We start from the raw sequence: 54,373 nt of genomic DNA, 5'->3' as shown, positions 1-54,373 counted from the left end.
CTCGGCGAGCCGGGCGCGCACACGCCCTTCGTCATCGGCGTCGCCGGCTCGGTCGCGGTCGGCAAGTCGACGATCGCGCGCCTGCTGCGCGAACTGCTCTCGCGCTGGCCCGACACCCCGCGCGTCGAGCGCGTCACGACCGACGGCTTCCTGCTGCCGACGTCCGAGCTCGGGCGCCGCGGCATCCTGCACCGGAAGGGGTTCCCCGAGTCGTACGACCGTCGCGCGCTGCTGCGCTTCGTCGCGCGCGTGAAGTCGGGAGCCGACGAGGTGCGCGCTCCCGTGTACAGCCACCTCAGCTACGACCGCGTGCCCGGTGCCGAGATCATCGTGCGCCGGCCCGACATCCTCATCGTCGAGGGTCTCAACGTGCTGCAGCCGCCCGGCCCGGGTGCCTCGCTCGCCGTGAGCGACCTCTTCGACTTCACGATCTACGTGGATGCCCGCACGAGCGACATCGCGCAGTGGTATGAAGAGCGCTTCCTGGCCTTGCAGCGCGGGGCCTTCGCCGATCCCCGCAGCTACTTCCACCGCTATGCCGCGCTGTCGCACGATGAGGCCGTGCTCAAGTCGCGCGAGATCTGGCGCGAGATCAACGAGCCCAACCTGGTGCAGAACATCCTGCCCACGCGCGCCCGCGCCTCGCTCGTGCTGCGCAAGGCGAGCGACCACACGGTCGAGACCGTGCTGCTGCGCAAGATCTGATGGCCGAGTGCGAGCAGTCGCCTCCCGCGGCGACCTACACCCACGGTCACCACGCGAGCGTGCTCGCCGCGCACCGCTGGCGCACGATCGCCAACTCCGCGGCCTATCTCGAACCGCGCCTCGGTGCGGGCCGCTCGCTGCTCGACGTCGGTTGCGGGCCCGGCACGATCACTGCCGAGCTCGCCGGCCGGCTCGCCCCGGGCCGGGTCGTCGGCCTCGACGCCGCGACCGACGCCATCGATGCGGCGCGGCGGCACGCGGCCGAGGTCGGCGCCGCGGCGCAGTTCGCTGTCGGTGACGCCATGGCGTTGCCGTTCCCCGACGCCTCCTTCGACATCGTCCACACTCACCAGACCCTGCAGCACGTGGGCGATCCGGTCGGGATGCTGCGCGAGATGGCGCGCGTCGCCGGGCCGCAGGGCATCGTCGCCGCACGCGAGGTCGACTACAGCGCCACGACCTGGTTCCCGCTGCTGCCGGGTCTCGACCTCTGGCTCGACCTCTACCGGCGCGTGCACCGCGGGAACGGCGGCGAACCGGACGCCGGCCGGCACCTCAAGGCCTGGGCGGTCGCGGCGGGGCTCGAAGCGAGCGCGCTCACCGCATCCGTCTGGCTGTTCAGCGAACCGGAGGATCGCGCCTGGTGGGGCGGCGCCTGGGCCGAGCGGGTGCTGCACTCGGCATTCGCCCGCAGTGCGATCGACGGCGGGCACGCCACACCCGACGAGCTCACCGCCATCAGCGAGGCCTGGGTGCAGTGGTCGCGCCACGACGACGCGATGCTGACGATGACGCACGTGGAGCTCGTCGCCCCGGGCCTCGACGGCACACGGGGCGAAGTCCCCGAGCGCTAGACCGCCAGCTGCTCGCGCACGAGGGTCGCGAGCCGCCCGGCCACCTGCTCGGCCGTGCCCTGATCGGCGGCCTCGACCATGACGCGCACCATCGGCTCGGTGCCGCTCGCCCGCAGCAACACGCGCCCCGAGTCGCCGAGCGCCGCCGACTCGGCCTCGACCGCGGCGGCGATGATGCCGTGGCCCTCGAGCGCGGTGCGGTCGACGCCGCGCACGTTGATGAGCACCTGAGGGAACACCGTCATGACGTCGGCGAGCTCGGCGAGCGTGCGCCCCGAGCGCACCATCTCGGCCGCGAGCTGGAGGCCGGTGAGAATGCCGTCGCCCGTCGTCGCGTGATCGCTGAAGATGATGTGGCCCGACTGCTCGCCGCCGAGGCTCAAGCGGTGCTCGCCGAGCGCCTCGAGCACATGCCGGTCGCCCACGCCCGTCTCGATGACACGGATGCCGTGGTCGGCCATCGCGCGCTTGAGGCCCAGATTGCTCATGACCGTCGCGACGAGCGTGTCGTCGACGAGCATGCCGCGGGCCTGCAGCGAGACGGCGAGGATCGCCATGATCTGGTCGCCATCGATGACCCGGCCCTGGGCATCCACTGCCAGGCACCGGTCGGCGTCGCCGTCATGGGCGATGCCGAGGTCGGCGCCGTGCTCGAGCACGGCCGCCTGCAGCGGGCCGAGGTGGGTCGACCCGACGCCCTCGTTGATGTTGAGGCCGTCGGGGTCGCTGCCGATCACCGTGACGCGCGCGCCGGCGTCGGCGAAGACCTGCGGCGAGATGCCCGCGGCGGCACCGTGCGCGCAGTCGATGACGACGTGCAGTCCCGCGAGCGAGACGTCGAGGGTGCCGAGCAGGTGCAGCAGATAGCGGTCCTCCGCGTCGGCGAAGCGACGGATGCGGCCCACCCCCGCGCCGGTCGGCGCCAGCTTCTCGCTCGCGAGCGCGGCCTCGATGCGGTCTTCGACGGCATCGGGCAGCTTGGTGCCGCCGAACGAGAAGAACTTGATGCCGTTGTCGGGCGCCGGGTTGTGCGAGGCGGAGATCATGACACCGAAGTCGGCGCGGATATCGCCGACGAGGAACGCCGCCGCGGGCGTCGGGATGACGCCGGCGTCGAGCACGTCGATGCCCGAGCTCGCGAGCCCGGCCGAGACGGCTGCGGTCAGGAACTGCCCCGAGATACGGGGATCGCGCGCGACGATCGCCGTCGGACGACGGCCCTGCGCGCGCAGCTCGTCCGCGTGCCGACCCGTCGTGAGCACGCGGGCAGCGGCCTGGGAGAGCCCGAGGGCCAGCTCGACGGTGAGATCACCGTTGGCGAGCCCTCGGACTCCATCCGTGCCGAAGAGACGACCCATGGCGAGTCCTCTGCTCGAACGACTAGCGCTTCGAGTACTGAGGGGCCTTGCGCGCCTTCTTGAGACCGGCCTTCTTGCGCTCGATGACGCGGGCGTCGCGCGTGAGGAAGCCGGCCTTCTTGAGGGTGGGACGGTTGTTCTCGCGGTCGATCTCGTTGAGCGCGCGCGCGATGGCGAGACGCAGGGCGCCCGCCTGGCCCGAGGGGCCGCCGCCCGTGATCCGCGCGGTGACGTCGTAGGCGCCGCCGAGCTGCAGGATCGTGAAGGGGTCGTTGATGAGCTGCTGGTGCAGCTTGTTCGGGAAGTAGTCCTCGAGCGTGCGCCCGTTGACCTTGTAGGTGCCGGCGCCGGGGGTGATGCGCACGCGGGCGATGGCCTGCTTGCGACGGCCCACGGCCTGGCCGCCGACGGAGAGGATCGCGCGAGGCGCCGCCGACGCGGCGGGAGCGGCCGACTCGGTCGTGTACGACTCGGGAGCCGACTCGGGGGTGATGTCTTCGGTGTTCACTGCGCCGTTAGTGGTCATGTCTGCCACGATGCTGTTCCTTAGCGTCTTCGCGGCCGCTACTGGGCGACCTGGTCGAGGGTGTAGATCGTCGGCTGCTGGGCAGCGTGCGGGTGCTCGGCACCCGCGTAGACCTTGAGCTTCTTCATCTGGGCGCGGCCGAGCGAGTTCTTCGGCAGCATGCCGCGAATCGCCTTCTCGACAGCGCGCTCGGGGTTCTTCTCGAGCAGCTCGGAGTACGAGGTGGCCGTGAGGCCGCCCGGGTAGCCCGAGTGGCGGTAGGCCTTCTTCTGCGCGAGCTTCGAGCCCGTGAGGGCGACCTTGTCGGCGTTGATGATGATGACGAAGTCACCCATGTCCATGTGCTGGGCGAAGGTGGCCTTGTGCTTGCCGCGGAGGAGAACGGCGGCGTGGCTGGCGAGGCGGCCCAGGACGACATCGGTTGCGTCGATGACGACCCAGTTGCGCTGAACGTCAGCGGGAGTGGGGCTGAATGTGCGCGTCACAGTGCGTACTTTCGTGTCGAGTAGTTCGTGAATCCCGCTCCGGGGGGAGTTCGCGCTGCAGATGCAGGGCGAACGCCGCGGTGGAGGGCTCAACCGGATGACCGTCGGCGACGGACACCAAGGGTCGAGCCTACCGGCCGGGCGGTGCCCGGTCAATTCACGGGCGACGGCCCGACTCAGTCCGAGGGGTCGGATGCTCTCCCGAGCGGCTCGCGGCGCGCCCGGGTCAGCTCGGCGCGGGCCCCGAGCTCGTCGTCGGGCGGGTAGCCCACCTCCATGAGCGTGAGCCCCTTCGCCGCGACGACCGCGAAGGCGTTGGCCTTGACGGCATCGGCGAGGATGCCGCTCAGCCTCGCGCCGTCGAGCCGACCGAGCCCCACGGCCACGGCCGCGCCGACGAGCGCGCGCACCATCGAGTGGCAGAAGGCGTCGGCCCGCACCGTGGCGACGAGCACGCCCTCGGCGTCCCGTGTCCACACGTAGTCGAGCAGGGTGCGGATGGTGGTGGCGCCCTCGCGCGGTTTGCAGAAGGCCGCGAAGTCGTGCAGGCCCGTGAGGCTCGCGGCAGCAGCATCCATCGCCGCCGCGTCGAGTTCGGAGGGGTGCCAGAGCGTATGCGTGCGGCGGCGCGGATCGCGATGGCTGAGCGCGTCGGCGATGCGGTACTCGTAGCGGCGCCAGACGGGCGAGAACCGGGCGTCGAAGCCCGCCGGCGCGACCGAGACCCGGTCGATGACGACATCGGCGGCGGTCGCCGCGACGATGCCGTTGAGGCGGCGCGCCACCGACTGCTCGACCGATCCGGCGCGCCGCGACGAGGCGAGGCGGCGGTACTGCTCGGCGGTGAGATCGATGTGCGCCACCTGCCCGGTGGCGTGCACGCCCGCGTCGGTGCGACCGGCCACGACGAGGCGCACCTCGAGCTCGGGGTCGCGCAGGAGCGTCGCGATCGCCGCATCGAGCACGCCCTCGACCGTGCGCAGACCGGGTTGACGACTCCAGCCCGAGAAGGCCGTCCCGTCGTAGGCGAGATCGAGCCGCAGGCGCACAGTCTCCACGACTGCTGAGTCTACGGCGCGCGGTTTGACCGAGGGGCGCGGGAGGACGACCCTAGAGGAACCATGTCGGCCATCAGCACGAGCAGCGTCGCCCGCGACCGCCTTCCCGGCCTCGACGGCCTGCGGGCGCTCGCGATCGTGCTCGTGCTCGCGTACCACCTGTTCCCGGGCCTCGCGCCGGGCGGCTTCGTCGGTGTCGACGTGTTCCTCGTCGTGAGCGGCTATCTCATCACCGCCCTCCTCGTCGCCGAGCACCGGATGCACGGTCGCATCGCCCTGCGCCGGTTCTGGGCCCGGCGCGCGCGTCGGCTGCTGCCCGCGCTCATGGTCATGGTCGGGCTCACCGCCGCCGTCGCGGCGCTCATCGGCGGCGACGTGCTCGTCGGCATCGGCTGGCAGCTCGCCGGCGTGCTGACCTTCAGCAGCAACTGGTGGTCGATCGCGCAGGGGTCGAGCTACCTCGACCAGACGAGCCCCGAGCTCTTCCGCCACGCCTGGTCGCTCGCGGTCGAAGAGCAGTTCTACGTGCTCTGGCCGCTCGCCATCATCGCCCTGCTTCTCATCCCGAGGCGCTGGCTGCGCGTCGCCCTCCCGCTCGCGCTCGCCGCGGCCTCGGCCGTCGGGCTGGCGCTGCTCGCGGGCGACCCGGCGATCGACCCGGCCCCCGCCTCGGTCGCGTACCTCTCGACGCTCACGCACGGCTTCGGGCTGCTGCTCGGCGCCGCCCTCGCTCTCGGCGTCGATCCGCTGCGGCAGCGGGCATCCGCTCACCGCACTCCCGCCTGGGCGGCCGATGCCGGCGCGGTGCTCGCGGCGAGCGGACTCGTCGCTCTCGCCCTCGTGCTCACAATCGACGGCGCCGCCACGTATCGGGGCGGGCTCCTCGCGGCCGCGCTGCTGACCGGCGCGCTCATCGCATGCCTCGCGCATCCGGGCGGCCGGGCGGCGCAGTGGGCGGATGCCCCGCTCCCCCGCTGGCTCGGCGAGCGGTCGTACGGGCTGTACCTCTGGCACTGGCCCGTGCTCATCCTGCTCGGTGCCGCGCTGCCGGCCGTCGACCGCGTCGGCGGCTCGAGCTGGCTGCTCGGCCTCGCCGCCCTCGCCATCGCCGTCGTGCTCGCGGCCCTGAGCCATCGGTTCGTCGAGCAGCCGGTGCGCACGGGGCTCGCGGCGGCGGCGCTGCGCGGCGAGCGGGGCTGGTCGCGTCCGCGCCGGGCTGTACTCGCCGGGGGCACCGTTCTCGCGCTCGCGGGACTCATCGCGGGCAGCGCTCTCGCGGTCGTGCGGGCGCCCGCGCAGTCCGAGGCCGCCGCCCTCATCGCGGCGGGGCAGGCCGCCCTCGATGCCGCGCCCGCCGCCGGGCCGCTGCGTATCCCCCCGCAGGATCGGGCGCCCGCCGAGCCCGGCGGTGCGCCCTTGCCCTCGGGGGATCAGATCGTGGCGATCGGCGACTCGGTGATGCTCGCGGCAGCGCCGCAGTTGCAGGCGCGGTTCCCGGGCATCGCGATCGACGCAGCGGTCTCTCGGCAGATGCACCAGGCTCCCGGGCGCTTGCAGCGACTCGCCGATCAGGGGGCGCTGCGGCCATAAGTCGTCATCGGGCTCGGCACCAACGGCTCGATCGACACGGCCACGCTCCGAGAGATCCGGGCCATCATCGGGCCCGACCGAGCGCTCGTGCTCGTGAGCGCGCAAGCGCCGCGCGGATGGATCCCGACCGTCAACGCGCGGCTCGCCGCCTACGCCCAGGACTACCGGCAGGTCGTGCTGGCCGACTGGCGATCAGCGATCACGCCCCGGCTCGAGCTGCTCGCGCGTGATCAGGTGCACCCCGGCTCGGCGGGCGGGCGCATCTACACACGCACGGTCGAGGGCGCGCTGCAGTACCTCGTCGACCTGCCCGACCCGGTCGACTACGACGCCAACCCCGAGGTGCAACGGCCCCGTTGAGCGCGGTGAGTGCGCGCTAGTAGACGACGCGGTACGAGACGTCGCGTGCGGTCGGCGCGAAGCCGAGGCGCGTGTAGACGCCCAGAGCACCCGTGGGGTTCTCGGTGTCCACATCGAGCACGGCGCACTCGAGGCCCGCGTCGCGGTAGGCGGTGAGCACCTCGCTCAGCAGTGCGCTCGCGAGGCCGCGGCCGCGCCACGCGCGAACGGTGCCGACGAGACCGATGTATCCCGAGCGCGATCCCTGGCGCTCCCAGTCGTCTTCGTTCACCTCGGTGATGACGAAGCCGACGACCTCGTCGCCGACCGTCGCGACGCGGCTGAGATCGGGGCGGAAGCTCGGCAGGCCCTGCATCGACTCCCAGCCCTCGCGCGAGGCCGGCTGGCTGCCCCAGTGATCGGCGAAGGCGGCGTTCTTGGCCGCGCGCACGAGTTCGCTCATGGCCGCCTCGAACGGCACGATCGCGACGCCCTCCGGGTGCGGAGCCGGCAGCGTGGGGTCGGCGAGATCGGCCTCGAGGGTCGTGAAGTAGCGCGCCGGCTCGAAGCCCGCTCGCTGCAACAGGCGTCCGTGCTCGGGCGCGCGGTCGGCCGCATAGCTGAGCACCCACGCGGGCAGGGCGAGGTCGGAGTCGGCGAGCAGTGCGCGGGCGCGCTCCTGCTGCCACGCGAGCAGGCGGCGCCCGATCCCGCGGCCGCGATGCGCGGCGTCGACGCCCCCGAACAGGATCACCCGCACGAGCGATTCGGGGTCGGGCGGGGCGACCACGAGGCCCCACGCGACCGCCGTGCCCTCGGTGTCGACCGCGAGCATGCCGTCGCGACCGGGCTCGACCCACGAGTGCCCGAGCTCCTCGCGGATCTCGTCGAGCGACTCGCTCCAGGTCGGGTGGTCGCGCACGCTGATGCGCTCGGCGAGGTCGGTCACGGCCTCCGCGTCGTCACCCGAGAGCGGGCGCCAGTGGATGCCCTCGGGGCCGTCGGGCATCGGGATCGTCGCGGGGGCGGTCACGCGCTCGCGCAGCGGCCTGAGGTCGTCGGTCACGCGAGAAAGCGTACGGCCCCCGCTCCACTGGAGCGGGGGCCGTGACGCGATCGTGATGGCGCGGAGCTACTTGGCCTCGTCCTCGGCCGGAGCCTCGTCGGCGGCCTCGGCGGGCGCCTCCTCGGCGGACTCGGTCTCGACGGCCTCGGTCTCGGCCGTGGCCTCCTCGACGACGGCCTCGTCGGCGACGGTCTCGTCAGCGACGACCTCGTCAGCGACAGCCTCGTCGACCGGGGCGGCGACCGGAGCGGCCGCGGCGGCCGACTTCTTCGCGCTCTTCGGCTTCGGGTTCACCGGCTCGAGCACGAGCTCGATGACGGCCATGGGGGCGTTGTCGCCCTTACGGTAGCCGACCTTCGTGATGCGGGTGTAGCCGCCTTCGCGCTCGGCGACGAGCGGCGCGATCTCCGTGAAGAGCTCGTGCACGGCGCTCTTGTCGTGGATGATCGTCATCACCCGGCGACGGGCGTGCAGGTCACCGCGCTTCGCGAAGGTGATGAGACGCTCGGCGAGCGGACGAAGGCGCTTGGCCTTGGTCTCGGTCGTCGTGATGCGCTTGTGCGTGAAGAGCGCCGTCGCGAGGTTGGCGAGCAGCAGGCGCTCGTGGGCGGGACCGCCGCCGAGGCGGGGGCCCTTCGTGGGCTGAGGCATGGTGTGTGTTCTTTCGTATCAGTGACGGGAGGGGAGCGGGTCGCGGGTGCGGCCTAGCTCTCCTCGTCGTCGTAGCCGCCGTAGAAGTGAGCGCCGTCGAACCCGGGAACCGCGTCCTTGAGCGAGAGGCCCATCTCGACGAGCTTGTCCTTGACCTCGTCGACCGACTTCTGGCCGAAGTTGCGGATGTTCATGAGCTGGGTCTCCGAGAGCGCCACGAGCTCGCTCACGGTGTTGATGCCCTCGCGCTTGAGGCAGTTGTAGCTGCGCACCGACAGATCGAGGTCTTCGATCGGCATCGAGAGCTCGGTCGAGAGCACGGCGTCGACCGGCGCGGGGCCGATCTCGATGCCCTCGGCCTGGGTGTTGAGCTCGCGTGCGAGACCGAACAGCTCGACGAGCGTGCGGCCAGCCGACGCGATCGCGTCGCGCGGCGTGATGGCCGGCTTCGACTCGACGTCGACGACGAGACGGTCGAAGTCAGTGCGCTCACCGGCACGCGTCGCCTCGACGCGGTAGGTGACCTTGAGCACGGGCGAGTAGATCGAGTCGACGGGGATCTGGCCGGCCTCGCTGAACTCGCTGCGGTTCTGCGTCGCGCTGACGTAGCCGCGACCGCGCTCGATCGTGAGCTCGAGCTCGAACTTCGCGCTGTCGTTGAGCGTCGCGATCACGAGCTCAGGGTTGTGGATCTCGACGCCGGCCGGGGCCGAGATGTCGGCCGCGGTGACCTCGCCCGCGCCCTGCTTGCGCAGGTAGGCGGTGATCGGCTCGTCGTGCTCGCTCGAGACCACGAGGTTCTTGACGTTGAGGATGATCTCGGTGACATCCTCCTTCACCCCCGCGATGGTGCTGAACTCGTGCAGCACGCCGTCGATGCGGATGCTCGTCACGGCGGCGCCGGGGATCGACGAGAGCAGCGTGCGGCGCAGCGAGTTGCCGAGGGTGTAGCCGAAGCCGGGCTCGAGCGGCTCGATGATGAAGCGCGAGCGGAACTCGGAGACGTTCTCCTCGGTCAGCGTGGGACGTTGTGCGATGAGCACTATGTGTTTCCTTTCGGCAAAGTGTCCGCCATATGACACTTGTGGCGCGACGAGTGGCTGGCTCGTCGAGTGTGTTGAGTTATGCGCGGTGGAGCTGAGGACGATGCAGCGCATCGCCGCGACCCCCGCGCCGACCCGAGCTGCGCTCGGGCCGGACGACACGGGGTCGAAGGATTAGACGCGGCGACGCTTGGGCGGGCGGCAGCCGTTGTGCGCCTGGGGCGTCACGTCGCTGATCGACCCGACCTCGAGGCCGGCGGCCTGCAGCGAGCGGATCGCGGTCTCGCGGCCCGAGCCCGGGCCCTTGACGAAGACGTCGACCTTCTTCATGCCGTGCTCCTGCGCCTGACGCGCAGCCGACTCGGCGGCGAGCTGGGCGGCGAAGGGGGTCGACTTGCGCGAGCCCTTGAAGCCGACCTGGCCCGACGAGGCCCAGCTGATGACGGCGCCGCTCGGGTCGGTGATCGACACGATCGTGTTGTTGAACGTGGACTTGATGTGAGCCTGGCCGACGGCGATGCTCTTCTTCTCTTTGCGGCGGGGCTTGCGCGCGGCCGACTTGGGTGCTGCCATGGTCTTCTCCTAAACCTGTGGATTGCGCGGGTCGCGGCGGGGCCGGACTAGCGCGCCTTCTTCTTGCCGGCGACGGTGCGCTTCGGGCCCTTGCGGGTGCGCGCGTTGGTCTTGGTGCGCTGACCGCGCACGGGCAGGCCGCGGCGGTGGCGGATGCCCTCGTAGGAGCCGATCTCGACCTTGCGGCGGATATCGGCAGCGACCTCGCGACGCAGGTCGCCCTCGACCTTGTAGGCGCCCTCGATGTGGTCGCGCAGCGCGACGAGCTGGTCGTCGGTCAGATCCTTGACGCGCACGTTCGGGTCGATGCCCGTGGCGGCGAGGGTCTCGGTCGAACGCGTGCGTCCAACTCCGTAGATGTACGTGAGGGCAATCTCCACGCGCTTATCGCGCGGGATGTCCACTCCGGCAAGACGGGCCATGACGGCTCCTTCAGGTGTGTGAGAGGTGTGGAGCAGTACCGGTGCCCGGGCCTCTCGCCCGGGGTGTCCCCCGCATCCGCGGGTTCTGGTACTGCCTGGAGTGCGTATTCAGTTGTGAGTTCGGAGGAGGCTCGAGAGCCTTAGCCCTGGCGTTGCTTGTGCCGGGGGTTCTCGCAGATGACCATGACGTTGCCGTGGCGACGGATCACCTTGCACTTGTCGCAGATGGGCTTGACGCTGGGGTTGACCTTCATGATGTTCTTCTCTCTCGCTGGCCTCGTGCGCCGGGTGGATCCCCGGGCCGTTCCTTATCCGGCGAAACGCTTACTTGTAGCGGTAGACGATGCGGCCGCGGGTCAGGTCGTAGGGGCTCAGCTCCACGATCACGCGGTCCTCGGGGAGGATGCGGATGTAGTGCTGGCGCATCTTGCCCGAGATGTGGGCGAGCACCTTGTGGCCGTTGGTCAGCTCGACGCGGAACATCGCGTTGGGCAGCGCTTCGACCACCGAGCCTTCGATCTCGATGACACCGTCTTTTTTGGCCATTGCCTCTTCGTCGCTAAAAGTGTGGTTTCTACCGGTCGTGCGGATGACACGGTGCTGCCACGGTGACCCCCTCTGCACGGCGGGGTCTGAGCAGACACGCCGAAGGCGTGCCGAAAGCACCAAGGGTCGAGCTTAGGTGATAGTGGCGCCTCGAGGCAAGTCGGCCGACCGAGCGGCGCGACGGGTGCGGCTCACGCGGTGAACAGGATGCCGCGCGCGGCGAGCGCCGACTCGATGCGCTCGGTGACCTCGGCGATCTCGCCGATGCCGTCGACCTTGGCGAGCAGCCCCCGCTCGGCATATACGCCGATGAGCGGCGCGGTCTGCTGCGCGTAGACGTCGAGACGGTGACGCACGACCGCCTCGTCGTCGTCGGCCCTGCCCTGGTCGAGGGCGCGCTTCTTCAGGCGCTCGACGACCACATCGGGCTCGGCCACGAGTTCGACGACGGCGTCCATCGACGTGCCGTGCTCGGCGAGAAACTCGTCGAGGGCACGCACCTGATCGGTCGTCCGCGGGTAGCCGTCGAGCAGGAAGCCGGCCGCGGCGTCGGGCTGCGAGAGGCGGTCGCGCACGAGGTCGTTCGTGAGGCTGTCGGGAACGTTGTCGCCCGCATCCATGAACGCCTTCGCCTTGAGGCCCAGCTCGGTCTCATTGCGCAGGTGCATGCGGAAGATATCGCCGGTCGAGATGGCTGGAACACCCAGGGCCTCAGAGAGGCGCTGTGCCTGCGTGCCCTTGCCCGCGCCGGGCGGACCGATCAGCAGCAGACGAGCGCTCATCGCAGGAGACCCTCGTAGTGGCGCTGCTGCAGCTGCGCGTCGATCTGCTTCACTGTCTCGAGGCCGACGCCGACGATGATCAGGATGCTCGCCCCGCCGAACGGGAAGTTCTGGTTCGCGCCGACCGCCGCGAAGGCGATGAGCGGGATGAGGGCGATGAGACCGAGGTACAGCGAGCCCGGCAGCGTGACCCGCGTGAGCACGTAGTCGAGGTACTCGGCCGTCGGGCGACCCGCGCGGATGCCGGGGATGAAGCCGCCGTACTTCTTCATGTTGTCGGCGACCTCTTCGGGGTTGAAGGTGATCGCGACGTAGAAGTACGTGAAGCCGACGATGAGCAGGAAGTAGACGACCATGTAGATCGGGTTGTCGCCCGAGACCAGGTTGTTCTGGATCCAGACGACCCACTCGGGTGCCGTCTCGCCCGCCGCAGGCTGGTTGAACTGCGCGATGAGGGCGGGCAGGTACAGCAGCGACGAGGCGAAGATGACGGGCACGACGCCGGCCATGTTGACCTTGATGGGGATGTACGTGTTGTTGCCGCCGTAGGTGCGGCGCCCGACCATGCGCTTGGCGTACTGCACCGGGATGCGTCGCTGCGACTGCTCGACGAAGACGACCGCCGCCATCACGAGCAGGCCGAGCAGGAGCACGAGGATGAAGATCTCCGGGCCCTGCGAGACGGCGATGGCCCACAGCGCCGAGGGGAAGGTCGCCGCGATCGAGACGAAGATCAGGAGCGACATGCCGTTGCCGATGCCGCGCTCGGTCACGAGCTCGCCGAACCACATGATGAGGCCCGTGCCCGCGGTCATCGTGATGACCATGAGCAGGATGGCGTACCAGGCGTCGTTGGTGAGCAGCTGGCTGCACTCGGGGACGCCGCTCGTCGTCGGGAAGAGCGCGCCTGCGCGCGCGACCGTGATGAGGGTGGTCGACTGCAGGATCGCGAGCGCGATCGTCATGTAGCGGGTGTACTGCGTGAGCTTGGCCTGGCCCGCCTGGCCCTCCTTGTGGAGGGTGTCGAAGTGCGGGATGACGACGCGCAGCAGCTGCGTGATGATCGACGCGGTGATGTACGGCATGATGCCGAGCGCGAAGATCGACAGCTGCAGCAGGGCGCCGCCGCTGAAGAGGTTGACCAGCTGGTACAGGCCCGTGGCGCCCTGGTTGCCCGCGAGGCAGAGCTGCACGTTCTGGAAGTCGACGAACGGCGCGGGAATGAACGATCCCAGACGGAAGACGGCGACCACACCGAGGGTGAAGCCGATCTTCCGGCGCAGGTCGGGCGTGCGGAAGATCCGCCCGATAGCTCTGAACACGAGACCTCCCGTAGAAAAACTATGAGCATCCGCCCGCCCGGCGGCGAGTGGATGCTGTGGCCCGAGTGGGCCGGAACCGCAGGGGCGGGTGGCCCCGGAGGGCCACCCGTCACCTACTGGATCGAACCGCCGGCAGCGACGATCTTCTGCTCGGCAGAGCGCGAGACCTTGTCGACGGTCACATTGAGCTTAACCGCAATGTCGCCATCGCCAAGAACCTTGACCTTCTCGTTCTTGCGCACAGCGCCCTTCGCGACGAGATCGGCGATGGTGACATCGCCGCCCTTCGGGTAGAGCTCCGCGAGCGCGGCGAGGTTGACGACCTGGTACTCGACCCGGAACGGGTTCGTGAAGCCGCGCAGCTTGGGCGCGCGCATCACCGAGTTGAGGTTGCCGCCCTCGAAGCCGGGCTTGACCTGGTAGCGGGCCTTGGTGCCCTTGGTGCCACGACCGGCCGTCTTGCCCTTCGAGCCCTCACCACGACCGACGCGGGTGCGGTCCTTCTTCGAGCCCGCAGCCGGACGGAGGTGGTGCACCTTGAGCACCTGCGGACGGGCGACATCGGCCGAGGCGGCCTTCTTCGCGGGAGCCTTCGCGGCAGCGGTCTTCGCCGGAGCCTTCTCAGCAGCAGCCTTCTCCGCAGCAGGCTTCGCAGCCGCCTTCGCCGGAGCCTTCTCCGCAGCAGGCTTCGCGGCGGCCTTGGCCGGAGCCTTCTCCGCAGCAGGCTTCGCGGCGGCCTTGGCCGGAGCCTTGGCAGCAGCGGCCTTCACGGGCGCCTTCTCAGCCGCCGGCTTCGCCGTCGTGGTCTTCTTGGCCGGAGCCTTCGCGGCGCCGTCCTTCTTCTCTTCAGCCATTAGTCAATCTCCTCGACCGTCACGAGGTGAGCCACCGTGCGCACGTAGCCGCGGTTGGCCGGGGTGTCTTCGCGCACGACGACGTCGCCGATGCGCTTGAGACCCAGGCTCCGCAGGGTGTCGCGCTGGTTCTGCTTCTCGCTGATGACGGACTTGATCTGGGTCACCTTCAGCTGCGCGGCCATCAGGCACCGCCCTTTCCGGCTGCGGCCTCGGCCGCGAGGGCCTCGGCGCGCACGAGGCGCGCAGGAGCGACATCCTCGAACTCGAGTCCACGACGGGCGGCGACGGCGCGCGGCTCTTCGAGCTGCTGCAGCGCGGCCACGGTCGCGTGGACGATGTTGATGGTGTTCGACGAGCCGAGCGACTTGCTCAGCACGTCGTGGATGCCAGCGCACTCGAGCACGGCACGCACGGGGCCACCGGCGATAACACCGGTACCCGCGGCGGCGGGGCGCAGCAGCACGACACCGGCAGCGGCCTCACCCTGCACGGGGTGCGGGATCGTCGCAGCGACGCGAGGGACGCGGAAGAAGTTCTTCTTCGCCTCCTCGACGCCCTTCGAGATCGCCGTGGGCACCTCGCGGGCCTTGCCGTAGCCGACGCCGACCATGCCGTTGCCGTCACCGACGACCACGAGGGCGGTGAAGCTGAAGCGACGACCACCCTTCACGACCTTCGACACGCGGTTGATCGTGACGACCCGCTCGAGGAACGGGCTCTTCTCGGTCTCGCGCTGGCCGCGGTCGCGGTTGGGGTTGCGCTCCCGGCCGCCACGGCGAGCCTCGCGGGGCTCAGTGGTCGCTTCCGACGACGCAGCGGTCTCCACGGGGGCCTCTGCCGCCACGGTCTGCTCCTTCTCGGTGTTGTTCACAGTCTCAGACTCGCTCACAGGTCCAGTCCACCCTCTCGAGCTCCATCGGCGATCGCCGCGACGCGGCCCGCGTAGCGGTTGCCGCCGCGGTCGAACACGACCGCCTCGACGCCGGCCTTCTTCGCGCGCTCGGCGACCAGCTCGCCGACCTTGCGGGCCTTGGCTGTCTTGTCGCCCTCGAAGCCGCGGAGGTCGCCCTCCATGGTCGATGCGCTGGCCACGGTGTGACCCTTGGTGTCGTCGACGATCTGCACGAAGACGTGACGCGCCGACCGGGTGACGACGAGACGCGGACGCTCGCTCGTGCCCGTGATGCGCTTGCGCAGACGCGCGTGGCGACGGCCCTTGGCCGCCGTCTTGCTCTTGCCTCTGGTTCCGAGACCCATGACTACTTCCCAGCCTTTCCGGCCTTGCGGCGCACAACCTCGCCGGCGTACCGCACACCCTTGCCCTTGTAGGGCTCGGGCTTGCGAATCTTGCGAATGTTGGCCGCGACCTCGCCGACGGCCTGCTTGTCGATGCCGCTGACGGTGAGCTTGTTGTTGCCCTCCACCGTGAAGGTGATCCCGGCGGGCGGGTTCACGGTGACGGGGTGCGAGAAGCCGAGTGCGAACTCGACACCCTCGCCCTTGGCCTGCACGCGGTAACCGGTGCCGACGACCTCGAGGCCCTTGGAGTAGCCCTGGGTGACGCCGATGATCTGGTTCGCGATGAGCGTGCGGGTGAGCCCGTGCAGCGAGCGCGAGGCGCGCTCGTCGTCGGGACGGGTGACGACCACCTGGTTGTCCTCGATGGCGACCTCGATGGGGCTCGCGACGGTGAGCGAGAGCTCACCCTTCGGGCCCTTGACCGAGACGGCCTGGCCGTCGATCTTCACCTCGACACCACCAGGGATGTCGATGGGCATGCGTCCGATACGTGACATGGCGGGTTACCACACGTAGGCGAGGACTTCCCCACCCACGCCCTTCTTCATCGCCTCGCGGTCAGTCAGCAGACCGGAGGAAGTCGACAGGATCGCGACGCCGAGGCCACCGAGGACGGTGGGGATCTCGGTGGACTTCGCGTAGACGCGCAGACCCGGCTTCGAGACGCGCTTGATGCCGGCGATCGACCGCTCGCGGTTCGGGCCGTACTTGAGCGAAAGGGTCAGCGTCGTGCCGACGCGCGCGTCGGAGACGGCCCAGTCGGCGATGTAGCCCTCGCGCTTGAGGATCTCGGCGATGTGCGTCTTCAGCTTCGAGCTGGGCAGCGACACCTCGTCGTGGAACGCCGAGTTGGCGTTGCGCAGTCTGGTCAGCAGGTCTGCGACCGGATCTGTCATCGTCATGATGAGTGTTTCCTGTTCTCGTCCGGTTTCGACTCCCGGGACACCGGGGCCGACCTGGCCGATCGTGGTCCGAAGACCGGGTTGGAGTGTTACTGGGGGGTGTCGCTCGAGCGGAAGGGGAAGCCGAGCGCGCGCAGCAGGGCGCGACCCTCGTCATCCGTCTTCGCCGTCGTGACGACCGTGATGTCGAATCCGCGGACGCGGTCGATCTTGTCCTGGTCGATCTCGTGGAACACGCTCTGCTCCTGGAGACCGAAGGTGTAGTTGCCGTTGCCGTCGAACTGCGTGGCGCTCAGGCCGCGGAAGTCGCGGATGCGGGGCAGCGCGAGGGTGATCAGGCGGTCCATGAACTCCCAGGCACGGTCGCCGCGCAGCGTGACGTGCGCGCCGATCGGCATGCCCTCGCGCAGCTTGAACTGCGCGATCGACTTGCGGGCCTTCGTGACCTGCGGCTTCTGACCGGTGATCGCCGTGAGGTCCTTGATGGCCCCGTCGATGACCTTCGAGTCGCGAGCGGCCTCGCCGACACCCGTGTTGACGACGATCTTGACGAGACCGGGAACCTGGTGCGGGTTGGTGTACCCGAACTGCTCGGTCAGCGCCTTCGTGATCTCGGCACGGTACTTCTGCTTGAGGCGCGGCTGGACCTTGTTCGCCAAGGCGGCGCCAGCCGGCGCGGCAGTTTCGGTTGACATTAGAGCTTCTCACCTGACTTCTTGGCGTACCGCACGCGGACGGTCTTCTTGACGCCGTTCTTCTCGACGGTCTCCTCGCGGAAACCCACGCGGGTCGGCTTCTTGGTCTTCGGGTCGACGAGGGCCACATTCGAGATGTGGATCGGCGCTTCCTGGGTCTCGATGCCACCGGTCTTGGTGCCGCGCTGCGTCTGGCCGACGCGCACGTGCTTGGTGACGTAGTTGACGCCCTCGACGATCACGCGGTTCTTCTCCGCGATGACCTCGATGACACGACCCTGCTTGCCGCGGTCGCCGCCGCGGTCTTCGGTCGCGCCGCTGATCACCTGGACGAGGTCGCCCTTCTTGATCTTGGCCATGGTTACAGCACCTCCGGGGCGAGCGAGACGATCTTCATGAACTTCTTGTCGCGCAGCTCGCGCCCGACCGGTCCGAAGATGCGGGTTCCACGAGGGTCGCCGTCAGCCTTGAGGATGACAGCGGCGTTCTCGTCGAACTTGATGTACGAGCCGTCGGGACGACGGGTCTGCTTGACGGTGCGCACGATGACGGCCTTGACGACGTCGCCCTTCTTGACGTTGCCGCCGGGGATCGCGTCTTTCACGGTCGCCACGATGATGTCACCGAGGCCCGCGTAGCGGCGGCCGGAGCCGCCGAGCACGCGGATCGTCAAGAGCTCCTTGGCGCCGGTGTTGTCGGCCACCTTGACTCTGGATTCCTGCTGAAGCATTTTCTCTCACTCCTAGTGGTCAAGCAGGCGGATGCCTACTTGGCCTTCTCGAGGATCTCGACGAGGCGCCAGCGCTTCGTAGCGGACAGGGGGCGGGTCTCGGAGATGAGCACGAGGTCGCCGATGCCGGCGCTGTTCTGCTCGTCGTGCGCCTTGACCTTCGAGGTACGGCGGATGACCTTGCCGTACAGCGGGTGCTTCACGCGGTCCTCGACCTCGACGACGATGGTCTTCTCCATCTTGTCGCTGGTCACGTAGCCGCGGCGCACCTTGCGGTACCCGCGAGCGGCCTCGTCGCGAACGTCGTGCGCGGCCGACTCGTGGCCGGCAGCGGCCTTCTTCTCGGTCGTCGCCATCAGTTCTTCTCCTCAGTCTTCTCCGACGCGTCAGCCTTCTCGGCGGGCGCCGCCTCGACCTCGGCCGCAGCCTCGGTCTTGGCCTTCGCGGCCTTCTTCGCGGGCTTCTCGGCCACCTCGAGGGGGGCCGGGGTCGCGCGCAAGCCGAGCTCGCGCTCGCGGATGATCGTGTAGATGCGCGCGATGTCGCGCTTCACCGCACGCAGCCGGCCGTGGCTCTCGAGCTGACCGGTCGCGGCCTGGAAGCGCAGGTTGAACAGCTCTTCCTTGGCCTTCTTGAGCTCGTCGACGAGTCGCTCGTCTTCGAAGGTGTCGAGCTCGGCAGGTGCCAGCTCCTTGGATCCGATCGCCATTACGCGTCGCCTCCCTCGCGCTTGATGATGCGTGCCTTGAGGGGCAGCTTGTGGATGGCACGGGTCATGGCCTCACGAGCGAGCTGCTCGTTGACACCGGCGACCTCGAAGAGGACGCGACCCGGCTTGACGTTGGCGACCCACCACTCGGGCGAGCCCTTACCGGACCCCATGCGGGTCTCAGCGGGCTTCTTGGTGAGCGGACGGTCGGGGTAGATGTTGATCCATACCTTGCCACCGCGCTTGATGTGGCGCGTCATGGCGATACGGGCGGACTCGATCTGCCGGTTCGTGACGTACGCAGGCGTGAGGGCCTGGATGCCGAACTCGCCGAACGTGACCTCGGTGCCACCGGTCGCGTGCCCACTCCGCTTGGGGTGGTGCTGCTTGCGGTACTTGACCTTGCGGGGAATCAGCATTGTTCCTAGCCTTCCGCTCCGGCCGCGACGGGAGCCGCAGCGGTGGCCGGACGGCCGCCGTCACGACGAGGACCGCGGTCCGAGTCACGACGCTCGGGGCGCGACGACTTCTGGGTCGCCTGCTCGCGAGCGAGTTCCTTGTTGGTGATGTCGCCCTTGTAGATCCAGACCTTCACGCCGATGCGGCCGAAGGTGGTCTTGGCCTCGTAGAAGCCGTAGTCGATGTTCGCGCGCAGGGTGTGCAGGGGCACACGGCCTTCGCGGTAGAACTCCGACCGGCTCATCTCGGCGCCGCCGAGACGACCCGACACCTGGATGCGAACACCCTTGGCGCCGGCGCGCTGCGCGCCCTGCAGGCCCTTGCGCATCGCGCGACGGAACGCCACGCGGGCGCTCAGCTGCTCGGCGATGCCCTGGGCCACGAGCTGGGCCTCGGCCTCGGGGTTCTTGACCTCGAGGATGTTGAGCTGGATCTGCTTGGCGGTGAGCTTCTCGAGGTCGGCGCGGATGCGCTCGGCCTCGGCGCCACGGCGGCCGATGACGATGCCGGGACGCGCCGTGTGGATGTCGACGCGGACACGGTCGCGCGTGCGCTCGATCTCGATGCGCGCGACGCCGGCCCGGTCGAGGCTCGTGGTGAGCATCCGGCGGATCTTGACGTCTTCAGCCACATAGTCGGCGTAGCGCTGACCGGGCTTGGTGCTGTCGGAGAACCAGCGCGACACGTGGTCGGTCGTGATTCCGAGACGGAAACCGTACGGGTTGACTTTCTGGCCCATGACTACTTGCTCGCCTTCTTCTTGCCGGTGCTCGAGCCCGCAGCGACCAGCTCATCCGGCGTGGCGAGCACGACGGTGATGTGGCTGGTGCGCTTGTTGATGCGGAACGCGCGACCCTGCGCACGCGGCTGGAACCGCTTGAGGGTCGTTCCCTCGTCGACGAACGCGCGGGACACGTAGAGGTCCTGCTCGTCGAGGAAGGTGTTCGCAGCATCCGCCTTGACGCGCGCGTTGGCGATGGCCGCCGCGACGAGCTTGTAGACGGGCTCGCTCGCACCCTGGGGCGCGAACTTCAGGATGGCCAGGGCCTCGAGGGCCTGCTTGCCGCGGATCAGGTCGACGACGCGACGAGCCTTCTGAGGCGTCACGCGGATGTGTCGCACGCGGGCGATCGACTCCACCATGTCTGTACTCCTCTTCACGCCGCCGGGTTACCGGCGACGACCCTTCTTGTCGTCCTTCTCGTGGCCGCGGAAGGTGCGGGTCGGCGCGAACTCGCCGAGCTTGTGGCCGACCATGGTCTCGGTCACGAACACGGGGATGTGCTTGCGGCCGTCGTGCACGGCGATGGTGTGCCCGAGCATGGCGGGGACGATCATCGAACGGCGCGACCAGGTCTTGATGACGTTCTTGGTGCTGGCCTCGTTCTGCGCGAACACCTTGCGGAGCAGGTGGTCGTCAACGAACGGACCCTTCTTGAGACTGCGAGGCATAGTTGTCGACTCCTACTAGCGCTTCTTGCCAACGGTGCGGCGGCGGACGATGAGCTTGTCGCTCGCTTTCTTGCGATCGCGCGTGCGGCCTTCAGACTGGCCCCACGGGCTGACCGGGTGACGACCACCACTGGTCTTGCCCTCGCCACCACCGTGCGGGTGGTCGATCGGGTTCATCGCGACACCGCGCACGGTCGGGCGAACGCCCTTCCAGCGCATACGGCCGGCCTTGCCCCAGTTGATGTTCGACTGCTCGGCGTTGCCGACCTCGCCGACGGTGGCGCGGCAGCGCGCGTCGACGTTGCGGATCTCGCCCGAGGGCAGACGCAGCTGCGCGTAGGGGCCGTCCTTGGCGACGAGTCGCACCGAGGCACCGGCCGAGCGCGCCATCTTCGCGCCGCCACCGGGGCGGAGCTCGATGGCGTGGATGACGGTACCCACGGGGATGTTGCGCAGCGGCAGGTTGTTGCCGGGCTTGATGTCGGCCGAGGGACCCGACTCGACGATGTCGCCCTGCGACAGCTTGTTGGGCGCCAGGATGTAGCGCTTCGTGCCGTCGACGAAGTGCAGCAGCGCGATGCGCGCGGTGCGGTTGGGGTCGTACTCGATGTGCGCGACCTTGGCGTTCACGCCGTCCTTGTCATTGCGACGGAAGTCGATGACGCGGTACTGGCGCTTGTGGCCACCGCCGATGTGGCGGGTGGTGATGCGACCCGAGTTGTTGCGGCCACCGGTCTTGGGCAGCGGCTTGAGCAGCGACTTCTCGGGGGTCGAGCGCGTGATCTCCGTGAAGTCGGAGACCGACGAGCCGCGACGACCCGGAGTCGTGGGCTTGTACTTGCGAATAGCCATTGTCGTTGTCCTTTTCGCGCCTAGCCGACGGCCGTGAAGATGTCGATGGAGCCCGACTTCAGGGTCACGATGGCGCGCTTGGTGTCTTTGCGCTTGCCGGTGCCGAAGCGGGTGCGGCGGGTCTTGCCCGTGCGGTTGAGCGTGTTGATCGACGCGACCTTGACGTTGAAGATCTTCTCGATGGCGAGCTTGATCTCGGTCTTGTTCGCGCGCGGGTCGACGAGGAAGGTGTACTTGCCGTCGTCGATGAGCGCGTAGCTCTTCTCGCTGACGACCGGCGCGATGATGATGTCGCGCGGGTCCTTGTTCTGGGCGACTGCGTGGATGCTCATGCGCCGACCTCTTCCTTGTTCGTCTTCGAGCTGACGAAGGTCTCGTACGCGGCCTTCGTGAACACGATGTCGTCGCTCACCAGCACGTCGTACGCGTTGAGCTGGTCGGGGCTGATCACGTGCAGGTTCTTGAGGTTGCGCACGCTCTTGAGGTTGACCTCGTCGTCGCGCTCGATCACGACGAGCACGTTGCGGCCCGTCGTGAGCTGCGCGAGGACGGCGGCCGCGGCCTTCGTCGAGGGCACGTCCGAGCCGAACGACTCGACGATGTGCAGGCGCTCGCCCCGGGCGCGGTCGCTGAGCGCGCCCAGGAGGGCGGCGGCGATCATCTTCTTGGGGGTGCGCTGCGCGTAGTTGCGGGGCGTCGGGCCGTGCACGATGCCACCGCCGCGGTGCTCGGGGGCGCGGACGGAGCCCTGACGGCTGCGACCGGTGCCCTTCTGCTTGAAGGGCTTGACGCCCGAGCCCGAGACCTCGCCGCGACCCTTGGTCGAGTGAGTACCCTGGCGGGCGGCTGCGAGCTGGGCCACGACGACCTGGTGCAGCAGCGGAACGTTGGTCTGAACGTCGAAGACGGCGGCGGGCAGGTCGACCGAACCGGTCTTCTTGCCGGCGGCGTCGATCACGTCGAGCGAGGTAGCCATGGCGATTACGCTCCCTTCACGGCGTTGCGGACGAAAACGAGACGGCCGCGAGCACCGGGAACCGCGCCCTTGACGAGCAGCAGACCCTTCTCGAGGTCGACGGAGTGAACCTTGAGGTTCATGACGGTCACGCGGTCGCCACCCATGCGGCCCGCCATGCGCATGCCCTTGAAGACACGGCTGGGGGTCGAGGAGGCGCCGATCGAGCCGGGCTTGCGGTGGTTGCGGTGCGAACCGTGCGAGGCCGAGACGCCCTTGAAGTTGTGGCGCTTCATGACACCGGCGAAGCCCTTGCCCTTGCTCGTGCCGACGACGTCGACCAGCTGGCCGGCCTCGAAGATGTCGACGGCGAGCAGCTGGCCGGGCGTGTACTCGGCAGCGTCGGCCGTGCGCACCTCGGTGAGGTGGCGGCGCGGCGTCGAGCCGGCCTTCTCGAAGTGGCCGCTGAGCGGCTTGGTGACCTTGCGCGGGTCGATGGCGCCGTAGGCGATCTGGACGGCGGCGTAGCCGTCGACCTCAGGGGTGCGCACCTGCGTCACCACGTTGGGGGCGATCTCCACCACGGTGACGGGAACGAGCTTGTTGTTCTCGTCCCACACCTGCGTCATGCCGAGCTTCGTGCCCAGCAGACCCTTGGTCGTCTTGGTTGCAGACATGTCCGGGTTCCTTAGAGCTTGATCTCGATGTTGACGTCGGCGGGCAGGTCGAGGCGCATGAGCGAGTCGACCGCCTTCGGCGTCGGATCGATGATGTCGATGAGACGCTTGTGCGTGCGCTTCTCGAAGTGCTCGCGGCTGTCCTTGTACTTGTGGGGCGACCGGATGACGGCGATGACGTTCTTCTCCGTCGGCAGCGGCACGGGGCCCACGACCGTGGCGCCGGCACGGGTGACCGTGTCGACGATCTTGCGCGCCGATGCGTCGAGACCTGCGTGGTCGTACGACTTAAGTCGGATGCGGATCTTCTGTCCCGCCATGCTCAACTCTCTTCCTTCTTGGACGTGATGCACCCATCAGGGCGCACCTCACGCGGAGCGCAATCGCTGTCGCACCACTGTTCTTCTGTCAAACGACCGCACGTGATTACTCAGTGCACGACCGCATGCCACCGACCCCCGCGCTCGGGCGTGTCGCCTTCTCAAGGCGACGCGCACGCGCAGGCACAGGGAAACCCCGTGCCGGTGGTTGTCGGTTCAAGCTGTGTTCTGCTGCCTGCGGCCTAGGCTCATCGCGACTCGCGATCGATCACTCGATGCGGCGCTCGTCCTATGCACTGCCTGGCAGTGAGCCGCGCGAAAGCACGGCGTGTGGAACTAGAAGAGTCTGCCACACGCCACAACCCCGTGCAACCCGGGCGTGTCGCGCGGGCCGCGACACGCCGGAGAACCCCGAAACTCGTCTACGCAGGCTCTGAAACGGAGGCCGACGCGGGCTCCGCGGGCCGTTTCGGCCGGAGGATCAGCAGTTCGACGACCACCACCGAGACGGTACCGGCCACGAGGAGCAGACCGCCTGCACCGACGGCGATCGCGACGACGAGCATCCCCCAGCCGCCGTCTTGCCCGCCGCCCGTCGCGACCGTGAGCACGGCCAGCAGCCCGATGTTGACGACCAGCGCCGCGATGAGCGAGACGACGTGCGTGGCGATGCGCCAGCCGACGCGGCGCCGCCGCTGCACGATCGCCCCGATGATGACGAGCACCGTCCAGAGGGCGAGCGCGATGCCGAGCAGTCCGAAGAGCACGCGCGGCGTCTGATCGACGAGCGTGCCGATCGGGTCGGCCGAGTCGGTGAGCGCGAAGGCCCCCAGCGCGAGCCACGCGAGGACGATCGTGATGCCGATGATGAGCACGATCTCGAGCACGATGCGACGGGTCATCATCGACCTTTCTGCGGGCGGGGCAGGGGCGCGGTGGAGCGGTGCCGCGAGCCTACTGCGTCGCCTCGCCGCCGACGAGCACCTGCCGCACGAGCGGCACGCCCGGCCGGGAGGCGAGATGCCGGTAGTCGGGGGCATCCAGGATGACCGCATCGCCCCGCGCGCCCACCCCCAGGTGCCCGACATCGGGGCGGCGCAGAGCCCGCGCGCCCCCGCGGGTTGCGGCGGCGAGCGCCTCGAGCGGAGTCATGCCGAGCTCGCGCACCGCGAGCGCGACGGCGAGCGGCATGCTGCTCGAGAAGTTCGAGCCCGGGTTGCAGTCGGAGGCGATCGCGAGTGCGACGCCCGCGGCGAGCAGGCGCCGGGCATCCGGATACGGCTGCTTCGTCGAGAACTCGACGAGCGGCAGCAGCGTCGCGACGGTCCCGGCACCGTCGCGGGCGCTCGCCGCGAGCAGGTCGACATCGTCGTCCGTGAGGAACGTGCAGTGGTCGACGCTCGCGGCGCCGAGCTCGACGGCGAGGGCGACTCCGCCGTCGGCCTCGAGCTGGCCCGCGTGCACGCGCAGCCCGAGCCCCGCATCCCGCCCCGCCGTGAGGATGCGCCGCGCCTCGTCGACCGTGAAGGCGCCCGAGTCGATGAAGACGTCGATGAAGCGGGCGTGCGGGGCGCACGCAGCGAGCATCGCACCGCACACGAGGTCGACGTAGGCCGCGCGGTCGTGCGCGAACTCGGCGGGCACGACGTGCGCCCCGAGGAAGGTCGTCTCGTCGGTGACCTCGCGCGCGAGGCGCAGGGCGCGCGCCTCATCGGCGACCGTGAGGCCGTAGCCGCTCTTGATCTCGAGCGTCGTCGTTCCCTGCGCGCGCGCCTGGGCGACGAGGTGCCGCAGGCGATCCCGCAGCGCGTCGTCGCTCGCGGCCCGGGTCGCGGCGACCGTCGTGCGGATGCCGCCCGCCGTGTACGGCCGCCCGGCCATGCGGGCCTCGAACTCGTCGACGCGGTCGCCCGCGAAGACGAGGTGGCTGTGGCTGTCGACGAATCCCGGGATGACCGCCGCGCCCTCGGCGTCGATGCAGGTGTCGGCGGCCGGGGCCTCGGCGGTGTCCCCCACCCACGCGACACGGCCCTCGGCGATGACGAGCGCGACACCGGAGCGCACCGGCCGATCGGGCTCGGTCGGGTCGAACGTGACGAGTTGCCCGATGTTCTCGATGACGACGCTCATGCGTGTCCTTCCGGCGCTCGGCTTGCGAGCCCCGCGAGCGCTTCGAGCACGCACAGCGCGGCGAGGCGCACGGTGCGCTGATCGGCGGTGTCGCGCGCGGCATCGAGCTCGGTCAGGTCGATGCTCGTGACGGCCGGATGCGCGCCCGCCAGCCGCGCCGCCGCGCGCAGCTCGATCGCGCTGAGGCCACCGGGCACGCTCGCGGGGCAGCCCGGCGCGACGCTGCGGTCGCACACGTCGAGGTCGAGGTCGACGTGCACCGGTCCGCCGGCCGCCGCCGCGCGGTCGAGGGCCGCGCTCATCGCGACCGCGATGGGGGTGCTCAGTAGCTCGGCACGGGTGACCACGGTGATGCCGTGCTCGGCGGCGCGAGCGGCATAGGCTCGCGAGTTCGCGAGCGGCTCGATGCCGAGCTGGCTAACGCGGGCCCCCGCGAGCCCTGCCTCGAGCAGCCGGCGCACCGGCGAGCCGTTGCTGATGCCATCGCGCAGGTCGTGGTGGGCATCCAGCGTGACGAGACCGGCCGTCGCGACGCGGTCGCCCCACGCGCCGAGGGCGGCCGGAACGGTGGCGGCGTTGTCGCCGCCGAGCACGATGACGAGGGATGCGCTACTCGCGAGTTCGGCAACCTGAGCCGTCGCGGCCGCTTCACCGGGGCCGTCGGGCTCGGGCACATCGCACGCGTCGAGCACGGTGACGCGTGAGCCATCGGGACGAGCGAGGGCGTCGGCGGAGTAGTACCGGAGAGCATCCCGGATCGCCGCGGGCGTCGTGTGCGCTTGCCCCGGCGACAGCGACGTGCGCCAGGTCGGGATGCCTACGAGCACCGCGTCGGCGCGCGACCCCGGCGCCCAGGTCGGCCAGTCGCCCGCCCGCGGCCACAGCGGGTCGTGTGCGAGCATCGCTACTCGCCTTCGCGCATCGGGATGCGCACGCCGAGGTCGTCGACGATGTGCTCACCTTCGGTGTAGCCCGCGTCGATGTGGCGGATGACGCCCATGCCGGGGTCGTTGGTCAGCACGCGCTGCACCTTCTGACCGGCGAGCGCCGTGCCGTCGGCGACGACGACCTGCCCGGCGTGGATCGAGCGGCCGATGCCGACTCCCCCGCCGTGGTGGATCGACACCCACGTCGCGCCGCTCGCGGTGTTGACGAGCGCATTGAGCAGCGGCCAGTCGGCGATCGCGTCGCTGCCGTCTTTCATGGCCTCGGTCTCGCGGTAGGGGCTCGCGACCGACCCTGAGTCGAGGTGGTCGCGGCCGATCGCGACGGGGGCGCTGAGCTCGCCGCTCGCCACCATGTCGTTGAAGCGCTCGCCGGCCTTGTCGCGCTCGCCGTAGCCGAGCCAGCAGATGCGCGCCGGCAGCCCCTGGTAGTGCACGCGCTGCTGCGCCATCGGGATCCAGCGCTGCAGGCTCTCGTTCTCGGGGAACATCTCGAGCACCGCGCGGTCGGTCGCCGCGATGTCGGCGGGGTCGCCGCTCAGCGCCGCCCAGCGGAACGGGCCCTTGCCCTGCGCGAAGAGTGGGCGGATGTAGGCGGGCACGAACCCGGGGAAGGAGAACGCGTCGGCATAGCCCGCCGCGCGAGCCTCGGTGCGGATGTTGTTGCCGTAGTCGAAGACCTCGGCGCCCGCCCGCTGGAACCCCACCATGGCCTCGACCTGCCGCGCCATCGACGCCCGCGCGGCGGCCGCGAAGCCGATCGGGTCGCGCTCGCGGGCCGCGTGCCAGTCGTCCATCGTGTGCTCGACGGGCAGGTAGGCGAGCGGATCGTGCGCGCTCGTCTGGTCGGTGACGATGTCGATCGGCGCTCCCATGGCGAGCAGGCGCGGGAAGACCTCGGCCGCGTTGCCGAGCACCCCGATCGAGAGCCCGCGCCGGGCATCCCGTGCCTCGATCGCGAGCGACAGCGCGTGCTCGAGCGAGTCGGCCTGCACGTCGAGATAGCGGTGCTCGACGCGGCGGGAGATGCGGCTCGGGTCGACGTCGACGCAGATCGCGACGCCGTCGTTCATCGTGACGGCGAGCGGCTGCGCGCCGCCCATGCCGCCGAGGCCGCCGGTGAGGGTGATGGTGCCGGCGAGGGTTCCCCCGAACTTCTGCGTAGCAACCGCGGCGAAGGTCTCGAAGGTGCCCTGCAGAATGCCCTGCGTGCCGATGTAGATCCACGAACCGGCCGTCATCTGGCCGTACATCGTGAGACCGAGCGCCTCGAGGCGCCGGAACTCGTCCCAGTTCGCCCAGTCGCCCACGAGGTTCGAGTTGGCGATGAGCACGCGCGGCGCCCACTCGTGCGTCTGCATGACGCCGACGGGGCGGCCCGACTGCACGAGCATTGTCTCGTCGCCCTTGAGGGTGGCGAGCGTGCGGGTCAGCGCGTCGAAGCTCGCCCAGTCGCGCGCGGCCTTGCCCGTGCCGCCGTAGACGACGAGCTCGTCGGGGTGCTCGGCCACCTCGGGGTCGAGGTTGTTCTGCAGCATGCGCAAGGCGCCTTCTTGCTGCCAGCCGAGGGTGTGCAGCTGGGTTCCGCGGTGGGCGCGAACGGGGCGGGGGCCGGATGCGGCGGCCGGTGCCGCGCTGTCAGTGAGCGTCATGGTCGTCTCCTGTCGTCAGGTCTAGCGAATCTCGGTGACCGCGCGGGCGGCAGCCAGCAGCGTGCCGTCGCGCGTGAGCCGCACAGCATGCTCGATCTCGGGGGCGAGGTAGCGGTCGGGGCCGGGGCCGTCAACGTGCTCGCGCAGGGCCGTGACGACCGCGGCGGTCGCGGGGGCGGGCGCCACGCCGAGCGCGGCACACCGCAGGTCGAGGCCCCGCGCGCCCGTGAGCAGCTCGATCGCGACCACGCGCGTGAGCCCGTCGATCGCGCGCCGCAGCTTGCGCGCAGCTGACCAGCCCATGGCCACGTGGTCCTCTTGCATCGCGCTCGAGGGGATCGAGTCGACGCTCGCGGGCGCCGCGAGCCGCTTGAGCTCGCTCACGATGCCGGCCTGCGTGTACTGGGCGATCATGTGGCCCGAGTCGACGCCGGGGTCGTGAGCGAGAAACGGGGGGAGTCCTTGACTGCGGCTCGCGTCGAGGAAACGGTCGGTACGGCGCTCGCTCATGCTCGCGAGGTCGGCGACGGCAATGGCGAGGAAGTCGAGCACGTAGCCGAGGGGGGCGCCATGGAAGTTGCCGTTCGACTCGACACGGCCGTCGAGCGTCACGACGGGGTTGTCGATCGCGCTCGCGAGTTCGCGGTTCGCGACCGTCGCCGCGTGCGCCATGGTGTCGCGCACGGCGCCGTGCACCTGCGGCGCGCAGCGCAACGAGTAGGCGTCTTGCACGCGCGTGCAGTCGTCGGTTCGGTGGCTCGCGACGATGGCTGAGCCGCTCAGCACGCGGCGCATGTTGTCGGCGCTGGCCGCCTGGCCGGGGTGGGGGCGCAGCGCGTGCAGATCCGAGGCGAAGGGGCGGTCGGTGCCGAGCAGGGCCTCGACGCTCATCGCCGCGGCGAGGTCGGCCGTCGCCACGAGGCGGTCGAGGTCGGTCAGGGCGAGGGCGAGCATCCCGAGCATGCCGTCGGTGCCGTTGATGAGGGCGAGGCCCTCCTTCTCGCGCAGCGCGACCGGCTCGATGCCGACGGCCGCGAGCGCCTGCGCCGCGGGCACGAGCTCACCGGCCGCGTCCCGCACGGTGCCCTCGCCCATCACGGCGAGCGCGCAGTGGGCGAGCGGGGCGAGGTCGCCCGAGCAGCCAAGGCTGCCGTACTCCCCCACGACCGGCGTGATGCCCGCGTTCAACACAGCGGCGTAGGTCTCGGCGACCACCGGGCGCGCGCCCGTCCGCGCGGTCGTCAGGGTCTGCAGGCGCAGCAGCATCGTGCCGCGCACGACCTCGCGCTCGACCTCGGGGCCGCTGCTCGCGGCGTGCGAGCGCACGAGCGAGCGCTGCAGCTCGGCGCGCTTCGCCACGGGGATGTGCGTCGTCGCGAGCGCCCCGAACCCGGTCGAGACGCCGTAGTGCGGCTCGACGTCGTCGGCGAGACCCTCGACGATTCCGCGCGTGACGGCCATGGCGGCGAGAGCATCGGTATCGATCACGACGGTCGCGTCGTGCCGCGCGACCGCGACGACCTCGTCGATCGTGAGGGGGCGTCGGCCGAGCGTGATCTGCATGACCCCAGTGAACGCGTCGGGCCCGCTCGCCGCATCGGCCCTGCACGATAATCTGTCTGAGATCACAGACAAGGGGGTGGATGCCCGTGCCCGACGTGCCCGCCGCCCGCGCCGCCCTGCGCATCGTCACGCACCTCGCGCACCACAGCGACCCCGTGCCCGCCTCGACCCTCGCGCGCGAGCTGGAGCTGCCACGGTCGAGCGTCTACCAGCTGCTGCGCGTGCTGCAAGACGAGGGCTTCGTCGTGCACTACCCCGAGGCGCGCGCCTACGGCCTCGGCGCGCTCGTCGCCGAGATCGGCGGCTCGGTGCTGAGCGCAAGCCGGCTCGCTCGGCTCGGCGGGCCGCTGCTCGAGCGCCTCGTGCGCGCGGCCCCCGTGCCGGTCGTTGCGCAGCTCGCGGTGCTCGCCGGGAGCGACGTCTCGTACGTCGGCCAGGTCGCCGCACCCCGCGCGCCCACGACGGTCGTGCGCGTCGGCGTGCGGTTGCCTGCGCACCTCACCGCGACGGGCCGCGCGATGCTCGCCGCCCTGCCCGCGGCACAAGTGCGGGCGCTCTTCCCCCACCGCGAGGCGCTCATCACCCGCCGCGGCGTCGGGCCGCGCACGCTGCCCGAACTCGACCGCATCCTGCTCGCCGCGCGCGACGCGGGCGTCGCGACCGAGGACGGCGACATCACCGCGGGCTACGCCTCCGTCGCCGCGACCGGCATTGACCGCACGGGCTACCCCGCCGCCGCCCTCGGACTCACCTACCGTGCCGAGGCCGTCACCGCCGAGCAGGTGGATGCTCTCGCCGATGCCGTGCGCGAGGCGGCGGGCGCCCTCAGCGCGCGGCTGCAGGGCCGGGCGTAGCCGGGCTGGGCGACACCGCCGCCGGGCGACCGCGGTCGAGCAGCAGCACCACCACGGGCGTCACGAGCACCGCGACGGGCACGAACAGGGTCGAGCCGAGCAGCCCGAGGGCTCCGACGAACCCGCCCTGCGCATCCGATGCCTCGCCGATCGCGACCACGATCGGAACGTTCGCGATACCCGCGGCCAGGGCCGAGAGGGCGTGCGCACCGATGCGCCACCACGACCCGCGTCGTCGCAGCACCGTCGCGCCGAGCGCGACGAGCATCGACCAGACCGCGAGCGCTGGTCCCGCGAAACCGAACAGGAAGTCGGGCACGACACCGAACAGCTCACCGGCCTCGAGCCCGGCGAACGCGCCGTAGACGGGCAGCACGATGAGCGCGAGCGTGACCGCGGTGGTCGCGACCAGCACGAGCACCTCGCGCACGACCCGCATGAGCGTCACGCGGGAGGTGGGGTCGTCCCCTCCGCGCCGGGCGCAGGAGCATCGGGCTCGTCGTCGCCGTCGAAGCGGTCGGTGATGTCGGCCGCGACGTCCTTCGCCTTCTCGGCGACATCGCCCGCGAACTCCTTCACGTCGCCACCGAACTCCTTGGCGTTCTCGGCCACGTCGCCCGCGACCTCCTTCGCCTTCGCGGCGACGTCGCCCGCCATGTCTTTCGCCTTGTCGACGATGTCATCGATGCCCACGGTGAATCCCCTTTCCCGGCCGGGCGCATCCGGCCTTGACCACCAGTGTGACGATTCTCGCCCGTTTGCAGAAGGGGCATGCAGCGATTCGCAGGGTCACCGGCGACGTCGAGGCCCTCCTCTTTGGCGATGGGTTGATCAGCTCAACGACTATGTCGTGATGTCTGCGGGCATGACGATCTCGGTGCCCTCGACGTTCGCGTGAGAAGTCACCGAACCCGGCTTGACGACAACCTGGCCGTGCTCGACTTCTCGCCTGCGGTGGGTGCGGAGGTGAACGTTTCGTCGCTCGGCACTGAGCGCGGCCGGAAGGCAACGAGCTCGACGAGCACAGTGCTGAGCACTGCGGCAATCACGAACGGGATGGTCTGCACCGCAATGACGAGGAGGGCCATGCCGACAAGGTCGTCACGATTACTCTCGGATGCTGCAACCGTGACGAACAGGGCACCGACCGATGCAGCAACGAAGGCGGCCGCGCCGAGCCAGAGAACTCTGGGCAGGGGGCGACTTCGGCTGAGTCGAACAGTCACGATCACGACCGCGATCGCCCACGCGACGTAGGCGGCCCCCGTGAACGCCACGATTGTCTCGAGAGGTTGCATGACCCAGGCCAGGACCGGGTCGACATCTGCTGACGGAGTCCAGACGAGCACGATGATCACGTAGTTCATCAGAAAGGTGACGCCCAGCAGAATCGCGATGCGGGCAATCGATGGTGGACTCATGGTGAGACGCTACGCCCGCCGCCGCTCCTGTGCACCTGTTCGTGGGAAACAGCAGACGGGGCCGGGCCCGAAGGCCCGACCCCGTCTTTCCGTGCTGAAGATCTACTTGATGATCTTCGTGACCGTGCCGGCGCCGACGGTGCGGCCACCCTCACGGATGGCGAAGCCGAGGCCCTCCTCCATGGCGATGGGCTGGATCAGCTCAACGACCATGTCGGTGGTGTCGCCGGGCATGACCATCTCGGTGCCCTCGGGCAGCGAGATGACGCCGGTGACGTCGGTGGTGCGGAAGTAGAACTGCGGGCGGTAGTTCGTGTAGAAGGGGTTGTGACGGCCACCCTCGTCCTTCGAGAGGATGTACGCGGTGCCCTCGAAGTTCGTGTGCGGCGTAACCGAACCCGGCTTCACGACGACCTGGCCGCGCTCGACGTCCTCGCGCTTGGTGCCACGGAGCAGGAGACCGCAGTTCTCGCCGGCCCACGCCTCGTCGAGCTGCTTGTGGAACATCTCGATACCCGTGACGATCGTCTTCTGCGTCGGGCGGATACCGACGATCTCGACCTCGGAGTTGATCGCGAGGGTGCCGCGCTCGGCGCGACCCGTCACGACCGTGCCACGGCCGGTGATCGTGAAGACGTCCTCGATCGGCATGAGGAACGGCTTGTCCTTGTCGCGCACCGGGTCCGGCACCGACTCGTCGACGGCGTCCATGAGGTCGAGGATGGACTGGGTCCACTTCTCGTCGCCCTCGAGGGCCTTGAGGCCCGAGACGCGCACGACGGGAGCGTTGTCGCCGTCGAAGCCCTGGCTCGAGAGCAGCTCGCGAACCTCGATCTCGACGAGCTCGAGGATCTCCTCGTCGTCGACCATGTCGCTCTTGTTGAGGGCGACGAGCAGGTACGGCACGCCGACCTGCTTGGCGAGCAGCACGTGCTCACGCGTCTGCGCCATCGGGCCGTCGGTCGCCGCGACCACGAGGATCGCGCCGTCCATCTGCGCCGCACCGGTGATCATGTTCTTGATGTAGTCGGCGTGGCCGGGAGCGTCGACGTGCGCGTAGTGGCGCTTCGGCGTCTCGTACTCGACGTGCGAGATGTTGATCGTGATGCCGCGCTGACGCTCCTCGGGAGCCGAGTCGATCGAGGCGAAGTCGCGCTGGACGTTGGTCGCCGAGGGGTACTTGTCAGCAAGCACCTTCGAGATGGCGGCGGTGAGCGTGGTCTTGCCGTGGTCGACGTGACCGATGGTTCCGATGTTGACGTGCGGCTTGCTCCGCTCGAACTTGGCCTTAGCCACTGTGGGTCCTCCTCAGGACTTGTTTGCCCAGCATCCGGTGTTCAGACGCCGCGCGGTTTGGTGTGTATGTATCGTACTCAGGCTCGGCGAGCCCTCGCAGGTCGGGTGATTACTCGCCCTTGTTCTTCTGGACGATCTCGTCGGCGACGGCCTTCGGGACCTCCGCGTAGCTGTCGAACGTCATCGAGTAGACGGCGCGGCCCGAGGTCTTCGACCGCAGGTCGCCCACGTACCCGAACATCTCGGACAGCGGCACGAGGGCGCGGACGACCTTCACGCCCGTCGCGTCATCCATCGACTGGATCTGACCACGACGGGAGTTCAGGTCGCCGATGACGTCGCCCATGTACTCCTCGGGGGTGCGCACCTCGACCGCCATGAGCGGCTCGAGGAGCACGGGGTTCGCCTTGCGCGCAGCCTCCTTGAAGGCCATCGAGCCGGCGATCTTGAACGCCATCTCCGAAGAGTCGACGTCGTGCGAGGCACCATCGATGAGGGTCGCCTTGACACCCACCGTCGGGAAGCCGGCGAGCACGCCGACCTGCATCGCGTCCTGGATGCCCGCGTCGACCGAGGGGATGTACTCGCGCGGAACGCGACCACCGGTGACGGCGTTGACGAACTCGTAGCTCGTCTCGGGCGTGACCTCGAGGGGCTCGAGGCTGATCTGGATCTTCGCGAACTGACCCGAGCCACCCGTCTGCTTCTTGTGGGTGTAGTCGTACTTCTCGATCGTGCGCTTGATCGTCTCGCGGTAGGCCACCTGCGGCTTGCCGACGTTGGCCTCGACGTTGAACTCGCGCTTCATGCGGTCGACGAGGATGTCGAGGTGCAGCTCGCCCATGCCCTTGATGACGGTCTGGCCGGTCTCGATGTTCTGCTCGGTGCGGAACGTCGGGTCCTCCTCGGCCAGCTTCTGGATGGCCGTGCCGAGCTTCTCCTGGTCGGCCTTCGTCTTCGGCTCGATGGCGACCTCGATGACGGGCTCGGGGAAGGTCATCGACTCGAGCACGACCTGGTTGTTCGGGTCGCACAGGGTGTCGCCCGTGGTCGTGTCCTTCAGACCGATGACGGCGTAGATGTGGCCCGCCGTGACCGAGTCGACCGGGTTCTCCTTGTTGGCGTGCATCTGGAAGATCTTCCCGATGCGCTCCTTCTTGCCCTTCGTCGAGTTGACGATTTGGGCGCCGGAGTCGATCGCACCCGAGTACACGCGCACGTAGGTGAGACGGCCGAAGAAGGGGTGCACCGCGACCTTGAACGCGAGCGCCGCGAACGGCTCCTTCGCGTCGGGCTTGCGGATGATCTCCTTCTCCTCGTCGCGCGGGTCGTGCGCGATCGTGGCCGGAACGTCGAGCGGGCTCGGCAGGTAGTCGACGACCGCGTCGAGCATGGGCTGCACGCCGCGGTTCTTGAACGCCGAGCCGCACAGCACGGGGTAGATCTCCGAGGCGATCGTGAGCTTGCGGATCGCGCCCTTGATCTCGGCGACCGTGAGCTCTTCGCCACCGAAGTACTTCTCCATGAGCGCGTCGTCGGTCTCGGCGACGGTCTCGAGCAGCGCGGTGCGGTACTCGTTGGCCTTGTCGACGAGGTCGGCCGGGATCTCTTCGATCTCGTACTTGGCACCCATCTCGACGTCACCCTTGGCGTCGCCGCGCCACGTGAGCGCGCGCATCTCGACCAGGTCGACGACACCCTCGAAGGTGTTCTCGAAACCGATCGGCAGCTGGATCACGAGGGGCTTCGCGCCGAGGCGCTTGATGATCGTGTCGACCGTGAAGTAGAAGTCGGCACCGAGCTTGTCCATCTTGTTGACGAAGCAGATGCGCGGCACGTCGTACTTGTCGGCCTGACGCCAGACGGTCTCCGACTGGGGCTCCACGCCCTCCTTGCCGTCGAAGACGGCGACGGCGCCATCGAGCACGCGCAGCGAGCGCTCGACCTCGACCGTGAAGTCGACGTGGCCGGGGGTGTCGATGATGTTGATCTGGTGCTTGTTCCAGAAGCAGGTCGTCGCGGCCGACGTGATCGTGATGCCGCGCTCCTGCTCCTGCGCCATCCAGTCCATCGTGGCGGCACCGTCGTGCACCTCGCCGATCTTGTGCGTGATGCCCGTGTAGAACAGGATGCGCTCGGTCGTGGTGGTCTTGCCGGCGTCGATGTGCGCCATGATGCCGATGTTGCGGACCTTGTTCAGGTCGGTGAGCACGTCCTGTGCCACAGCGGTGTCCTTACGTTTGGTTTTTCTTCAGTGTTGTTGGCTTCAAACCGTGTCGGCCCGGGACGGGCCGCCACCCGAGGTTCGCAGCGGGGGCCAGAAATGGCCCCCGCCTTCAGCGAACCTCGGCGCACTACCCAGCTGCTAAACCTGCGGTTTACCAGCGGTAGTGCGCGAACGCCTTGTTGCTCTCGGCCATCTTGTGCGTGTCTTCGCGACGCTTCACCGCGGCACCGAGGCCGTTGGATGCGTCGAGAATCTCGTTCATGAGGCGCTCGGTCATGGTCTTCTCGCGACGCGCCTTGGCGTAGCTCGTGAGCCAGCGCAGCGCGAGCGTGTTCGCGCGGTGCGGCTTGACCTCGACGGGAACCTGGTAGGTCGAGCCGCCGACGCGACGCGACCGCACCTCGAGGGTGGGGCGCACGTTGTCGAGCGCCTTCTTCAGCGTGGCGACAGCATCCTGGCCGTTCTTGGCGGCCACGCCTTCGAGCGCACCGTAGACGATGCGCTCGGCGAGGCCCTTCTTGCCGTCGAGCAGGATCTTGTTGACGAGCTGGCTGACGATCGGGGCGCCGTAGACGGGGTCTGCGACGACGGGGCGCTTCGGCGCCGGTCCTTTACGAGGCATTACTTCTTGTCCATCTTCGCTCCGTAGCGGCTACGCGCTTGCTTCCGGTTCTTGACCGCCTGGGTGTCGAGCGCTCCGCGCACGATCTTGTAGCGCACGCCGGGCAGGTCCTTCACACGACCGCCGCGAACGAGCACCATCGAGTGCTCCTGAAGGTTGTGTCCCTCGCCCGGGATGTAGGCGGTGACCTCGGTGCCGTTGCTGAGCTTGACGCGAGCGACCTTGCGCAGAGCCGAGTTGGGCTTCTTGGGGGTCGTCGTGTAGACGCGCGTGCAGACGCCGCGCTGCTGCGGATTGGCCTTGAGGGCCGGCGCCTTGGTCTTCGAGACCTTCGGCGTGCGGCCCTTGCGGACCAGCTGCTGAATAGTGGGCAAAAGTGCTCCTTGTGAGTGCTGCACGGTGACAGCGGTTGCGGTTGGATGTCCCCGCCCGGAGGTTCAGCCCCGGCCGGGCTCACGCGAATCCGACGGTTTCCGCGAGCGTGCTCGCGGACGACGAATATGCCGTGGGGGTGTGGCGGCGTCTGCCGGAGCAGTCGGTTCGCCAGGAACCCTCTGCGTGCGCCGCAACCCCGCCCGTCCCGCCGCTTGCGCGGGCCGCCACCGTTCTCACGGCGCGACACCGCATTCACGGCACGACACAGGCGCGTGCCGAAGCACACACACACCCAAGAGTAGACCTCGAGCGGGATGCGGTCAAACGGCGGTCGGGGCGCCGATCGTCGTGCGGTGCTCCGCGAGCTCCTGCTCGTAGGCGGCGCGAGCCGCCGCGTTGCGGGCGCGCGCCGTGCGGCCGCGCTTCGCGACAAGACCGCCCACCCAGATGGGCACCTCGCGGGCGGCGATCGCGGCGGCGAAGCCGAGCGGGTTCGACAGCTGCTGCAGCACGACCGCCCCGACCTCGGAGGCGGGACCGCCGAAGGCTCCTGCAGCGATGATGGCCGAACCGACGAAACCGATCCACACGAGCACGGCGACGATGAAGCCGCCCAGCACGTGCGCCCACCAGCCGGCGCGGTTCACGACGACGATGAGCAGGAGGTAGGAGAACAGGAAGACGACGACCGGCACCCAGAACGTGACGGTCGACAGGAACCGCAGCGCCGGGGCGAGACCCTGGGGCGACCCGATCAGGGCGATGAGCAGCACGAGCAAGGCGTACACCGCGGCGAAGATGCCGGCGCTCAGCAGGGCGACGAGCGCCCCGACTCCCCGTGCGCCGCGCTTCTTGGGCGGCTGCGGCGCCTGCACGAAGACGACCGTGGGCGCGGGCGCCGCGACGGACTCGGCGGGCGGCGCGTCAGCACCGAGCGGCTCAGTCGGCTGCAGCTCAGTCGGCTGCGACGCGATCGGCTGCGCATCGGCGGGCTGCTCGACGGCAGGCTGCGGGTCAGCGGGTTGCGCGTCGGCCGGAACAGTCGTCGGCTCCTCCGGGGCGCCCTCGGGCGACTGCTCGGCGGGCTCGGGGGAAGTCTGGGTGGCCATGACGCGTCCTTTCACGGGGAATGCGAACGCGTCACCCTACCAAGAGGCGGTTTCGGGATGCCGCTCTCGGGCATCCCGAAACACCCGCTACGGCGTCGGCTCGGGTGTCGGCGTCGGCGTGGCCGAGGGTTCGACCGGCGCCGGGGTGGCGGTGTCGGTAGGCTCGGGCTCCGGCTCGCGCTCCGGAATCGGCGGCAGCGTGACGAGGTCATCACCCGTGACCACGTAGATGATCATCGAGAAGGTCATGTCGCCGCCGTCTTCCGACGAACCATTGCTGTAGTCGCCCGTCGCGATGACGGCGAATCGCGGAGATTCCTGGAGCGCTTCGATGAACGCCAGGATGCCCGACAGGTCGCCACTGACCGTCACGGTGGTCGAGACCTGCAGGAGCGCGCCTGCGGGCAGCACACCGGCTCCGTCCACTTCGCCCGCCGGCGGTTCGGCCCCCTCCTCGACCGGCGCCGCTGAGGTCGGTGCGGGCTCGTTGATGGCAAGGTTCTGCAAGGTCAAGCCCTCGGAGAGCAGGCCGCGCACGAGCTCTTCGACTGCCGAGTCGTACTCTGCCTCGGTCGGGAACTCCTCACGAAGGAATGCCAGTTCGAGCAGCAGCTCGTCGATCTGCTCGAAGTCCTGCTGAAGCTGGGCGATCGCGGCCCGGGCGAGATCGTTCTGCGCCTGCACGCCGAGCCGCTCGGAGTCGAATCGCGCCGCGTCGGCGAGCTTCGGCGAGACGCCGAGGAACCACCCGAGCGCCACGACGACGATCATGATGAGGACGGTCGCGAAAGTCCAGATACGCGTGGCCGCGGAGTTCATTCGGTCACCTCCTCGTCCGTTCCGAACCGTTGCGAGAGAGCGAGCTCGTTGAGGTTGATCGTCACCGTCGTCTCGTACCCGGTTTGCAGCAGGGTGATCGAATCGATGCTCGCGTCGGCGAAGGTCTCGATCTCCTCCCACTCGCGATACCAGAGCCAGGGCCGGGGAGGCGTCTGGGTGATGACGATCATCGTGACGGTCGCCACCCGCTCCGCCCGCAACGGTCCCGTGGTGCCGAGGGCCGGCTGAGCCGGCGAGTTCGACGCGAAAGTCATCGACTCGATGACCTCGGCGGGCGTGAGTACGGCGACGTACGGCCGAAGCGACTCGCGCCAGAGCACTTCAGCACCCGCAAGCTGCTCTCGAACCTCGGTGATCGACTGCAACTGCCCGCGCACGAGGGTCACTTCGGTGAACTCGAGCTGGGTCGCCAGAAGCTCATCGGTGATGCGCCGCTCATTGGCCAGTCGGGCCTCTGCCGCCGCTGCATAGAAGAACGCTCCGGCGACACCGGCGATCGTGACGAGCACCACGGCGAGGCTGGCTGCGATCAGGCCGCGGCGGCGCGCCTTCTCCTTGCGCCGCAGCGCGACCTCGGGCGGCATGAGGTTCGCCCGGGGAACCGCCCCGTAGACGAGCGCCCCCTGTTCGCGCTGATCCCGCCGGCTCATGCCGCGCTCCCCACTGCGAGACCGATGGAGGTGATCCACGTCTGCATCTGCTCATCCGTCGTCTTGCCGCGCAGCGCGCGTGAGATCGTGACGCCGGCCGTCGGGTTCACGGGAACGACCGAGATGCGCGTCGACTCCGCGAGGGCGCTCGCGAATCCTCGCATCCGCGTCGCCCCGCCCGCGACCGAGAGGTGGTCGAACACGACTCCCGTGCGCACGCCGGCGAAGTAGGCGAGCGTGTTGCGCACCGCGGTAAGCAGCTCGCTCGTGGACTCGTGGATGACCTCGGCGGCGACGCGGTCTTCATCGGTCGAGCCCGCCGAGGTGAGACCGAGCTCGCGTTTGAGCGCCTCGGCACGCTCGCGCGGCACCGAGAGGCGCGACATGAGGGCGCGCGTCGCGTCATCGCCCCCGGCCGGCACGATACGCACGAACTGCGGCACCCCCGCCTGCACGATGACGATCGAGGTGGCGTTCGCGCCGATGTTCATGTGCACGGCGTAGCCGTTCGTCGGCCCCGACATCGAGTGCACCCGCGTCATGGCGAAGGGCAGCAGATCCATGCTCACGGGGTTGAGCCCCGCGAGCGTCGCCGCGGTGACGTTGACCGTCACGGCCTGCTTGAAGGCCGCGACCAGCAGGCCGTTGACGACCGGGCCCGACTCGTTCTGCCCCTCGCCGATCGGGTAGTAGTCGAGCACAGCGTCGCTCACGGGCACCGGCAGCAGATCCTGCACCTGGAACGGGAGCGACTCGCGAATCTGCGCGAGCGGCATGCGCGGCACCGCGAGATCGCGCACGATGACGCTCTGCCCGCCGATGCCGAGCGCGACATCCTTCGATCGGAAGCCGCCGGCGGCCCACAGTCGCTTGAACGCCGAGGCGACGGTGTGCACCTCGAGGATCTCGCCGCGCTTCACCGAGCCCTCGGGCAAGGGCACCTCGTGCGCGCGCAGGACCGTCGGGTTCGCCTTCGACGCGTCGTCGATCTCGACGCCGCGCAGGAGCGTGCTCCCGATGTCGACGCCCACTACTCCGACAGCCATGTCATCCCTCTCAGTCCAGTCCGAAGAGCGCCAGATACCAGCGCGCGATCGGCTCCCCCAGCAGGATTCCCACCCAGGCCCCTCCCAGCATCCACGGCCCGAACGGGATTCCCGTGTTGCGACGCGCCCGGCCGACGAGGATCAGCGCGATGCCGAACACCCCGCCCAGCAGGAATGCGGCCAGCGTGCCGACGGCAAGCGCCGACCAGCCGGCGAAACCGAGGAACAGGCCCAGCACGCCGGCGAGCTTCACGTCGCCCATTCCCATGCCTCGCGGCGAGATGAGGGCAAGCAGCAGGTAGCCGGCAAACAGCAGTCCGGCACCCGCGGCTGCTCGGGCGAGCGACTCGAGGTCGCCCCCGGCGATGGCCGCACCGCCCAGCAGCACGACTCCGACGATGTACGACGGCAGGACGATGGCATCGGGCAGCCGGTGGGTGTCGAGATCGATCGCGGCCAGCGCGATCGAGATGGCGGCCAGATAGAGGTGCGCGACCAGCACGAGCGTCGCCGAGACGGCCTCCGCGGCGGTTGCCGACGACAGGATGCCCGGCAGGTGCAGCACGGCGAGCGCGGCGAATGCGAGCGCGGTCGCCAGCTCGATGAGCGCATACCGCACCGAGAAGGCAGCACCGCAGTCGCGGCACCGTCCCCGCAGCACGAACCACGAGATCACCGGGATGTTGTCGAACGGTCGCACCGGAGCCGCGCACGAGGGGCACGCGCTCGGCGGATGCACGACCGACAGCCCGGCCGGAACTCGGTGGATGACCACGTTGAGGAATGACCCGATGGCCGCTCCGAGCACGCCGAGCAGGCTCGGCACGACGACGATCATGATCGACCGATCAGGCCGGCACGTCGATGTCGGTGTACTCGATCAGGTCGCCGGGGGTTCCGGGGGTCGGCGTTCCTCCGACCGCGCCGGCTCCGCCCGGTCCGCCCGCCCCGTTGCCGAGGTCGAATCCCGGGATACCGATCGGGACGTAGACGACCTCGCTGTTGTTCGAGAAGGTCACGCGGCCGCCGTAGTACTGACCGCGCCATGACAACTGGTTGCTGTTCTGGATGGTGCACGGGCTGTAGATGATGATGGCGATCGCGTCGCGCGTCTCGTTCCGGTTATTGATGTCGAAGCGGCCGCATCCGGTCGTGGTGGGCCGGGCGTCGGCGACGGTGTCGGGCGTGATGAACCGCAGAGCGCGGTCGACGTTGCCCTGGGACGTGACGGTGAAGTTCTCGAGGTTCACGGTGCGCGGCGTGATGAAGGTCAGGTCGGTGCGCATGTTGAGCGTGTAGTTCGCGCTCGTCGAGATCGTCAGGGACGAGCATCCCCGCATGTCGATGACCGTCGGCGTCGTGTAGGTGCTGAAAGCGACGACCTGGCTGTTGTTCTTGCCGTTGTTGTCGATGTTGCACGGGCCGGTGTACGTGCGCACCGTCCATCCCCGGGCCTGCCAGTCGCTCGCGACGAAGTTGACATCGACCCACGGCGGGCGCGTCGGGGCGACGACGTCGGTCCGGTTGAAGAAGACGGGGCTCGCGCCCGTGGTGCGAGCGACGGAGCAGGCATCGCCCGCGGCGTCCCAGCCGGTTGCGCCGGTCGAGCACCGCTGGCCCCAGCTGTCGATCTCTCCGCGCGCATAGACGCCGCCGCCGATGCGGGTGCTCGGATCGATGCTCGTGATCCCCGTGCCAGCGGCGATGATGTCGCCACCGATCGTCTTGTTGCCTTGCAGCGTGACCGTGCCGGACGCCCACACTTTGCCGCCTGCGCTGCAGGTGTTGTTGAGCGAGATGTTGCCGTTCGCGGCAACGATGTCACCCTGCACATAGACGCTGTTGCTGCAGACGATGTTGCCATCGGCGACGATCACGTTCGCCGCGTTGCCGTCGAAGGAAAGCAGCTCGAGGCTGTTCGAGAGTCCCGGCACGCCGTAGCTGAACACCGCGGCTCCGGTGACGGCGGCCGAGTTGGCCCCGGGCACCCACTCGTAGATGGCCTGCACGGCCGAGGCATCCTGGCCCGATGCCGACTCCGCGACTCCCTGGTCAGCCGCGAAGCCCGTGGACTGGATGCGGATCTGGGTGGCGGCCTCTGCCGGGCAGCCCGGCGTCCAGGCCGCCGCGGTGCTGATGCGGTATGCGATCGTCGCGGCGTAGAAGGGCTCGGCTGCCGGATCGCCGGTGAGGGTCGGATCGATGGAGCCCTGAGTGGCGGTGAGCTCGCCCGTGGCGGGGCAGTCGTCGGCGAAGAGCGCGGCGATCATCGCGTCGACCCCCGACTCAGCCGCGGCGTTGGCCTGCACGCCCGCTCGGCTGAGCGAGGTGTAGCTGAGAGCCTGCACGGTCGCACCCGTGACGGTGAGGGTGATCATGGAGGTCACGCCGAGCAGCCCGATCACGGCGATCATGGCGTTGCCGCGGTCGGCCGGCGCGCGGCGGATGCGGCGAAGGATCGTGGTCAGTAGCATTGCGGACTCACATTCGATTGCGGCCCTCGGCCGGTGACGGAAGTGACGAAGAGGGTCGAGGCGCGCGTTCCGCCTTCGACGGCGAAGCGGACAACGAGGCCTCGAGAGCCGTCTGCCTGCAGCACAGGGTACGGCGTTCCGGTCGCGTCGTCATCCGGCACGATCCCACCACTCACTTCACGCCATTCGGAGCCGACGGCTCCCGGGGTGGGTGCGGAGATCGCGCTCGAGCTGTCGCGCTGGAAGATCGCTTGGGCCTGCGTGTCGAAGAACCACGCGACACACCGAGCGGAGCCTCCGACGGTCGTGCGCACGACGGCGAACACCGATGATTCATCGGCGTTCGGAACGACCGAGATCGCCGTGGAGTTGCGCACCGTCTGCTCGATCGCATTGACCACAAGCTGACCATCGGTGGTGGAGGTCGTGACCTCGCGGATCGTGCGATCGGCCTGCAGAGAGCTGACGATGATGCCGCCCACGACGGTGATGAGGACGCTCAGCAGCGCCATCGAGATGAGGAGCTCGACGAGGGTGAATCCGTCGTCGCGTCGGGTGCGGGTGAGAGCGGCCATGACGATCAGCCGCCCAAGTAGATCTGGGTGCGAGCGTCGGCAATGGGGCGCTCGTCGTCGTCGGCGTCGTCGAAAGCGACGACCGTGATGGTCATGACCTCGCCATCGGCGCAGTCGCTGACGGCAGGAACCGAGGTGACCACCCGGATGGTTGTGCCCTGGGCATCAACCTGGGTGATGGAGGCGTTGAGCAGCTGCGCGGCCGCGCAGGTTGCGGGTGCCGAGGTGCGGGCGGCATCGATGGCCTGGGCCACCAGTCGCGTCGCGGTGGCCGAGGTGGAGTTCAGTGCGGATGCGCGGACACCGGAGATGATGACGGGCACGAAGGCGATCGCGAGCAGCGCGATGAGGAACATCGAGATCACGATCTCGATCAGCCCCAGGCCCTCGTCGTTCTTGGTCACGGTGTCCTCCCCCCGGTGTCATCGTGTTGAGCGTGAAGGGGGCGGACCGGTCAAGCGACCGTATCCGCCCCCGTGGGACGCGCGTGCTAGCAGGTGCCGGCGCGCGGGCCCTCGTTGGACTGGTCGACAATCCACTCGGCGTCGTTGTGCTGGATGCAGAAGTCCGCGGCCGTCGGCGTGCCGACGATGGCAACCGTGTCAGGGAAGCCAAGGCTGGTAAGCGCGGTCGCGTCGGCGTCGCCGTCGGGGTTGTTCACGAGGCTGCTGACGAAGGCGACCTTGGCCGTGGCGAGGTCGGACTTGTAGCTGGCCTCACGAGCGGCGTCCTGCTGGCCGAGGAAGACCGGGATGGCGATCGCGGCGAGGATGCCGATGATGATCACGACCACGAGCAGCTCGATCAGGGTGAAGCCCTTGTCGTTCTTGCCCTCGGCGAGGCGAGTGCGCTGTGCAGCGAGTGCGGTGTTGAAGGACATGTGTCCGTTTCCTTTCCCATCAAGTGAAGGTTGATAGGTGGGCCCCCCACGGAACATGAAACCGGCCCCCCACTTGTTATTGTGTCGACCCCGCATCGGGCGCACAGCCCCCATTCCGGGGGCCTCACAGGCGCGCCTACTGGACTTGATTGAAGATGTCGAAGATCGGCAGGTACAGCGCCACGATCATGCCGCCGAGGATCACGCCGAGGAAGGCGATCATGAGCGGCTCGATGAGCGAGGTGAGCGCTTCGGTGGTGCTCTGCACCTCGCTGTCATAGAAGTCGGAGATTTTCTCGAGCATCGTCTCGAGCGCACCGGAGTCCTCGCCGACGGCGATCATCTGGGTGACCATGCTGGGGAAGATGGGCTGCTGCGCGAGGGGAGCGGCGATCGTGCGGCCCTGCCGCACCGAGTCTTGCACCGATTGCACCGCTTGCTCGATCTGCCAGTTGCCCGACGTGGATCCGATGATCGACAGCGCTTGCAGGATGGGCACGCCCGAGCCGATCATGGTGCCGAAGTTGCGGGTGAAGCGGGCGATCGCGATCTTCTTGAAGAGGTCGCCGAACACGGGCATCTTCAGCAGGAGCGGCTCGTAGACGGATCGGAACTTGGGCGTCTGCCGGTTCGCCCGCCACCAGATTGTTCCGGCGATGGCGAGCACGATCAGCAAGGGTCCGACCCAGATCATGCTGTTGGAGATGACCACCAGGATCTGCGTGGGGATCGGCAGCGTGCCCCCGAGGTCGGCGAAGAGGTCTTCGAAGATGGGGACGATGAAGACGATCATGCCGACGACCGCGAGCAGGGCCATGATGAGGACGACCACGGGGTAGGTGAGCGCCGACTTGATCGTGGCCTTGAGCTCGACCTCCTTCTCGTAGTTCTTGGCGACCGACTCGAGAGAGGTCTCGAGGAAGCCGCCGACCTCGCCGGCACGCACGAGGTTGACGAAGATCGGCGGGAAGACCCGGGGGTACTTCGCCAGGCTGTCAGAGAACGTTCCACCGTCTTCGACCAGGCCGCGCACCTCGTCGAGGGTCGAGGCCAGCTTCGGGTTCTCGGACTGGTCGGCGAGGATCGACAGCGACTTCAACAGCGGAAGACCGGCCCCGATCATCGTCGCGAGCTGCCGGCTCATGACGGCGAGGTCCTTGATCGTCACCTTCTTGTCGAACAGTCCGCCGAGCGAGATGTCGCGATTGAGTCCGGTGCCGCCCGTGACCTGCTCGATCGAGACGGGGGCGATGCCCATGGTGCGCAGTCGCGAGACGACCGAGGCCTCGCCCGCAGCATCCACACGGCCCTTCACCAGCTTGCCGCTGGAGTCACGGCCGGTGTACGAGAACGTGAGTGTGGCGGCCATCAGCGGGCTCCTCCGAATCCGTCGGCGAAGGGCGCGGCGTCGGCCCCGGTCGCGCTGCGGTGCACGAGGCGGTTGAAGTTCTCGGCGTCTTGCATCTTCGACATCGCCGCCTCGTGCGTGACCATGTGGCTGTTGACGAGATCGGCGAGGTGCTGGTCCATGGTGTGCATGCCCGAATCGCGCCCGGCCTGCAGTGCCGAGGTGATCTGGTAGGTCTTGCCCTCGCGGATGAGGTTGGCGATGGCGCCCGTCGTCATCATGATCTCGGTCGCGATGATGCGGCCCTGGCCGCTCGCGCGCGGCAGCAGGGTCTGGCAGACGACCCCCTGCAGCGTGAGGGCCAGCTGCGATCGCACCTGGCTCTGCTGGTGCGGCGGGAAGACGTCGATGATGCGGTCGATGGTCTGCGCCGCCGACTGCGTGTGCAGGGTCGCGAAGACGAGGTGGCCGGTCTCGGCGGCGGTGAGCGCGGTCGAGACCGTCTCGAGGTCGCGGAGCTCGCCGATGAGGATGACGTCGGGGTCTTGCCGCAGCACGCGCTTGAGCGCGTCGGCGAACGAGTGCGTATCGCTGCCGACCTCGCGCTGGTTGACGAGCGATCGCTGGTTCTGGTGCACGAACTCGATCGGGTCTTCGATCGTGACGATGTGGTCGGCGCGCGACTTGTTGACGAGGTCGATGAGGGCGGCGAGCGTCGTCGACTTGCCCGAGCCGGTCGGGCCCGTCACGAGCACGAGACCGCGCGGCAGGGTGGCGAACTTCGAGACCACTGCCGGCACACCCAATTGCTTGAGCGACTTGATCTCGGTCGGGATGAGGCGGAACGCCCCCGCCATCGCATCGCGATCCTTGTAGAAGTTCACGCGGAATCGGAAGTCGCCGCGGGGGCTGATCGCGAAGTCGAGCTCCCACTCGTGCGCGAAGGACTCGCGCTGGCGGTCGTTCATGATGCTCTCGAGGATCGTCGTGACCTCGGTGCGGCTCCAGACGGGCGCGCCGACCACGGGCTTGAGTTCGCCGTCGAGCCGCACCATCGGCGGCGCATCGCCGGCGATGTGCAGATCGGAGGCGCCTCGGGCGATGACCTCGTCGAGCGCAGCGAGCAAAGCGGGGTGGATGCCCGCCATGGGTTCTCCCGTCGTGACGACGGGCGGCGGCGCGGCGGCCGCGGCAGCACCCGCGGGCGGCGGCGCCTCCGGTCCGACGCCGACGGTCGGGGGCGCCAGGGGCGGAGCCGCGATCGTGGGTGCGGCGATCGTGGGCGCGGTAGCCGGCGGCGGGGCGGCGAGCGGCGAGCCCGCGGGCGGCGCGAGCGGCTGCCCGACCGGCGGCGGCGCGAGCAGTTGCCCGACGGCCGGAGGCGCGAGCGGCTGCCCGACGGGCGGCGGCGGCGCGAGGTGCTGCATCACGGGCGGTGGCATGGTCGATTGCGCGGCGAGCACGGCGGCCTCAGCCGCGGCGGCGGCCGCGCCCGGGGCGTCATCCGTGGCGACGGTCCAGACGCGTCGAGGCGGAGCGGCGTCGCCCGCCGTGGCGCCGAAGGCCAGCGAGTCCGTCATGTGTTCCCCCTCGTGTGCGTGTGCCGTGGCATCTCTTGGTCGAATTGTTGCGCGGCCGCGCCCCCCGACGCGGCCGCGCAACGAGCGCGTGTCGTCAGGCGACCACGCGCAGGACCTCTTCGATCGAGGTCAAGCCGGCGCGAACCTTCGCCCAGCCGTCCTGGCGCAGCGTCAGCATGCCCTGCGCCGTCGCCGTGTGCATGATCTCGACGCTCGACGCCCGCGCGACGGCGAGCCGCTCGATCTCCTCGGTCACGTACATGACCTCGTGCAGCGCCAGTCGGCCCCGGTACCCGGTGCCCGAGCAGGCCGAGCAGCCGACCGCGTGGTAGAAGCGGGGGCTGATCTCGTCCTCCCGTCGACCGAAGCCGAGGTTGTCGAGGTGCCCGAACTCGTACTCCTGCAACTGCTTGCAGCGGTCGCAGAGCTTGCGGGCGAGTCGCTGGGCGACAACGCAGTCGAGGGCCGAGCCGACGAGGAACGGCTCGATATCCATCTCGATGAGTCGCGTGATGGCGCTCGGCGCGTCGTTCGTGTGCAGGGTCGAGAGCACGAGGTGGCCGGTGAGCGACGCCTCGATGGCGATCTGAGCGGTCTCCTGGTCGCGGATCTCACCGATCAGGACGACGTCGGGGTCCGAGCGCAGGATGCTGCGGAGCGCGCTCGCGAACGTGAGCCCCGCTTTCGGATTCACCTGCACCTGGTTGATGCCGGCCATGCGGTACTCCACCGGGTCTTCGACCGTGATCACGTTGATCTCGGGCCGCGCCACCGCGTGCAGCGTCGTGTAGAGCGTCGTCGACTTTCCCGACCCGGTCGGGCCCGTGACGAGGATCATGCCGTAGGGCTTGGTGTACGAGTTGCGGTAGATGGTGAGGTTGCGGTCGAGCATCCCGAGGTCGCCGATATCGCGACGCGTGGCATTGTTGTCGAGGATGCGCATGACGACCTTCTCGCCCCACACCGTCGGCAGGGTCGCGACGCGCAGGTCGATGACCTGACCGCCGTGCTGCACGGACATGCGGCCGTCCTGCGGCCGCCGGCGCTCGGCGATGTTGATGTCGCTCATGATCTTGAGGCGCGAGATGACGCCGTTCTGGATGTTCTTGGGTGCCTGCTGCACATCGTGCAGCACGCCGTCGATGCGGTAGCGCACACGCATCTCGAACTCACCCGGTTCGATGTGGATGTCGGACGCCAGGTCTTGGATCGCCTGGCCGATGATGAGGTTCACGAAGCGCACGATCGGCGCGTCGTCGGCGTCGGCCTCCCGCAGCGCGACCTCGTCGGTCTGGCTCGGAGTCGACTCCTCTTGGATCGCGGTCGAGAGGTCGCTCAGCTCGCTGTCGGCGCGGTGCAGGCGGTTGATGGCGGCGACGAGGTCGTTCTTCTCGGCGACGACGGCCACGACGTGCATGCGGGTGAGGGCGCGAACGTCGTCCATCGCGAGTACGTCGCCGGGCTCGACCATCGCGAGCGTGATCGTCGTGGCGGTGGCGTGGATGGGCAGGATGTTGTGCCGCCGGCAGAGCTGGGCCGGCACGAGCGCCACGGCGGCACGGTCGACGGGGTATTCGGCGAGTTCGACGAACGAGAGGCCGGCGACCTCGGCCTTGGCCGACGCGACCTGTGAGGCGCTGACGAGGCCGCGCTCGATGAGGTCACCGACGACGGCGTCATCGCCTTCATCGCGCACCTTGTCGAGCGTCTCGATGGGCAGCAGCCCACGGATGATGAGTACTTCGCTCACGGAAACCACAGCAGGACCCTCCCCCCTGGACGCTTGCCGCCCGACGATGGGGGCTTGCACGGACTGCCTGACCGTCACGGTACGACACGCCGTACTGCTGACAATAGTCCCGCGTTCGGGGGTAGTCCACACCAGTCACATTGTTCACATGGGCAACACCCGTGCGGCGCGCCTCTCCCCCCTTCTTCGAACCCGCGGGCCGTGCGGTTGGGTCAGGGGCCGACGAGAGAGCCGTCGGGCGCGCAGCTCGCGCCCGAGACGGGTGCGAGACGCTGCGTGACGGCCCACGGCTCGTCGACGAGTGCGTGCACACCCTGGATGCAGAAGTCGGTGCCCGAGCCAGAGAACGCCAACGTGATGTCGTCGTCGCCGTGCGCGTCGAGGATGTCATCGAGCTCGGATCCGGCCGGGAGGGCCTCCTCCTCGACGACCACGAGTGCCGTCTCGAGACGCGCGGTCGCGAGGGCTGCCTGCAGGGCTCCGGCACGGGCCTGATCGAGACTGCCCAGGAAGATCGGAACGGCGATCGCCGCCAGCACACCGATGATGACCATGACGACGACGAGCTCGACGAGCGTGAAGCCAGCATCCCGAATCGATCTCATGAGCGATAGTCAAGCGCACAACGCCGCACTGGTCTGCCCCCATAACGAGTGCGCCCGCGGAACCGTGGGTTCCGCGGGCGCACTCGATCGAACTCGGGCCTAGTTGTACGTGCCCGGCGTGTAGTCGTCGCTCGAGAACGTATCGAAGTCGACGAACGACAGGTCGGCCTCGGTCAGGGCGGTGTCGTCGGCGAAGATGCGGTTGGGGTACCGCTCGGACTTCGCCTCCTCCGTCGCCTCGACCGTGACGTTGCGGTACGCGGGCAGACCGGTACCGGCCGGGATCAGCTTGCCGATGATCACGTTCTCCTTGAGCCCCAGCAGCGGGTCGCGCTTGCCCTCCATGGCCGCCTGCGTGAGCACGCGGGTGGTCTCCTGGAAGGACGCGGCCGACAGCCACGACTCGGTCGCGAGCGAGGCCTTGGTGATGCCCATGACCTCCTGGCGGGCCGAGGCGGTCTTCTTGCCCTCGGCCAGCGCGGCGCGGTTGATCTGGTTGTACTTCGAACGGTCGACGAGCTCGCCCGGCAGCAGATCGGTCTCGCCGTGGTCGACGACGGTGACCTTGCGCAGCATCTGACGCACGATGACCTCGAGGTGCTTGTCGTGGATCGGCACGCCCTGCGAGCGGTAGACCCCCTGCACGCCCTCGACGAGGTGCTGCTGCACGGCGCGGACGCCCTTCACACGCAGCACCTCCTTCGGGTCGACCGTGCCGACGAAGATCTGGTGACCCAGCTCGACGTGCTGGCCGTCCTCGACGAGCAGGCGCGCGCGCTTCGAGACGACGTACACGACCTCCTCCTCGCCACTGTCCGGCGTGAGCACGATCTTCAGCTGAGCACCGCTGTCGTCGATGCTGATGCGGCCGGCGCTCTCGGCGATGGGGCTCGCGCCCTTCGGCGTGCGCGCCTCGAACAGCTCGGTGACGCGGGGAAGACCCTGCGTGATGTCGGCCGCGGAGGCCGAACCACCGGTGTGGAAGGTGCGCATCGTGAGCTGCGTTCCGGGCTCACCGATCGACTGGGCCGCGATGATGCCGACGGCCTCACCGAGGTCGACGCGCGTGCCCGTGGCCAGCGAGCGGCCGTAGCAGGCGGCGCAGACGCCGACCGCCGACTCGCACGTCAGCACCGAGCGCACCTTGATCTCGGCGACACCCGCCGCGACGAGCTCGTCGATCAGCACGTCGCCGACATCGGCACCGGCCTGCGCGACGATCGTGCCCGAGGCGCTGACCGCGTCGGTCGCGAGCGTGCGGGCGAAGACGAGGTTCTCGACATTGTCGTCGCGAACCCAACCGCCGTCGACCTCGTGCGCGATCGTGAAGTCGAGACCCTTGCCCGTGCCGCAGTCCTCCTCGCGGATGATGACGTCCTGCGCCACGTCGACGAGTCGACGGGTCAGGTAGCCCGAGTCGGCCGTGCGCAGAGCGGTGTCGGCCAGACCCTTGCGGGCACCGTGCGTGGCGATGAAGTACTCCGCCACCGACAGGCCCTCGCGGTACGAGTTGATGATCGGGCGGGCGATGATCTCACCGCGCGGGTTCGACACGAGACCGCGCATACCGGCGATGTTGCCGACCTGCAGCCAGTTACCACGGGCACCCGAGGTGACCATGCGGTTGATCGTGTTGTCGGCCGGGAAGTTGGCGCGCATCTCGTCGTTGACGGCCTTCGTGCCCTCCGTCCACAGCTCGACCAGCTCGCGGCGCCGCTCGTCATCGGTCGTCAGACCCTTGTCGAACTGGCCCTGGATCTTCGCCGCCTTCTTCTCGTACTCGGCGACGATCTCCTTCTTCTTCGGCGGGGTGAGCACGTCGCTGAGCGCGACGGTCACACCCGAGCGGGTCGCCCAGTAGAAGCCGGCGTCCTTCACCTTGTCGAGCGTCGCCGCGACCACCGTCTTGGGGTAGCGCTCGGCGAGGTCGTTGACGATCTGCGAGATCGCGCCCTTGTCGGCCACCGCATCCACGTAGGGGTAGTCGGCCGGCAGCTGCTCGTTGAACAGCGCGCGGCCCAGCGTCGTCTCGCGCAGCTCGCGACCATCGGCGAACTTCTCGCCGTAGAGGCGGATGCGCACCGGCGCGTTGAGGTGCAGCGAGCCCTGATCCATGGCCATGATCGCCTCGGCGACCGAGGAGAACGCGCGGCCCTCGCCGGCGGCGCCCTCGCGCACGGTCGTGAGGTGGTGCAGACCGATGATCATGTCCTGCGTGGGAACCGTCACCGGGCGGCCGTCGGACGGCTTGAGGATGTTGTTCGACGCGAGCATGAGGATGCGGGCCTCGGCCTGAGCCTCGACCGACAGCGGCAGGTGCACGGCCATCTGGTCACCGTCGAAGTCCGCGTTGAACGCGGCGCAGACGAGCGGGTGCAGCTGGATGGCCTTGCCCTCGACGAGCTGAGGCTCGAAGGCCTGGATGCCGAGGCGGTGCAGGGTGGGCGCGCGGTTCAGCAGCACGGGGCGCTCGCGGATGATCTCCTCGAGCACGTCCCACACCTGCGGACGCGACCGCTCGACCATGCGCTTGGCGCTCTTGATGTTCTGCGCGTGGCCCAGGTCGATGAGGCGCTTGATGACGAACGGCTTGAACAGCTCGAGCGCCATGAGCTTCGGCAGACCGCACTGGTGCAGCTTGAGCTGCGGTCCGACGACGATGACCGAACGGCCCGAGTAGTCGACGCGCTTGCCGAGCAGGTTCTGACGGAACCGGCCCTGCTTGCCCTTGAGCATGTCGCTCAGCGACTTCAGCGCACGGTTACCCGTGCCCGTGACCGGACGACCGCGGCGGCCGTTGTCGAACAGGGCGTCGACGGCCTCCTGCAGCATGCGCTTCTCGTTGTTCACGATGATCTCGGGAGCCCCGAGGTCGAGAAGACGGCGCAGACGGTTGTTGCGGTTGATGACGCGGCGGTACAGGTCGTTGAGGTCGGAGGTCGCGAAGCGGCCACCGTCGAGCTGCACCATCGGGCGCAGCTCCGGCGGGATCACCGGCACGACATCGAGCACCATCGCGGCCGGCGAGTTGCCGGTCTGCAGGAAGGAGTTGACGACCTTCAGGCGCTTGATCGCGCGGATCTTCTTCTGACCCTTGCCCGTGGCGATCTGCTCGTGCAGCAGCTCGCTCTCGGCGGCGAGGTCGAACGCCTCGAGGCGCTTCTTGATGGCCTCGGCACCCATGTGGGCCTCGAAGTACAGGCCGAAACGGTCCTGCAGCTCCTGGAAGACCGAGTCCTCCGGCTTGAGGTCGCCGACCTTGAGCGTGCGGAAGTCCTCCCACACGCGCTCGAGCTGGGCGATCTGCTCGTCGAACGACTTGCGGATCTGGCCCATCTCCTTCTCGCCGGCGTCTTTCACCTTGCGCTTCTGGTCGGCCTTGGCGCCCTCTGCCTCGAGCTCGGCGAGCTCGGTCTCGAGACGCTGCATGCGCGTCGCGATGCCGGCGTCGCGTTGGCCCTCCAGGGTCTTGATCTCGAGCCGCAGCTCGTTCTCGAGCCCGGGGAGGTCGGCGTGACGGCCGTCCTCATCGATCGAGATGACCATGTAGGCGGCGAAGTAGATGACCTTCTCGAGGTCTTTCGGCGCCATGTCGAGCAGGTAGCCGAGGCGGCTCGGCACACCCTTGAAGTACCAGATGTGCGTGACGGGAGCGGCGAGCTCGATGTGGCCCATGCGCTCGCGACGCACGGAGGACTTGGTGACCTCCACGCCGCAGCGCTCGCACACGATGCCCTTGAAGCGCACCCGCTTGTACTTGCCGCACGAGCACTCCCAGTCGCGGGAGGGCCCGAAGATCTGCTCGCCGAACAGGCCGTCCTTCTCGGGCTTGAGCGTGCGGTAGTTGATCGTCTCCGGCTTCTTCACCTCACCGTGCGACCAGCGACGGATGTCGTCAGCGGTCGCGAGGCCGATGCGGAGCTCATCGAAAGTTTTTGCGTCGAGCACAGATTTCTCTTCTCTTACTTGCAGTCGTCAGCGTCTAGCGAATACTCGGGATGCCCGGATCAGATCTCGTCGATCGACGAGGACTCGAAGCGGGTGGAGATGTTGATGCCCAGCTCCTCTGCGGCGCGGAAGACCTCGTCATCCGTGTCCTTCAGGCTGAGCACGGAGCCGTCGGCCGAGAGGACCTCGACGTTCAGGCACAGCGACTGCATCTCCTTGATGAGCACCTTGAAGCTCTCGGGAATGCCGGGCTCCTGGATGTTCTCGCCCTTGACGATGGCTTCGTAGACCTTCACGCGGCCGAGGATGTCGTCGGACTTGATCGTCAGGAGCTCCTGCAGCGCGTACGCCGCACCATAGGCCTCGAGCGCCCACACCTCCATCTCACCGAACCGCTGGCCGCCGAACTGGGCCTTACCGCCCAGGGGCTGCTGCGTGATCATCGAGTAGGGGCCCGTCGAGCGCGCGTGGATCTTGTCGTCGACGAGGTGGTGGAGCTTCAGGATGTACATGTAGCCGACCGAGATCGGGTCGGGGAACGGCTCGCCCGAGCGGCCGTCGAAGAGACGAGCCTTTCCGGTCGAGTCGATCATGCGCACACCGTCGCGGTTCGGGAGCGTCGAGTCGAGCAGACCGGCGATCTCGTCCTCGCGCGCACCGTCGAACACGGGCGTCGCGATCTTCGTGCCGGGCGCCGCCTCGCGAGCGTTGGCCGGGATTCCCTCGGCCCACTCGGGAGTGCCCTCGATCTTCCAGCCGCGCGATGCCGCCCAGCCCATGTGGATCTCGAGCACCTGGCCGAAGTTCATGCGACCGGGGACGCCGAGCGGGTTGAGCACGATGTCGACGGGCGTGCCGTCCTCGAGGAACGGCATGTCCTCCACCGGCAGGATCTTCGAGATGACGCCCTTGTTGCCGTGGCGGCCGGCGAGCTTGTCGCCCTCGGAGATCTTGCGCTTCTGGGCGATGTAGACGACCACGCGCTGGTTGACGCCCGAGCCGAGCTCGTCGTCGCCGTCCTGCGCGTCGAACACCTTGACGCCGATGATCGTGCCCTGCTCGCCGTGAGGAACCTTGAGCGAGGTGTCGCGCACCTCGCGCGACTTCTCGTTGAAGATCGCGCGCAGCAGGCGCTCCTCGGCCGAGAGCTCGGTCTCGCCCTTGGGCGTGACCTTGCCGACGAGGATGTCGCCGGGGCGCACCTCGGCACCGATGCGGATGATGCCGCGCTCGTCGAGGTCGGCCAGCAGCTCGGGG

The 54,373-nt window shown here is 68.9% G+C and carries 65 protein-coding genes (2 of these 65 running past the window's edge); 5 read left to right on the top strand and 60 right to left on the bottom strand.

The annotated features are described in order from the left end of the window. Together coaA and NNL39_RS06775 are read left to right on the top strand one after the other, a co-directional pair. Positions 1–705, top strand: partial view of a type I pantothenate kinase gene (gene coaA / locus NNL39_RS06780; protein WP_255158248.1) — the 3' portion only. It extends 240 nt beyond the left edge of the window; the window shows 705 of its 945 coding nt (coding positions 241–945); its start codon lies off the left edge, out of view; the stop codon is at positions 703–705. Then, positions 705–1,559, top strand: a complete 855-nt coding sequence (locus tag NNL39_RS06775; RefSeq protein ID WP_255158245.1) for a class I SAM-dependent methyltransferase — start codon at positions 705–707, stop codon at positions 1,557–1,559. Before coaA ends, NNL39_RS06775 begins: the two co-directional genes overlap by 1 nt. Here the strand turns inward: NNL39_RS06775 and glmM are convergent. The 4 genes from glmM to NNL39_RS06755 form a co-directional block, all read right to left on the bottom strand. Next, positions 1,556–2,917 (bottom strand): phosphoglucosamine mutase, encoded by a 1,362-nt coding sequence (glmM, locus tag NNL39_RS06770; protein WP_255158243.1) that lies wholly within the window; start codon positions 2,915–2,917, stop codon positions 1,556–1,558. The two genes, NNL39_RS06775 and glmM, sit on opposite strands and share 4 nt — an antisense overlap. Before the next feature lie 22 nt (positions 2,918–2,939). Next, positions 2,940–3,443 (bottom strand): 30S ribosomal protein S9, encoded by a 504-nt coding sequence (rpsI, locus tag NNL39_RS06765; RefSeq protein WP_255160903.1) that lies wholly within the window; start codon positions 3,441–3,443, stop codon positions 2,940–2,942. A 38-nt stretch (positions 3,444–3,481) separates the two neighbouring features. Beyond that, positions 3,482–3,928, bottom strand: a complete 447-nt coding sequence (gene rplM / locus NNL39_RS06760) for a 50S ribosomal protein L13 (protein ID WP_255158241.1) — start codon at positions 3,926–3,928, stop codon at positions 3,482–3,484. A gap of 176 nt (positions 3,929–4,104) precedes the next feature. Next, on the bottom strand, positions 4,105–4,977 hold the full coding sequence (locus tag NNL39_RS06755) for a tRNA pseudouridine synthase A (protein ID WP_255160902.1): 873 nt from the start codon (positions 4,975–4,977) through the stop codon (positions 4,105–4,107). 72 nt (positions 4,978–5,049) lie between these two features. On the opposite strand from NNL39_RS06755, the gene NNL39_RS06750 reads away from it, so the two are divergent. Together NNL39_RS06750 and NNL39_RS06745 are read left to right on the top strand one after the other, a co-directional pair. Then, the gene (locus NNL39_RS06750) at positions 5,050–6,576 is read left to right on the top strand and encodes an acyltransferase family protein (protein ID WP_255158239.1); all 1,527 of its coding nucleotides are present in this window, start codon (positions 5,050–5,052) and stop codon (positions 6,574–6,576) included. Positions 6,577–6,669: 93 nt separating this feature from the next. Beyond that, positions 6,670–6,936 (top strand): SGNH/GDSL hydrolase family protein, encoded by a 267-nt coding sequence (locus tag NNL39_RS06745; RefSeq protein ID WP_255158237.1) that lies wholly within the window; start codon positions 6,670–6,672, stop codon positions 6,934–6,936. 16 nt (positions 6,937–6,952) lie between these two features. On the opposite strand, the gene NNL39_RS06740 is transcribed toward NNL39_RS06745, so the two are convergent. The 34 genes from NNL39_RS06740 to hutH all read right to left on the bottom strand — a co-directional run bounded on the left by NNL39_RS06740 (position 6,953) and on the right by hutH (position 29,516). Continuing rightward, a complete protein-coding gene (locus NNL39_RS06740) occupies positions 6,953–7,981 on the bottom strand; it encodes a GNAT family N-acetyltransferase (RefSeq protein ID WP_255158235.1) in 1,029 nt (342 codons plus the stop codon). A 66-nt stretch (positions 7,982–8,047) separates the two neighbouring features. Beyond that, entirely contained in the window at positions 8,048–8,632 is a 585-nt protein-coding gene (rplQ, locus tag NNL39_RS06735; protein ID WP_255158233.1) for a 50S ribosomal protein L17, read from the bottom strand. A gap of 53 nt (positions 8,633–8,685) precedes the next feature. Then, a complete protein-coding gene (locus tag NNL39_RS06730) occupies positions 8,686–9,675 on the bottom strand; it encodes a DNA-directed RNA polymerase subunit alpha (RefSeq protein WP_255158231.1) in 990 nt (329 codons plus the stop codon). A gap of 174 nt (positions 9,676–9,849) precedes the next feature. Then, positions 9,850–10,248, bottom strand: a complete 399-nt coding sequence (rpsK, locus tag NNL39_RS06725) for a 30S ribosomal protein S11 (RefSeq protein ID WP_047561544.1) — start codon at positions 10,246–10,248, stop codon at positions 9,850–9,852. 47 nt (positions 10,249–10,295) lie between these two features. Continuing rightward, the gene (rpsM, locus tag NNL39_RS06720) at positions 10,296–10,670 is read right to left on the bottom strand and encodes a 30S ribosomal protein S13 (protein WP_255158229.1); all 375 of its coding nucleotides are present in this window, start codon (positions 10,668–10,670) and stop codon (positions 10,296–10,298) included. 140 nt (positions 10,671–10,810) lie between these two features. Then, entirely contained in the window at positions 10,811–10,924 is a 114-nt protein-coding gene (rpmJ, locus tag NNL39_RS06715; RefSeq protein ID WP_047561540.1) for a 50S ribosomal protein L36, read from the bottom strand. 70 nt (positions 10,925–10,994) lie between these two features. Further along, the gene (infA, locus tag NNL39_RS06710) at positions 10,995–11,216 is read right to left on the bottom strand and encodes a translation initiation factor IF-1 (protein WP_021759551.1); all 222 of its coding nucleotides are present in this window, start codon (positions 11,214–11,216) and stop codon (positions 10,995–10,997) included. Between the two features lie 191 nt (positions 11,217–11,407). Next, complete coding sequence (locus tag NNL39_RS06705) at positions 11,408–11,998, bottom strand: adenylate kinase (RefSeq protein ID WP_255158226.1); 591 nt, start codon at positions 11,996–11,998, stop codon at positions 11,408–11,410. Beyond that, complete coding sequence (secY, locus tag NNL39_RS06700; RefSeq protein WP_255158224.1) at positions 11,995–13,320, bottom strand: preprotein translocase subunit SecY; 1,326 nt, start codon at positions 13,318–13,320, stop codon at positions 11,995–11,997. The genes NNL39_RS06705 and secY overlap by 4 nt, the downstream gene beginning before the upstream one ends. Before the next feature lie 113 nt (positions 13,321–13,433). Continuing rightward, a complete protein-coding gene (gene rplO / locus NNL39_RS06695; protein ID WP_255158222.1) occupies positions 13,434–14,174 on the bottom strand; it encodes a 50S ribosomal protein L15 in 741 nt (246 codons plus the stop codon). Further along, positions 14,174–14,359 carry a 50S ribosomal protein L30 gene (gene rpmD, locus NNL39_RS06690; RefSeq protein WP_047561535.1) on the bottom strand — a complete coding sequence of 62 codons (186 nt, stop codon included), beginning with the start codon at positions 14,357–14,359 and terminating at the stop codon, positions 14,174–14,176. The genes rplO and rpmD overlap by 1 nt, the downstream gene beginning before the upstream one ends. Continuing rightward, positions 14,359–15,048 (bottom strand): 30S ribosomal protein S5, encoded by a 690-nt coding sequence (gene rpsE, locus NNL39_RS06685; protein WP_407665167.1) that lies wholly within the window; start codon positions 15,046–15,048, stop codon positions 14,359–14,361. Before rpsE ends, rpmD begins: the two co-directional genes overlap by 1 nt. 14 nt (positions 15,049–15,062) lie before the next feature. Then, positions 15,063–15,434 carry a 50S ribosomal protein L18 gene (gene rplR / locus NNL39_RS06680; RefSeq protein WP_255158220.1) on the bottom strand — a complete coding sequence of 124 codons (372 nt, stop codon included), beginning with the start codon at positions 15,432–15,434 and terminating at the stop codon, positions 15,063–15,065. Between the two features lie 2 nt (positions 15,435–15,436). Further along, the gene (gene rplF, locus NNL39_RS06675; RefSeq protein WP_255158218.1) at positions 15,437–15,973 is read right to left on the bottom strand and encodes a 50S ribosomal protein L6; all 537 of its coding nucleotides are present in this window, start codon (positions 15,971–15,973) and stop codon (positions 15,437–15,439) included. Between the two features lie 6 nt (positions 15,974–15,979). Then, complete coding sequence (gene rpsH, locus NNL39_RS06670; protein WP_255158216.1) at positions 15,980–16,378, bottom strand: 30S ribosomal protein S8; 399 nt, start codon at positions 16,376–16,378, stop codon at positions 15,980–15,982. 89 nt (positions 16,379–16,467) lie between these two features. Beyond that, a complete protein-coding gene (gene rplE / locus NNL39_RS06665; protein ID WP_255158214.1) occupies positions 16,468–17,073 on the bottom strand; it encodes a 50S ribosomal protein L5 in 606 nt (201 codons plus the stop codon). Continuing rightward, entirely contained in the window at positions 17,073–17,432 is a 360-nt protein-coding gene (rplX, locus tag NNL39_RS06660) for a 50S ribosomal protein L24 (protein WP_255158213.1), read from the bottom strand. The genes rplE and rplX overlap by 1 nt, the downstream gene beginning before the upstream one ends. A 2-nt stretch (positions 17,433–17,434) precedes the next feature. Then, entirely contained in the window at positions 17,435–17,803 is a 369-nt protein-coding gene (rplN, locus tag NNL39_RS06655; protein ID WP_255158211.1) for a 50S ribosomal protein L14, read from the bottom strand. 35 nt (positions 17,804–17,838) lie between these two features. Beyond that, positions 17,839–18,159 carry a 30S ribosomal protein S17 gene (gene rpsQ / locus NNL39_RS06650; RefSeq protein ID WP_255158209.1) on the bottom strand — a complete coding sequence of 107 codons (321 nt, stop codon included), beginning with the start codon at positions 18,157–18,159 and terminating at the stop codon, positions 17,839–17,841. Next, positions 18,159–18,512, bottom strand: a complete 354-nt coding sequence (rpmC, locus tag NNL39_RS06645) for a 50S ribosomal protein L29 (RefSeq protein WP_255158207.1) — start codon at positions 18,510–18,512, stop codon at positions 18,159–18,161. Before rpmC ends, rpsQ begins: the two co-directional genes overlap by 1 nt. Continuing rightward, complete coding sequence (gene rplP, locus NNL39_RS06640) at positions 18,512–18,931, bottom strand: 50S ribosomal protein L16 (RefSeq protein ID WP_153982787.1); 420 nt, start codon at positions 18,929–18,931, stop codon at positions 18,512–18,514. The genes rpmC and rplP overlap by 1 nt, the downstream gene beginning before the upstream one ends. A 5-nt stretch (positions 18,932–18,936) precedes the next feature. Further along, positions 18,937–19,710, bottom strand: a complete 774-nt coding sequence (gene rpsC, locus NNL39_RS06635) for a 30S ribosomal protein S3 (RefSeq protein ID WP_255158205.1) — start codon at positions 19,708–19,710, stop codon at positions 18,937–18,939. A gap of 2 nt (positions 19,711–19,712) precedes the next feature. Next, positions 19,713–20,114, bottom strand: a complete 402-nt coding sequence (gene rplV / locus NNL39_RS06630) for a 50S ribosomal protein L22 (protein ID WP_255158203.1) — start codon at positions 20,112–20,114, stop codon at positions 19,713–19,715. A gap of 27 nt (positions 20,115–20,141) precedes the next feature. Next, the gene (gene rpsS, locus NNL39_RS06625; RefSeq protein ID WP_153982784.1) at positions 20,142–20,423 is read right to left on the bottom strand and encodes a 30S ribosomal protein S19; all 282 of its coding nucleotides are present in this window, start codon (positions 20,421–20,423) and stop codon (positions 20,142–20,144) included. Between the two features lie 15 nt (positions 20,424–20,438). Further along, entirely contained in the window at positions 20,439–21,275 is an 837-nt protein-coding gene (rplB, locus tag NNL39_RS06620; RefSeq protein WP_255158201.1) for a 50S ribosomal protein L2, read from the bottom strand. Between the two features lie 20 nt (positions 21,276–21,295). Next, complete coding sequence (rplW, locus tag NNL39_RS06615) at positions 21,296–21,607, bottom strand: 50S ribosomal protein L23 (protein ID WP_255158198.1); 312 nt, start codon at positions 21,605–21,607, stop codon at positions 21,296–21,298. Next, positions 21,604–22,251, bottom strand: a complete 648-nt coding sequence (gene rplD, locus NNL39_RS06610) for a 50S ribosomal protein L4 (RefSeq protein ID WP_255158196.1) — start codon at positions 22,249–22,251, stop codon at positions 21,604–21,606. Before rplD ends, rplW begins: the two co-directional genes overlap by 4 nt. Before the next feature lie 5 nt (positions 22,252–22,256). Continuing rightward, positions 22,257–22,907 (bottom strand): 50S ribosomal protein L3, encoded by a 651-nt coding sequence (rplC, locus tag NNL39_RS06605; RefSeq protein ID WP_255158194.1) that lies wholly within the window; start codon positions 22,905–22,907, stop codon positions 22,257–22,259. Between the two features lie 11 nt (positions 22,908–22,918). Next, on the bottom strand, positions 22,919–23,227 hold the full coding sequence (rpsJ, locus tag NNL39_RS06600) for a 30S ribosomal protein S10 (protein WP_047561503.1): 309 nt from the start codon (positions 23,225–23,227) through the stop codon (positions 22,919–22,921). Positions 23,228–23,649: 422 nt separating this feature from the next. After that, a complete protein-coding gene (locus tag NNL39_RS06595) occupies positions 23,650–24,129 on the bottom strand; it encodes a hypothetical protein (protein ID WP_255158192.1) in 480 nt (159 codons plus the stop codon). Between the two features lie 52 nt (positions 24,130–24,181). Further along, positions 24,182–25,357, bottom strand: coding sequence for an imidazolonepropionase (gene hutI / locus NNL39_RS06590; protein WP_255158190.1), 1,176 nt, complete (start codon positions 25,355–25,357; stop codon positions 24,182–24,184). Further along, positions 25,354–26,259: an arginase family protein gene (locus tag NNL39_RS06585; protein WP_255158188.1), complete on the bottom strand. Its 906-nt coding sequence runs from the start codon at positions 26,257–26,259 to the stop codon at positions 25,354–25,356. Before NNL39_RS06585 ends, hutI begins: the two co-directional genes overlap by 4 nt. Positions 26,260–26,261: 2 nt before the next feature. Next, a complete protein-coding gene (hutU, locus tag NNL39_RS06580) occupies positions 26,262–27,953 on the bottom strand; it encodes a urocanate hydratase (RefSeq protein ID WP_255158186.1) in 1,692 nt (563 codons plus the stop codon). A gap of 21 nt (positions 27,954–27,974) precedes the next feature. Next, positions 27,975–29,516: a histidine ammonia-lyase gene (gene hutH / locus NNL39_RS06575; protein WP_255158184.1), complete on the bottom strand. Its 1,542-nt coding sequence runs from the start codon at positions 29,514–29,516 to the stop codon at positions 27,975–27,977. Positions 29,517–29,596: 80 nt separating this feature from the next. On the opposite strand from hutH, the gene NNL39_RS06570 reads away from it, so the two are divergent. After that, entirely contained in the window at positions 29,597–30,370 is a 774-nt protein-coding gene (locus NNL39_RS06570) for an IclR family transcriptional regulator (protein ID WP_255158182.1), read from the top strand. On the opposite strand, the gene NNL39_RS06565 is transcribed toward NNL39_RS06570, so the two are convergent. The 22 genes from NNL39_RS06565 to rpoB form a co-directional block, all read right to left on the bottom strand. Then, complete coding sequence (locus tag NNL39_RS06565; protein WP_255158180.1) at positions 30,342–30,809, bottom strand: hypothetical protein; 468 nt, start codon at positions 30,807–30,809, stop codon at positions 30,342–30,344. The two genes, NNL39_RS06570 and NNL39_RS06565, sit on opposite strands and share 29 nt — an antisense overlap. A 5-nt stretch (positions 30,810–30,814) precedes the next feature. Beyond that, complete coding sequence (locus NNL39_RS06560; RefSeq protein WP_255158178.1) at positions 30,815–31,063, bottom strand: hypothetical protein; 249 nt, start codon at positions 31,061–31,063, stop codon at positions 30,815–30,817. Between the two features lie 209 nt (positions 31,064–31,272). Continuing rightward, positions 31,273–31,791, bottom strand: a complete 519-nt coding sequence (locus NNL39_RS06555) for a hypothetical protein (protein WP_255158177.1) — start codon at positions 31,789–31,791, stop codon at positions 31,273–31,275. 102 nt (positions 31,792–31,893) lie between these two features. Further along, on the bottom strand, positions 31,894–33,087 hold the full coding sequence (gene tuf, locus NNL39_RS06550) for an elongation factor Tu (protein ID WP_255158176.1): 1,194 nt from the start codon (positions 33,085–33,087) through the stop codon (positions 31,894–31,896). Between the two features lie 109 nt (positions 33,088–33,196). Continuing rightward, a complete protein-coding gene (fusA, locus tag NNL39_RS06545) occupies positions 33,197–35,311 on the bottom strand; it encodes an elongation factor G (RefSeq protein WP_322972903.1) in 2,115 nt (704 codons plus the stop codon). A gap of 154 nt (positions 35,312–35,465) precedes the next feature. Then, positions 35,466–35,936, bottom strand: coding sequence for a 30S ribosomal protein S7 (rpsG, locus tag NNL39_RS06540; RefSeq protein WP_255158175.1), 471 nt, complete (start codon positions 35,934–35,936; stop codon positions 35,466–35,468). Next, positions 35,936–36,310: a 30S ribosomal protein S12 gene (gene rpsL / locus NNL39_RS06535; RefSeq protein WP_055821401.1), complete on the bottom strand. Its 375-nt coding sequence runs from the start codon at positions 36,308–36,310 to the stop codon at positions 35,936–35,938. The genes rpsG and rpsL overlap by 1 nt, the downstream gene beginning before the upstream one ends. Before the next feature lie 321 nt (positions 36,311–36,631). Beyond that, complete coding sequence (locus NNL39_RS06530; RefSeq protein WP_255158174.1) at positions 36,632–37,420, bottom strand: hypothetical protein; 789 nt, start codon at positions 37,418–37,420, stop codon at positions 36,632–36,634. 87 nt (positions 37,421–37,507) lie between these two features. Further along, entirely contained in the window at positions 37,508–38,239 is a 732-nt protein-coding gene (locus NNL39_RS06525) for a hypothetical protein (protein ID WP_255158172.1), read from the bottom strand. Continuing rightward, a complete protein-coding gene (locus tag NNL39_RS06520) occupies positions 38,236–38,910 on the bottom strand; it encodes a hypothetical protein (protein WP_255158170.1) in 675 nt (224 codons plus the stop codon). Before NNL39_RS06520 ends, NNL39_RS06525 begins: the two co-directional genes overlap by 4 nt. Next, positions 38,907–39,956: a type IV pilus assembly protein PilM gene (pilM, locus tag NNL39_RS06515; RefSeq protein WP_255158168.1), complete on the bottom strand. Its 1,050-nt coding sequence runs from the start codon at positions 39,954–39,956 to the stop codon at positions 38,907–38,909. Before pilM ends, NNL39_RS06520 begins: the two co-directional genes overlap by 4 nt. Positions 39,957–39,966: 10 nt before the next feature. Further along, complete coding sequence (locus tag NNL39_RS06510) at positions 39,967–40,794, bottom strand: prepilin peptidase (RefSeq protein ID WP_255158166.1); 828 nt, start codon at positions 40,792–40,794, stop codon at positions 39,967–39,969. Between the two features lie 10 nt (positions 40,795–40,804). Then, a complete protein-coding gene (locus NNL39_RS06505; protein WP_255158164.1) occupies positions 40,805–42,430 on the bottom strand; it encodes a hypothetical protein in 1,626 nt (541 codons plus the stop codon). Continuing rightward, positions 42,421–43,005, bottom strand: coding sequence for a PilW family protein (locus NNL39_RS06500; protein WP_255158162.1), 585 nt, complete (start codon positions 43,003–43,005; stop codon positions 42,421–42,423). The genes NNL39_RS06505 and NNL39_RS06500 overlap by 10 nt, the downstream gene beginning before the upstream one ends. Positions 43,006–43,010: 5 nt before the next feature. After that, on the bottom strand, positions 43,011–43,409 hold the full coding sequence (locus tag NNL39_RS06495; RefSeq protein WP_255158160.1) for a type IV pilus modification PilV family protein: 399 nt from the start codon (positions 43,407–43,409) through the stop codon (positions 43,011–43,013). An 86-nt stretch (positions 43,410–43,495) separates the two neighbouring features. After that, entirely contained in the window at positions 43,496–43,885 is a 390-nt protein-coding gene (locus NNL39_RS13010) for a type II secretion system protein (protein ID WP_322972902.1), read from the bottom strand. A 136-nt stretch (positions 43,886–44,021) separates the two neighbouring features. After that, positions 44,022–45,254 carry a type II secretion system F family protein gene (locus tag NNL39_RS06485; RefSeq protein WP_255158158.1) on the bottom strand — a complete coding sequence of 411 codons (1,233 nt, stop codon included), beginning with the start codon at positions 45,252–45,254 and terminating at the stop codon, positions 44,022–44,024. After that, entirely contained in the window at positions 45,254–46,813 is a 1,560-nt protein-coding gene (locus tag NNL39_RS06480; protein WP_322972901.1) for a PilT/PilU family type 4a pilus ATPase, read from the bottom strand. The genes NNL39_RS06485 and NNL39_RS06480 overlap by 1 nt, the downstream gene beginning before the upstream one ends. A gap of 94 nt (positions 46,814–46,907) precedes the next feature. Beyond that, the gene (locus NNL39_RS06475; RefSeq protein WP_255158157.1) at positions 46,908–48,572 is read right to left on the bottom strand and encodes a GspE/PulE family protein; all 1,665 of its coding nucleotides are present in this window, start codon (positions 48,570–48,572) and stop codon (positions 46,908–46,910) included. A 203-nt stretch (positions 48,573–48,775) separates the two neighbouring features. Then, complete coding sequence (locus NNL39_RS06470) at positions 48,776–49,168, bottom strand: type II secretion system protein (protein WP_255158155.1); 393 nt, start codon at positions 49,166–49,168, stop codon at positions 48,776–48,778. Between the two features lie 99 nt (positions 49,169–49,267). Then, positions 49,268–53,116 (bottom strand): DNA-directed RNA polymerase subunit beta', encoded by a 3,849-nt coding sequence (rpoC, locus tag NNL39_RS06465; protein WP_255158153.1) that lies wholly within the window; start codon positions 53,114–53,116, stop codon positions 49,268–49,270. A 59-nt stretch (positions 53,117–53,175) separates the two neighbouring features. Continuing rightward, on the bottom strand, positions 53,176–54,373 hold the final stretch of the coding sequence (gene rpoB, locus NNL39_RS06460; RefSeq protein WP_255158151.1) for a DNA-directed RNA polymerase subunit beta. It continues 2,294 nt past the right edge of the window; the window shows 1,198 of its 3,492 coding nt (coding positions 2,295–3,492); its start codon lies beyond the right edge, outside the window; the stop codon is at positions 53,176–53,178.

The organism is Microcella humidisoli (assembly GCF_024362325.1).
Classification (GTDB): Bacteria; Actinomycetota; Actinomycetes; order Actinomycetales; family Microbacteriaceae; genus Microcella; species Microcella humidisoli.
The sequence above is the reverse complement of the archived record's forward strand: the minus strand, read 5'-3'. Positions and strand labels throughout refer to the sequence as shown.

Coding starts and splice junctions, on each gene's coding strand:
- NNL39_RS06775 (WP_255158245.1), top strand. CDS start 705: ATGGCCGAGTGCGAGCAGTCGCCTCCCGCGGCGACCTACACCCACGGT.
- glmM (WP_255158243.1), bottom strand. CDS start 2,917: ATGGGTCGTCTCTTCGGCACGGATGGAGTCCGAGGGCTCGCCAACGGT.
- rpsI (WP_255160903.1), bottom strand. CDS start 3,443: ATGACCACTAACGGCGCAGTGAACACCGAAGACATCACCCCCGAGTCG.
- NNL39_RS06750 (WP_255158239.1), top strand. CDS start 5,050: ATGTCGGCCATCAGCACGAGCAGCGTCGCCCGCGACCGCCTTCCCGGC.
- rplQ (WP_255158233.1), bottom strand. CDS start 8,632: ATGCCTCAGCCCACGAAGGGCCCCCGCCTCGGCGGCGGTCCCGCCCAC.
- rpsK (WP_047561544.1), bottom strand. CDS start 10,248: ATGGCAGCACCCAAGTCGGCCGCGCGCAAGCCCCGCCGCAAAGAGAAG.
- rpsM (WP_255158229.1), bottom strand. CDS start 10,670: ATGGCCCGTCTTGCCGGAGTGGACATCCCGCGCGATAAGCGCGTGGAG.
- rpmJ (WP_047561540.1), bottom strand. CDS start 10,924: ATGAAGGTCAACCCCAGCGTCAAGCCCATCTGCGACAAGTGCAAGGTG.
- infA (WP_021759551.1), bottom strand. CDS start 11,216: ATGGCCAAAAAAGACGGTGTCATCGAGATCGAAGGCTCGGTGGTCGAA.
- NNL39_RS06705 (WP_255158226.1), bottom strand. CDS start 11,998: ATGAGCGCTCGTCTGCTGCTGATCGGTCCGCCCGGCGCGGGCAAGGGC.
- rplO (WP_255158222.1), bottom strand. CDS start 14,174: ATGGCTGAAGAGAAGAAGGACGGCGCCGCGAAGGCTCCGGCCAAGAAG.
- rpmD (WP_047561535.1), bottom strand. CDS start 14,359: ATGGCCGCGCAGCTGAAGGTGACCCAGATCAAGTCCGTCATCAGCGAG.
- rplR (WP_255158220.1), bottom strand. CDS start 15,434: ATGGGTCTCGGAACCAGAGGCAAGAGCAAGACGGCGGCCAAGGGCCGT.
- rplF (WP_255158218.1), bottom strand. CDS start 15,973: ATGTCACGTATCGGACGCATGCCCATCGACATCCCTGGTGGTGTCGAG.
- rpsH (WP_255158216.1), bottom strand. CDS start 16,378: ATGACGATGACAGATCCGGTCGCAGACCTGCTGACCAGACTGCGCAAC.
- rplE (WP_255158214.1), bottom strand. CDS start 17,073: ATGTCAACCGAAACTGCCGCGCCGGCTGGCGCCGCCTTGGCGAACAAG.
- rplX (WP_255158213.1), bottom strand. CDS start 17,432: ATGGCCAAGATCAAGAAGGGCGACCTCGTCCAGGTGATCAGCGGCGCG.
- rplN (WP_255158211.1), bottom strand. CDS start 17,803: ATGCTTCAGCAGGAATCCAGAGTCAAGGTGGCCGACAACACCGGCGCC.
- rpsQ (WP_255158209.1), bottom strand. CDS start 18,159: ATGGCGACGACCGAGAAGAAGGCCGCTGCCGGCCACGAGTCGGCCGCG.
- rpmC (WP_255158207.1), bottom strand. CDS start 18,512: ATGGCGATCGGATCCAAGGAGCTGGCACCTGCCGAGCTCGACACCTTC.
- rplP (WP_153982787.1), bottom strand. CDS start 18,931: ATGCTGATTCCCCGCAAGGTCAAGTACCGCAAGCAGCACCACCCCAAG.
- rpsC (WP_255158205.1), bottom strand. CDS start 19,710: ATGGGCCAGAAAGTCAACCCGTACGGTTTCCGTCTCGGAATCACGACC.
- rplV (WP_255158203.1), bottom strand. CDS start 20,114: ATGGTGGAGTCGATCGCCCGCGTGCGACACATCCGCGTGACGCCTCAG.
- rpsS (WP_153982784.1), bottom strand. CDS start 20,423: ATGCCTCGCAGTCTCAAGAAGGGTCCGTTCGTTGACGACCACCTGCTC.
- rplB (WP_255158201.1), bottom strand. CDS start 21,275: ATGGCTATTCGCAAGTACAAGCCCACGACTCCGGGTCGTCGCGGCTCG.
- rplW (WP_255158198.1), bottom strand. CDS start 21,607: ATGAGCATCCACGCAGTCGCCCAGAACAAGGACCCGCGCGACATCATC.
- rplD (WP_255158196.1), bottom strand. CDS start 22,251: ATGGCTACCTCGCTCGACGTGATCGACGCCGCCGGCAAGAAGACCGGT.
- rplC (WP_255158194.1), bottom strand. CDS start 22,907: ATGTCTGCAACCAAGACGACCAAGGGTCTGCTGGGCACGAAGCTCGGC.
- rpsJ (WP_047561503.1), bottom strand. CDS start 23,227: ATGGCGGGACAGAAGATCCGCATCCGACTTAAGTCGTACGACCACGCA.
- NNL39_RS06595 (WP_255158192.1), bottom strand. CDS start 24,129: ATGACCCGTCGCATCGTGCTCGAGATCGTGCTCATCATCGGCATCACG.
- hutI (WP_255158190.1), bottom strand. CDS start 25,357: ATGAGCGTCGTCATCGAGAACATCGGGCAACTCGTCACGTTCGACCCG.
- NNL39_RS06585 (WP_255158188.1), bottom strand. CDS start 26,259: ATGCTCGCACACGACCCGCTGTGGCCGCGGGCGGGCGACTGGCCGACC.
- hutU (WP_255158186.1), bottom strand. CDS start 27,953: ATGACGCTCACTGACAGCGCGGCACCGGCCGCCGCATCCGGCCCCCGC.
- hutH (WP_255158184.1), bottom strand. CDS start 29,516: ATGCAGATCACGCTCGGCCGACGCCCCCTCACGATCGACGAGGTCGTC.
- NNL39_RS06570 (WP_255158182.1), top strand. CDS start 29,597: ATGCCCGTGCCCGACGTGCCCGCCGCCCGCGCCGCCCTGCGCATCGTC.
- NNL39_RS06565 (WP_255158180.1), bottom strand. CDS start 30,809: ATGCGGGTCGTGCGCGAGGTGCTCGTGCTGGTCGCGACCACCGCGGTC.
- NNL39_RS06555 (WP_255158177.1), bottom strand. CDS start 31,791: ATGAGTCCACCATCGATTGCCCGCATCGCGATTCTGCTGGGCGTCACC.
- rpsG (WP_255158175.1), bottom strand. CDS start 35,936: ATGCCTCGTAAAGGACCGGCGCCGAAGCGCCCCGTCGTCGCAGACCCC.
- NNL39_RS06530 (WP_255158174.1), bottom strand. CDS start 37,420: ATGGCCACCCAGACTTCCCCCGAGCCCGCCGAGCAGTCGCCCGAGGGC.
- NNL39_RS06525 (WP_255158172.1), bottom strand. CDS start 38,239: ATGAACTCCGCGGCCACGCGTATCTGGACTTTCGCGACCGTCCTCATC.
- NNL39_RS06520 (WP_255158170.1), bottom strand. CDS start 38,910: ATGAGCCGGCGGGATCAGCGCGAACAGGGGGCGCTCGTCTACGGGGCG.
- pilM (WP_255158168.1), bottom strand. CDS start 39,956: ATGGCTGTCGGAGTAGTGGGCGTCGACATCGGGAGCACGCTCCTGCGC.
- NNL39_RS06510 (WP_255158166.1), bottom strand. CDS start 40,794: ATGATCGTCGTCGTGCCGAGCCTGCTCGGCGTGCTCGGAGCGGCCATC.
- NNL39_RS06505 (WP_255158164.1), bottom strand. CDS start 42,430: ATGCTACTGACCACGATCCTTCGCCGCATCCGCCGCGCGCCGGCCGAC.
- NNL39_RS06500 (WP_255158162.1), bottom strand. CDS start 43,005: ATGGCCGCTCTCACCCGCACCCGACGCGACGACGGATTCACCCTCGTC.
- NNL39_RS13010 (WP_322972902.1), bottom strand. CDS start 43,885: ATGTCCTTCAACACCGCACTCGCTGCACAGCGCACTCGCCTCGCCGAG.
- NNL39_RS06485 (WP_255158158.1), bottom strand. CDS start 45,254: ATGGCCGCCACACTCACGTTCTCGTACACCGGCCGTGACTCCAGCGGC.
- NNL39_RS06480 (WP_322972901.1), bottom strand. CDS start 46,813: ATGACGGACTCGCTGGCCTTCGGCGCCACGGCGGGCGACGCCGCTCCG.
- NNL39_RS06470 (WP_255158155.1), bottom strand. CDS start 49,168: ATGAGATCGATTCGGGATGCTGGCTTCACGCTCGTCGAGCTCGTCGTC.